Origin of the sequence: Zunongwangia atlantica 22II14-10F7 (assembly GCF_002094855.1) — a bacterium.
In the GTDB taxonomy this organism is placed as follows: Bacteria; Bacteroidota; Bacteroidia; order Flavobacteriales; family Flavobacteriaceae; genus Zunongwangia; species Zunongwangia atlantica.
Map to the genome: position 1 here is coordinate 1 of NZ_ARYN01000022.1, position 52,589 is coordinate 52,589.

Below are 52,589 nucleotides of genomic sequence, written 5' to 3' on the forward strand. Positions count from 1 at the left end.
TCGCAATATTAAAGTCCACATTCTAGACCAATACCGTCTTTTTTTAAAACCTGAACCTCTTAACTAATACCTATGAAAACATTAAATAACCTTCGACTTATACCTATAAATTTCATGTATAGCTGCTGCCTCATTTGTTTTGTAATTACTGGTGGATATAGTCAGCGAGTTAGCGAGGATGTTAAATTGGATACGCTTTTTGCTAATGAACAAATGCAGGTCGCGCTATTCTTTCCTTTTTCTATAAAACAGGGGGTGACAGGTACCCCCAGAATGAGCTTTACATATAATAAAGAATATCCGCAGAAATTGGGATTATTAAAAGCACAGCCAGGAGAACCCAGTAATCTATTGGTGATTGATCAGAAAGATAATGTGTATTCCTTTATTCTAAAGTATCGAAAGGAATTGCCGGAGCTTAATTATACATTTACCAGAGAGAATGCCATTATTAAACTCAGTGATGAATCAAAGTCAAAAACTGATTCCATTTCATTAAAAAAAAATTAATAAAGCTGAGGACTCTCCCTATTCGAAATCCTTTGCTCAATATCTATTGAAAAGAAGCTTACCTGTTTTTCGGAAAAAAGGGAAACAAAAAATGTGGATAATTTTACATGAGGTTCAAATCTATCAAGATAGAGCTTACCTCTCTCTGGAGCTTCTTAATAAGTCAGCCATAAGTTTTATACCAGGAAAAATTAGTGTCTTTCTTGAAAGTAGGGATCAGGGGAAAAGACATTCTGGTCAGCGGCAGAAATTGGATATTTTAGGAATTCAGAATTTCCCTGCTAAATTAGGAACAGGAGAAAAGAAAAAACTTGTGATTGTCCTTCCTAAGTTTAGTGTTCCTAAAAAATGGAAGCTAAAAATACTTATTCAGGAAGAAAATGGACGAAGGTATTGTAGTATCTGAGCAGTAAAGACCAATGATCAGGGGGATATGTCGCAAAACTTTAGTAGGTAAAAAGTTTATGGAAACACCCTTTTGATCTATGATATTAACATAATATAACGCTTCCAGACTAAATTTTTACGATTCATTATCACTTCAATCTCTTATTTGTAATTATTTTCGCTGTGAAAATTGCTATGAAAAGAACTCCGGTATCTCAGGATTTTAGAAATTATAAGAGTTGAAGATAAAAAGGCTGTTAGATGTAGTTTTTTGAAATTATCTGGGAAATGGTTAAAAAAGGGAATAATATCATTTATTCCCTTTTTTATTTTTAAATCCCTGCATCACTTCTTTAGGGGATATTCCATAGCGTTCTTTAAAAGATTTGGCAAGATAACTGCGACTCCTTAAGCCAACTTTTTCCGTAATCGATATAACGGTATCTTCTCCTTTTAATAAAAGTTGCATAGCTTTTTTCAAACGGAGATCATGAATGTAACTATTGATACTTTTACCTTTAAACTTTTTGAATCCCTCCTGTAATTTATTAGCATTAACTCCACTTTCTTCTGCAATCCCTTTAATGTTTTTAAGCTCTTGAAGATTATTATGGATGTAGGTTGTAGCCCTTTGTACAGCTAGATATTCATTTCTCCCATGACGAAAAATCTCCGGTTGCTCCTGCATTTGGAAATTTAGCATCATCTGAGATAGAGCAGTAAGTGATTTTCCTCCCAGATAATTAATTCTGGGAAATCCAATTAGAGGATTTTCTAGAATTTCTTCCAAAATATTGTACACATTCACCCCATAGGTTCCCGGGATAAAGACTTCTTGTGAGGCGGAAGTATCGCCAAACAACTTTTGAAGACGAGGTTCTATAAGCTTAAAATCAAAAGCGCAATAATCTTTGTATTTTACACGATCAACCTCTAAATAACAAAATATAGTTTCTTCGTTTTCATCAAATAATAATTCTTGAATTTGGCCAAGTTTTGGAGCAATGGTATAATGTTCTAATGGCTTAATCTGATATTTAATACCTGAATCGAGTCCCGAATTAACAGAGCCTTTAAGCATATATAAAAAGCGAACTAAGCTCTGGTTCTGATGTGCCAATTCAATATTGATACGCTCCTTAAACTTAAGACTATAAATATATAGTCCTATACCATTAGGGAAATTAATACAACTAATAAAGCCATTACCATAATCTTTGGGAATAAAAATTTTATACTCGCCCAATTCTTCTTTATAACCGATTTTCATCTGGTCGGCTAATTTCGGGACGTAATCATTTACATTTTTTAGGTCTAATCGAAAGCTATTCATCATGCATTTGTTAAAAGCGCAACGAACTTAACATATATTTTACCCTCCAATGAAGCCTTTAGGCTTGAAAAAGATGGTTTTTGGTTAATAATATACTAAATATTGTTATAAAGTGCAACCCTTGATGTTTTGAGCACATTAGGTCACTTATGAATACTCAACTTCGTAGAAATGACCAGTCAAAAATTATGAATACAAAAACTATCCAATTATCGCTGCTTCTTTGTGCCATTTTAGGAACTATATACCTAAGCTTTATTTTCCCCGGTTGGATATATTACTTGATCATCCCATCCGCTATTTTAGTAAGCATTCATGTAATATATCAGATATTCCTAAAGCTTAAAAAATTAAATCAGCCCGCTAAAATAGTTCATCACAAAATGGACGCTTGCGAGCAGCCCATGGTATCTATTCATATACCGATAAGTAATGAGCCTCCAGAATTGGTGATCCGTAGTCTAAAGGCCTGTCTTTCTCAAAACTATCATAATTTTGAGGTCATCATTTTGGATAACAATACTCAGGATATTAACCTATGGAAACCAGTAGAAGATTTTTGCAGAAATCATGAAATTCTAAAGTACCATAGATATCCTAAACTTGAAGGTTTTAAAGCTGGAGCCTTAGATAAATGTATACATTTATCCGCACGTTCTTCGAAATACATTATGGTAATTGATGCTGATTACTGTTTAAAAACTTACGCCTTAAAAGAGGCTGTAAAAGAGGCTGAAATAAATAAATTAGATCTCCTACAATTTCCGCAGGCATACAGAAACATTAATTTTAGAAATGAATCTCTTGCCATGGAATACCAGCATTATTTTGATATTTATGCTGCGGCGGCTAATACCGATAAAGCAATGCTATCCACCGGAACTTTATGCCTTTTTCGTTTTGATAGTCTAAAAGAATTACCTGGATGGAAGAACTGCCAAACAATAACAGAGGATGCCGAAATTGGTCTTCAATTTATAAAGGCTGGAAAATATACTGCTTTTAGTCCAAAAATTCTTGGATATGGTTTAATGCCTCAAAACGCTATTGATGTTGGCAAGCAGCGTGCTCGATGGATTTTCGGGAATATGCATACGCTATTAAATAATAAATGGAATTTAGGCTCCAAAAGAGACTTGAACATTATTATGCAACTAACAGCCTGGCTAAACTTTTTAGTGCCCGTTTACCTGGCTCTATTAACACTATTGCTAGTGGGGTCCCAAATATATGATAAGAACGAGTTGAATCTTATTCTAATACTGGGTACAATTCCGTTTCTTATCAATATACTAGGTAAATCTATATTGTATGATAAGCATTCATTAAGTAGGTTGCAAATTCTCCGAACTTTAGCAATTCATATACATTTTAATTTCCGTTCATCCATAGTGTGGTTACCTTGTTTACTAGGAGGACGTAAACCTTTTTATAAAACACCGAAAGATAATAAGCAAAGAAGGAATTTTCAATTCTCGGATCTGATTTGCCTGCTTTTTTTCGGTATCGGAATTATGGCTTTTATGAATGATTTAATGCTTCCCGCTGCTATATATACCTTGCTAGGTAATGTTTATTTATTTAGTACTCTTTATACTTTGACCGCATTAAAATATTCCGAAACCTCTTCTAGGATAAATTTGAAATTACAAACTAGTAGCTTATGAAAATTGCAATTATTGCTCACCATAAATTTCCACTAAAGGAGCCTTATCAGGGAGGATTGGAAATGATAACTCATGCTTTAATAAAAGAATTAGTTCAAAATGGACATGAGGTGGATGTGTACGCTAAAGAAAATTCAGAATGTGAAGGGCTTCATACCCCACAACTTAATTCTATAATCGCAAGAAAGTTTTTTTCTAAGTCAGGTACCGAAGAGATTATGGAATGTATTGCGTACTCGAAAATGTTCTTGAAATTGGACCAAATGCAATACGATATCATTCATAATCACTCCTTACATTATCTTCCCATTATTCTGGGAAACCAATTAAAAACTCCATTTATAACTTCTCTCCATACACCTGCTTTCCCCGAAATACAAATTGCACTGGATTGTATTAGCAAAGACCAGAAAACGTATTTTACAAGTGTAAGTTCTTCTTTAAAAAATACGTATTTACAAAAACTTGGAGTGAACTCCGAAGTGATTTATAATGGAATCGCCACTGATAAATGGTCTTATGATTTGGAAAACACAAAAGACTATTTCTTTTGGTATGGCAGGATGTGTAAAGAAAAAGCTCCCGATATGGCAATTCATGTCGCTAAAAAAGCGAAAATTAAACTTCTTCTTGCAGGTCCCGGAGAACATTCTGATTACTTTCAGGAAAACATAAAACCTTATCTGGATAATGATGATATAAAATTTTTAGGGCATTTATCCCAATTGGAAATTAACGAATATCTGAAATATGCTCAAGCATTGTTATTTACTAGCATCTGGGAGGAGCCCTATGGACTAACGATAGCTGAAAGTCTGGCATGTGGTACGCCAGTGGTAAGCTGGGCTTTAGGTGCCGCCCCGGAATTATTAACTGCACAAACTGGTTTGCTAATCGATGAAATTGATATTGAGGCAATGGCTTCCATACTTCACGAAATTCAAACCTTAGATCGATGGGCATGCAGAGAAAGGGCTGAGCAATTTTGTGAAATAAGGACAATGGTCGAAGCCTATGAAAATTATTATAACACTATTTTAGCTTAATAAATATGATCGCCTACTACGCACATTCAGAAGGTTCTGGCCACGCAAGATATGCAAGTATACTCTATAATTTATTAGCCGGGAAGCTCAAGATATTTTCAAGCACTCCCTCTAATTTTTCACCTGAAATACGAATAATGAAACTCGCTAAGGAAGATCCCGATGGTACTGAGCTACCTATAGATTCTGTGGGATTTCCGGATTATCTTCACTACTCCCCAGTGGGTCAACATTCTATTCAAAGGAGAAGTCTACAATTATTAACGGGACTCGTAAATGGGCGTTGCAACCTATTTTTTATAGATGTTAGTGTAGAAGTCGCTGCACTGGCTAGAGCTTCTTCAATTCCATATGCTTATATCAAATTACCTGGCTTGAGAAATGATAATCCACACCTACAGGCACTCAAAGGTTCGATCTTTAATCTGGCCTATTACCCGGAAGCCTTTGAACATCCTTCTACTCCAAAATGGATGAAAGATAAAACACTCTATTTAGATTATTTCAGCAGGTTTAGCTTAGATCAGAACAATACGGGAAATACTCCGACAACAATCAGGAAAATACTTGTAATCCGAGGAAAAGGTGAGGCTTCAAAACTACTTAAGTCTTTACCTGATATCGGAAAGAGATTTGAAGGCTTAGAAATAAAAGCCCTAGGTGACTTTTCAGAACTTGAAACTTCGATCTCTGGTATTCATTTTTTAGGCTATCAATCCAAAGTGTCAGCGTTTATTAATGAAGCTGATCTCGTTATTTCTTCCGCCGGTTTAAATCTTACCTCAGAGATCCTGTATTCAAAGAAAATATTTTGCTGTATACCTGAAAAACGTCCTTTCCATGAGCAGGAACATACAGCTAGTGTCTTATACAACCACCGATTGGCTTACAACATTACCGATATTCTTCTACTGTCCAATGAAGAATTAATCCAAGATAGAGAAACCTATGACCATACGACTTCACTGAAAAAAATGCAACTATTTTTATCTTGGCTCGAAACCTCTGGTTTTGACACTAAAAAATTGGTAACATCCTTTAAAGTAATTAAAGAAAAATTCATAAAAATAGATAAAAATTTTGCTACCTCAATATCCTAGGTTTTCAGTAATTATTATTTGTGCGGCTAGAAGAAAGCATCTTTTTTGGACGCTAAGGGCTTGTTTAAAAAATAATAAACTACCTACAGAAATTATTGTTATCCATATGGATGATATGTATGAGTTCTATAGTCCATTAGCTCTAATAAAACAATTTAGAATTCCAAAAAAAGATGGAGAATTAAATTTGGCAGGAGCTCGAAACTTGGGAGCTAACAAGGCCACGACAAATCAACTTATATTTCTTGATGTCGATTGCATTCCAAATACTTACTGTTTCGAACGTATTTTAAATTCACTTAGCAGTAAAAATGTGGTTCAAGGAACTCCAAAATATTTGACCAAATCTGTTACAAACTTAAAATGTCTAAATCTGAAGTCTATCTATCATCCTTTAAAGCCCCCGGTCAAAACATCAATTCGTGAAAAGGACTACAATCAATTTTGGTCATTGATTTTTGGAATCAAGAGAAGTACTTTTTTAAAGCTTGGAGGCTTTCATGAAAACTATCAGGGATATGGTGCAGAAGATACTGATCTTGGACAAAAGTTTGAGATGCATACACTGAATTTGTACCGAGCTAATGCTATTGTTTATCATCAATACCATCAGGTTTATCGCCCTCCATTGAATCATTTTTTAGGAATTGTTCGTAATGCTCAAGTTTTCTATGACCGCTGGGGTTTTATGCCAATGATGAACTGGATTGAAAAATTTAAAGAAACTAAGCTAGTTGAAATTAATAATGGACAATTAAAAGTTCTCCGACTTCCTACTTCGAATGAGATTGAAGAAGCAAAATCCTGTAATGCATTTTAATAGGATAATTTCAAATCTAAATCCATTATAGAAAGAAGTGAATTATAAACTACAAATCCAATAAGTAATATGAAAAAAAAGGTATTGATCTTAGGTGCCTCAGGAGCATTGGGGCTAGAAATTCTTAAAGAAGCAAATAAGAAAAATTTTTCGATAAGAGCCTTAACTCACTCGGAGGAAGGCTACAATACTATAAAAGCTTTTACAAAGGATATCTGGTTTGGAGATGCCAGTAATGCGCCTACTCAACTCAGGGGTATAACTAATGGAGTCGATTACGTTATTTCTGCTATGGGTAAATCTGTTAGCTTATTTAATCCAACACCTAATTCATTCTATCAAAATAATTATAAGGCAAATTATCATGTATTACAGGATGCTATCGTTAATCAGGTTGATCATTTTTTTTATGTATCAATGAAAGGCGCCGATAAAGCATCAAAGTTTACTATACCAGAAACTCATAGAATGATGGAGCAGGAAATTAGAAAATCAAATTTAAAGTATAGTATTATAAGGCCTGTTGGTTTTTTCTCTGGATTGAATGATTTAATTATTATGGCGAAAAGACAAATCATACCTTTGGTAGGCGATGCACAGGCGAAGACAAATAGTATTCACCAGGTCGATCTTGCTCAATTTATTTTCGATGCTTTTTTGAATCTCCCTGATTGTATTGAAGTTGGAGGCCCTAAAGTTCACACACGGGAAGATATGGCTAAGATGATTCAGAAAAAGATAGGCGGAAAAATAATTAAATTCCCTGAGTCCATGGCTCATTTTGGCAGTCAATTTTCTAAATTGATTAGTAAAAAACAATTGGGACACAAGTTGGAATATTTTAGCTATATCATGAGTCATGATATGATTGGCGAAAAACATGGAGAAATTAGTTTTGAAACCTATTTGAATCAAATAAATACTGAAGACATCAAATAAGTATACCTATGGGGAAAGATAAGATTAAAGAAAAGTATGATGCAGTAATTGTGGGTAGTGGTGCTAATGGAATTTCTGCAGCAATTTATTTACAACAGAAGGGTCTAAAAACACTTATTCTGGAGAAAAATTCTGAACCTGGAGGAGCAACCAGAAGCGGACAGCTAACGCTACCGGGTTTTGTTCATGATATTGGTTCTGCAGTCTTACCCATGTCCTATAGTTCGCCTTTTTTTAAAACACTTCCTCTTGAAAAATATGGCTTGGAATGGATATTTCCTGAAATTGCTTTTGCGCAAACTTTAGAAGATGCTGAAGCGGTAGGTTGTTATCAGGATATTTCCAAAACAGCGGCTACTTTGGGAAAGGATAAAGAAGCTTATGAAGATTTAATGAATCCTTTGGTGTCCAATTGGACAAAAATTGACGAAGATATTTTATCGCCTTTTGGCATACCTTCACAACCTCTTCAGTTTTTAAAATTTGGGATTAAGGCTATTCTTCCGGCAAAGACCTTAATAAATCACTATTTTAAGGAAGATAAAGCGAAATCTTTATTTTATGGTGCAGCAGCACATTCAACTTTACCACTTACAAATTTGGCGTCGTCCTCCTTTGGATTGGTACTAAGTATTATGGCACATATTAACGGCTGGCCATTTCCTAAGCATGGAGCTTCAGCAATAATTAAATCATTACTAGCTTATTATAAAGATCTTGGCGGAACACTTTACTGTAATTATACGGTAAAAGATGCAAAGGATATTCCCAACTCAAAGATTCAATTAATGGATTTAACCCCAAGACAATTATTGAAAATTGAAGGCTTAAACTTAAGTAATACCTATCGAAAAAGACTTTCTAAATTTACTTACGGATCTGGTGTTTTTAAAATTGACTGGGCCTTAAACGATCCTATACCTTTTAATAGCGATATATGCAGGCGAGCTGGAACAGTTCATATTGGTTATGGAAGTGAAGAAATAGAGCATTCTGAAGCCTTATCTGCTAAGGGCGAAATTGCTAAAAACCCCTATATTCTACTTGTTCAACCCAGTATTTTCGACAGTAGCCGAGCACCAGAGGGAAAGCATACCGCCTGGGCCTATTGTCATGTGCCTAACGGAAGTACATTTGATTGTACTGAAATAATTGAAGATCAAATTGAAAAAGCCGCTCCAGGTTTTAAAAAAAGTATTCTTAAAAGAGCTACTATGAATACAAGGGAATTAGAGATTTTTAATCCAAATTTGGTTGGGGGAGATATTAATGGCGGAAAACAGGACATCACTCAACTATTTACTAGACCTGTAGCCAAAATATCTCCATATAAAACCTCCATCGATAATATTTATTTATGCTCGTCTTCTACACCACCTGGAGGCGGAGTGCATGGTATGGCTGGATTTAATGCCGCCAAACAAGCCTTTCAAGATCACTTTTAAATTAATATAGATTATTATTTCACTTCCAATTTATTTTTTCTGTTACTCAGTGGTTTCTCTTAAATAATGTTAAGGAAATACGATTCTTTTGTTAAACGATTGATAACGATGCAACTGTGGCAATAAAGCACATTTGAACCTCTTAAATTTGGTACCTTTTCAAAACCTAATCTATAACCAAAATATGATGAACGACGAAAAAAAAGAAACAGGAAAAACAAAAGATCTTAAGGCCAACACTAAAGATGCATCGGGCAAAACGATGACCACCAACCAGGGAGTCAAGGTGAACGATACCAATAATTCTTTGAAAGCCGGGGAGCGTGGATCATCATTATTAGAAGATTTTATTTTAAGAGAAAAAATTACACATTTTGACCATGAGCGAATTCCAGAACGTATCGTTCATGCCAGAGGAAGTGGTGCGCATGGTGTGTTTGAATTATACGAAAGCCTTGAGGCCTATACCAAAGCGGGTATATTTACCGATACTAATCGAAAAACGCCGGTCTTTGTTCGATTTTCAACAGTAGCCGGGAATAAAGGATCTGCCGATCTGGCCAGGGATGTTCGTGGTTTTGCAACAAAATTTTATACCGAAGAAGGTATTTTCGATTTGGTTGGGAATAATATGCCTATCTTCTTTATTCAGGATGCCATGAAATTTCCGGATTTAATTCATGCAGTAAAACCAGAACCGGATCGTGATATTCCACAGGCCGCCTCAGCACACGATACCTTTTATGATTTTGTGTCTCATACTACTGAAACACTACACAATCATATATGGGTGATGAGTGATCGTGCTATTCCCAGAAGTTTTAGAATGATGGAAGGTTTTGGAATTCACACCTTTCGATTAGTAAATGCCGAAGGAAAGTCACATTTCGTAAAATTTCACTGGAAGCCTTTATTAGGAACGCACTCTATTACCTGGGATGAAGCGGTAAAAATTCACGGTGCAGATACCGATTTTCATCGTAGAGATTTATGGGAAGCTATCGATGCCGGTCAATTTCCTGAATGGGAGTTAGGGCTACAAATTATTCCTGAAGAGGATGAGCACAAATTCGATTTTGATATTTTAGATCCTACCAAGCTTATTCCTGAAGAAATGGTTCCGGTACAGCGTGTTGGAAAGATGACATTAAATCGAAATCCTGATAATTTCTTTGCAGAAACAGAACAGGTGGCCTTTCATCCGGGACATGTGGTTCCAGGGATTGATTTTACCAATGATCCACTATTACAAGGAAGATTGTTTAGCTACACCGATACGCAACTCTCACGCTTAGGAAGTCCTAATTTTCATGAAATCCCTATCAACCGTCCTATAAATGAAACGCATAATAATCAACGAGATGCCCATATGCGAATGACGGTAGACAAAGGTAAAACTGCCTATTTCCCAAATTCTATTGGCGGCGGATGCCCTCACCTGGCAAAAATGGCTCAGGGAGGATTCACTTCTTACGAAGAACGCATTGATGCCAAAAAGATTAGAGGTAGAAGTACCAGTTTTAGTGATCATTATTCGCAACCGGCATTGTTTTATCGTAGTCTTACCGATTGGGAACAGCAACATGTGGCTGATGCCTATACATTTGAACTGGGAAAATGTTCTTATGATCATATTAAAAAGCGTATGCTTTATGTAATCAACCAGATTGATAAAGATCTGGCAACCAAGGTTGCTAATGGTTTGGGGATGCAGGTTCCTAAAGATATTGATCAACCCGTGAATCAAGCTATTGGAGCAGATGCAAACGTAGAAGATCATCAGCCAGGACCTAAAAAAGAATATCTTGATCGATCAAATGCATTAAGTTTAACGCATTTAAAATCAGATAGTATCGCCACCAGAAAAATTGCTTTTCTAGTGGGAGATGGCTTTGATGGAGAACAGGTGATGAAAATGAAAAAAGCATTAACTGAAGAAAATGCGATGGTACATTTAGTGGCTACCCATGGCGGAACGGTTAAATGTGATCATGATAAAGACCACGAGGTTGACGCCGCACTACTTACTACTGAGAGTGTTCTCTATGATGCGGTATATGTACCTGGAGGGAGTAAAAGTATTGAAGCATTACTAAACGCTCCAAAATCAATTAAGTTTATCAATGAAACCTTGAAGCATTGTAAAGCAGTAGCTGCCGAGCAGGGAGCCGCCGATCTATTGGATAAAACAGCGATTTCTATGTTTAAAGGTGATAAAGCCATCTTAATAGGAAAAGATCCTGATGCTTTTATAGCACAAATTGCAGCACATCGTAACTGGGTACGTCAACCAGAGGCAATGAAGATTCCTGTATAAAGTTTAGTTTTTTAGTGCAATAGTGTTAGAAGAAAAGGCCGTATCATTGATACGGCCTTTGTTTTGTAATATTATGCTGGTAATTATTCTTCTTTCTGAATGTCTTCCCATCGCCATCCATCGTTTTCAACAAGTTTTTGAAAGATCTTTCTTCCACGGTTTTCGAATGAAACTTCTTTATTAGCGTCGATAAAATTATGCGATACTAAAAGATTCGTTTTAATAGAAGAAATTAGATCATCTTTCTGTTTATCCGTACCAGTAATCTGAGTGATTACCTTAAAATAATTATCGAAGGCAACTTTTAAAGATCTAAGTTCACTTTCTTTTGGTTGATGTTCTTCTTTTACTAAATGTTCTAATATTACTAAGCATTCGTGAATTTTAGAAAGTTCTAAAATAATATTGTATGATCGATCACTATTATGGAAATAGTGTATTACGGGATAAGCTTTATGATTTTGTGTATGTTTAATTAGCGCTAAACTTAATTCTGAAGCATTAGCGGTTAAACCTTGATAATGTCTACCATCGTAGGAGTTAATGATCATTTCCTGTGGATTACCACCATATCCGCTTATTTGGACCGCTAATTTCTGCTGTTCGATAACTGCTTGTAAAAGCGGAACAAAATAGGTGACAGACATTGTTAGAAGAACAAGACCAGTAAAAGAAAAAATATTAGTGATTATACGCCAAAAATCTGTGCCTGGAATATATTCTCCACTTCCCAAAGTAGAAAGTGTATAGCCTGCAAAATATAATTTTTCGATTCCCTGTATCGGAGTTTTATCAGAACTGCTTATTATACTTTCTGGATCTGCAATTAAAATTAGAGAAAGACTTGTCCATAATAATGCTACCCAAAAAATAATTATCCCTGTTAAGATTAGATATCCAGTTTTACCTAGTAGTTTTGAATTTCCGTTTTTACCAGAAATTAGAAAACTTATTTTCCATAGCAGTTTAGAGAAGTTGTTGGTCAAAAAACCACCGCCTTCCATGGATAAGGTGGTTTTTAAAATATCGTTAACCGTGAAAATATATAATATGGCACCCAGGGCAAAAAATAGCATTCGTTCAAGTTTATTTTAAAGATAAAAGATTTGATATCTAGTTGAAATTTATTCAGGCGAAAAGCCATTCTTTTAAGTCTTATTTAGCAAATAAAGTGCAATACCATTCATCTTCTTTTAATTGAAATAATTTCTCGTCTAAGTTTTCATTTAATTCGAACCTTATATATCTTGTGGAAAAGCTAAAATTCTCGTTAACTGCTGACTTAAAAAGAGTTAATACGTAACCTTCCGCAGATCTGTAAGCTTAATTTTGTAAAAAATAATCGAGAATGATAGAATTTTGGGACATACCTAAATTATTTGTAGCCTTTTTTATAATACTTCCTGTGGTTTCCTTAGTACACGAAATTGGCCATCTTTTGATAGCCAAGATTCTGGGCGCAAAACAGGTGAAAATAATTATAGGCTCTGGTAAAATAATTTTTAATGCGCGGTTTTTCGAAATAAGAAAATATTATTTCTACTATGGTTATTGTTACTTCGAAAATATCGAAGACAAAAGTAGATGGAGAAATTTGTTGATTTATTCTGGTGGGATTATCGCAAATATTCTTTCTAGTTTTGTGTTGATTTATTTAGTTTCAAACCAGATCATTGTAGAAACAATTTTCACCTATCAATTCCTATATTTCTCTTTGTATTATGTGTTTTTCGCTTTATTGCCTATGAGTTATCCCGACGGGAATTACAGCGACGGTAAAATAATATATTATTTATTGAAGAGAAATCATCAATTACTGCAACAAAAGCAGTTTCAACTTTATTATAATCAGGAAGAAAAAACCTGGGTGCTATCTTCTGAAAATAAAGATAAGGCTGAATTTAAACATATCGATGACTATGATGAGGCATATCAGAAAGCTGTGAACCACGCAAGAGCCTCTAGACCCAGCAAGTTAGAAGTGATAAAGGAAAATACAAGTCATTTTGAAATTTTTCCTCGTAACCCAATTTGATAGCTATAAAAAATCCCTGTTATTAACTAATTTCAATAACAGGGATTTATGATTATTTATATTTTTCAAGCCCATTAACGAAGCAAAACTGTATTTTGAAACTTTCTAAGTTCAGCTATATTTTGCTTCAATTCGATATTAATAGATTCTAATTTTTGCCTCTTACTTTTTATTGCGCACTGTACTAGTTTAGCGCTTATGGCCTCCGCCAATTTGTTCTCAAGGTACATCGCTTTGTTTAAAACATAGTTTCTGCCTTTTTTCTGCAGGAAGTGTAAGCGATCGGCAAGTGCTTTTTCATCGGTTTTTCGATGTAATATGGATCTATTGAAGGTTTTATTCAGATCTTCAATGGTATATAGCGCCAGAGTTTTATGATTTTCGAATAGTCTTTTAAAAATCATTCTCTTTGAGGCTTTTTTTGCTTCTTCAAAAAACAAAATGTTTTCTTCGAGCTGATTATAGATCGAGTTTAAACTATTTACTTTTTCTGACGGTTCAATTTTTTTCAGAATTAAAAACTCAGGGTAGGGGAGTTTATAAAAATATTTGATACAAACTTTTCCATTTCCCGGAATAATTTCGGAAACAAAATCACCATTTTCTGAATTAAAACTACCTTCCTCAGTTAAATAAACTCTAGAGATTATTGCTTTTTTAAGATCATATAATTTTTTTGTTTCTTGTTCATTCAATTCGAATTTAGAATTTATCTTATGTAAGCAATCAGATATACTTATTTCCTGAGTGTTGCTTACTTTTTTACCGTTCTCATTTCTTTCTTTCATCATCATTCTGGTCTTTAAGTTTTAATAATTTGATTTCTATTCGTTATCCCATAAAATTTATTGATTTTATCAAAATACGCAGCTTTATTAACGCAAAACAAGATAGTTATAACAATCTGTTGTTTAGTTGGTTAAAGTATTATAACTTGGTGAAACCAAATCTAACCTACCATGAAATTAATTAATAGCTCTAAACAGAAGCTCTTAATAGCTTTTCTTATTTTAAGTTATGCTATTGCTATGGCTTCTACGATTCAAATCTTGCCAGGGGTACTAACAATTCCGTTTTTCGCTATTGGTTCTTTTTTGATTTTAATCTTATTTTTTCGATTTTTAATACGCCTTAGGTAACATTCTTAATTACGGGAGTTCCTTAAAGATTTCATATTGAATTTCTTTAAAACTACCGCCGTTGCTATCCTCTGCAGAGCAAGCTGTCAGACCTACGATCAAATCCATTTTAGCTTCAAAAAGCACGTAGTCTTCAGGAGTATTAAAAGGTGGATCTACGATTATTTTACCATTTTTTTCAAATTGAACATTCATAAAAATATTGAAGGCTGTTGGAATTTCATCCGGCTCGATATCGAATTTTGCTAAATTAGTATATAAATTTTCGAAACAGCTGGGGTGATAATCTTCCTTATTATACATAATTTTAAAGGTCTCGGGACTACAAGGCGCCAGTAAAAAGTCGTTACGCCCATTAGTGTCTTCGATGATCTTCATCATTTTGTTACTACGATTGCTCCAAAGAAAGTTGTCCTTGCTAATTAGGATGGACTCTTCAAAATCTAAGGTTTTTCCGCTTGATATTTTTTCTCTTTTATCGTTTTTATTAAATAGTACCATATCACTTACTTGCTGTCCTTTAGGGCCGCTTACTTTTAGATATTCCCCTTGTTTTAGGATAAAACCTACTCCAGATTGTTTTGAAATCGTCTGCATAATTAAATTTTAGTGTTTAAAAGGACATTCCCATTTTTCAGAAACCTTACGACCACTGTATTGACGAGCTTCACTATGAGCTCCAAAATCTTCAAGCATAGGATTAATGCTTCCTGATTTTTTCTTATCCCGTTTACGAATAGTGTTTCGAACACGTTCGAAGGTTCCCATGGTACGTAATTTTTCAAATTGCCAATGTAAATTAAAGGCCAGTGCAACATATGGACTTTGTCTTGCCTTACGGGAGCTATTAGGATGTAATCCTACAATATAAAAAGCTTTACCAGCAATACTAAAACTAAAATTTTTATCAGTAGGATTACTGGTTACACTAGGGTTCCAGTCATATTCATCAATGGTATTTAATTGATTGAGTTGCACCCATAACTGCTCCTCAAATTGAAGTTCATTGTATTTTAGACTTGTTGGAAAAACAGCTATGAAAGTTTCGAATTGATTAGAATTAAAATCATAATTTTCAATATAGGTCTTCAGATCTTTATAGAGCTGTTTACTTTGTTCAAGGTTTCCAAGGTTTTTATACACCTTTAAGCGAATATTATCCATGCTGAAAACCGTCTTAGCCATTATGCAAGGATGATCTTTGCTTACTATAAATTCCTGAAATGATTGATAAATTTGATCAATGTTCAGTGGATTTTCAGTATCTGGATAAATGGGATCTTGCAGGTCGGATTTGTGGTTGGTTGTTATCATTTTTGATTTCTTTTTATTCTAAATTAGGGCGAAGAAGTGCCGCTAGAAAATGTATTAAGAACAGTTTAAATACTCTTTATATGCGGTTTAACACATATGTTGCATTATTATTCATAGTGATAGTAATAGCATTCATAAATGCTAATTTTACTTCATAATTATTCTAATTTAACAATTGACTTTAATGGAATCTTTAGAAATCAGCAATATTCTTTTAAATATATGTCAATTTTGAAGTTTTTAACCTTAGCCTGATTATTCCTGTTTTAACTTAGAGTAAAAATTTAATTATGAAAGATCCAAGAACAAAATATCCACAACCACCTTTCGAGACTCCTTTACAAAATGAGCCTGGTGATGAATATCAAATGAATCCACTTCCTGATTACGGCGAGGATACTTATAGAGCAAACAATAAACTAAAAGATAAAGTGGCTATCATCACAGGAGGAGATTCAGGTATTGGTCGAGCTGTTACCTACGCTTTTGCTCTCGAAGGAGCTAAGGTGGTTATTTCTTATTTAAATGAACATCAAGATGCCGAAGAAACTGCAAAAGTAATCAAAAGTAAAAATGGGGAAGTGCTTTTAATTGATGGCGATATTCAGGAAGAAAAACATTGTATTCATATTATAGAGAAAACTCTGGATACTTATGGCCAGATAGATGTAATCGTAAATAATGCAGCCTTTCAGATGTCAAGAACCAGCCTGCAGGAAATATCAGCAGAGGAATGGGATAAGACGTTTAGAACTAATATCCATGCTCCTTTTTACCTTTGTAAAGCAGCAGAACCACATTTAAAGCCAGGAAGTAATATTATCAATACAACTTCCGTAAATGCTTATAGCCCTAGTGATAATTTGGTTCCCTATGCAGCAACCAAAGGAGCCATTAAAAACTTTACCGCAAGTATGGCACAGCTATGGGCGGATAAGGGAATACGAGTGAATGCTGTAGCCCCTGGACCAATATGGACACCACTCATTCCGGCAACTATGCCTGAAGAAAAGGTTAAAAACTTTGGTAAGCAAACACCTCTGGAGCGCCCAGGACAACCTGCAGAGTTAGCTCCGGCATATGTTATGCTGGCTTCAGAAGATAGTAGCTACACTTCGGGAGCAACAATTGAGATTACCGGCGGTCGTTATACCCTATAAGATTTAAAAAGGGCTTTTATCAAGACATTCCTTAAAACATTGGAAGATATGTTGTAAAATGGACTGATCCTCTAACTCAAAAGGTGATTTTTTTAATGGCATACCGGGTTGATAATAGCACCAACCTACGACAGAATGTGATGATAATTTTTCTAGATCCATTTCATTGAAATTTAATTCGCATTGGTAATAACTAATATTGTATTTATCCTTTCTTTTTGGAGTATTCTCGATGAGAAAGGAAAGCCCGGTATTGTCTTTAAAGAACAACGAGAACATATCTCCATTCTTTATTTCTATATGATCGGTAAAAAAACGTAGTAATAATTGATTATGTCCTTGTCGCGATCGTATTCCTAACCCGAAATGCTTACCTGCAAGCTCATCATAAAACCAGTAGGTCTGATCCATATACCCCACTGTTTTTAGAAATTCAATTTGATCATATTCTTTCAGAGATTCAATATATATCTGAGTATCATTGTTAAAGTGATAGATTAGATCTGTATCTATGATTTCTTTACGCTCCAGTACCGGACTGTTTACTTTTGTAAATCTCCATAGGTTCTTTAAAAACGGAAAATTCATAAATAGTGGCTAGATTAGATAGATTAATTTTTATTTAACTATTAATTAATTTCACTTTCATAAACTAAAGTTAATCAAAAATATTTTTAGTTTTTATTTAATAAAAAATTATAAATTCATAGAAAAGTCGGCATAATACTTAGAAAAAAAATGAATAACTGTTTTAATAACAGTTAGCGTCTTACCTATGGGAGATATCGTCTTTTTCTTTATTTTACTAAATTTTACTAATGACTTTTAATGATATGTTTTTAGAACATTTTTCCCTTCTTAAATTTATTTCCAATTCCAACTCCAACTATGATTCTTTCTAATATTACACCTAATACTTCCGATATTAATTCCCAAACAATACAACTTATGCATGGCTACTGGCGCGCAGCTAATTATCTCTCAGTCGGACAGATTTATTTGCGAAATAACCCATTGCTTAAACGACCTTTAGCTAAAAAAGATATCAAACTTATGAGACTGGGACACTGGGGAACAACTCCTGGTCAGAATTTTATATATACCCATCTCAACCGAATCATTAAAAAATACGAATTAGATATGGTATACGTTTCCGGTCCAGGTCATGGCGGACCGGCTTTAGTTGGTAATACTTACTTAGAGGGCAGCTATTCCGAAATTTACCCAGAAATCACCCAGGATGAAAAGGGATTAAAGAAACTCTTTAAGCAATTTTCATTTCCTGGAGGTATTCCCAGCCATGTTTCTCCAGAATGCCCGGGATCCTTTCATGAAGGAGGTGAATTAGGCTATTCACTTGCGCATAGCTTTGGTGCAGTTTTAGACAACCCCAATTTGATTGCTACTTGTGTCGTTGGTGACGGTGAGGCGGAAACTGGTGCTTTGGCCACCTCTTGGCATTCCAATAAATTTATAAATCCGGAAACCGACGGAGTAGTTTTACCAATACTCCATCTAAATGGTTATAAAATAGCCAACCCAGCGCTTCTTGCAAGAATTCCCCAAGAAGAACTCATAAAACTTATGGAAGGTTACGGTTGGAAACCCTATATCGTCGCAGGTGATGAGCCCTTGAAAGTACATGAAGACATGGCATTTGCTTTGGAAAATGCGATCGTAGATATTCAAGAGATAAAAGCAAAAGCAACTCAAACTGATTCCAAACGTCCTGTCTGGCCCATGATAATTTTAAAAACACCAAAAGGTTGGACTGGTCCAAAATATATTGATGATAAGCCTGTAGAAAATCATTTTCGCTCCCACCAAGTACCAATATCTGATCCAATTAATAACGAAGACCATTTTCAACAGCTGGAGAAATGGTTGCGAAGTTATCAAGTAGATCAGCTCTTTGATGATGAAGGCACTCTTAAAAAAGAGTACCAGCAATTAGCACCAAAGGCATGCAACCGGATGGGAATGAATCCTCATACTAATGGGGGACTTTTATTAAAAGACCTAAAGCTCCCTAGTGTAAAGGATTTCGCTGTTAAAGTTAATTCTCATGGTGATATTGGTCCAGGAGATACTCGAAGTGCTGGTGCATTCCTAAAAGAAGTTATGAAAATCAATTCAGATGAGAAAAACTTTAGACTCTTTGGCCCAGATGAAATTTTATCTAATAGACTTAATGAGGTCTTCGAAACTACCAATCGGCAATGGAATGCACAAACCAAAAACACAGATGAATTTTTGGCCCCGGAAGGACGGGCCATGGAAATATTAAGCGAGCACCTATGTGAAGGCTGGCTTGAAGGCTATTTGCTTACCGGAAGACACGGACTTTTCACCTCATATGAAGCTTTTATACATATTATTGATTCCATGTTTAATCAACATGCAAAATGGTTGAAAGTAACAAAAGAATTACCATGGCGTCGTCGATTAGCATCATTGAATATATTGTTATCTTCACATGTCTGGAGACAGGATCACAATGGTTTTACGCATCAAGACCCTGGTTTTATAGACCACGTGATCAATAAAAAAGCTTCAATTATTCGTGTATATCTTCCGCCTGATGCTAATTGTCTTTTACTAATATTGAAACATTGTTTAGAAAGTAAACATTATGTCAATGTCATGGTTGCGGGAAAACACCCTTCACCACAATGGCTATCTATGGATCAAGCCGAATTACATTGCAAAAAAGGTATTGGTATTTGGGAATGGGCTAGTAATGATCAGCAAGATAGTACAGATCTGGTAATGGCTTGCGCCGGTGATATACCAACGCTAGAAACATTGGCCGCAGTATCTATTCTTCGCAAAGAAATTCAGGAAATTAAGATTCGTGTCATAAATGTAGTCGACCTTATGAAATTGCAATCGACCAATGAGCATCCACATGGTTTATCCGATTCCGATTTTGATGCACTATTTACCAAAGATAAACCGGTTATATTCGCTTTCCATGCTTATCCCTGGTTAATTCACAGACTTACTTATAAACGTAACAACCATTTGAACTTTCATGTACGAGGATATCAGGAAGAAGGAACTATTACTACTCCGTTTGATATGACAGTTCTTAATAAACTGGATCGATTTCATCTGGTTCAGGACGTCCTTAATTTTATTCCAAAATCGGGATCTCAATATGATTATCTTAAAGAAAAGATGAAGGATATGTTAATTAAGCATCGTAACTACATTGAGGAACATGGGATTGATCTTCCGGAAGTAAAAGAATGGAAATGGAATTTATAGCTTTAAAACATTAAAAAACCTTTACTTATTTAATTCTTTTTGATAAACGCTATTATGAAAACCCTAACTAAACGTCGAACTTAAAAATTTTTTGTATTTAACTTAACAAATGTTTACCTAATTATTTACAGAAATTTATAATTCATTGCTGTTTTTATTTTTTTGGATATAAGTAATTTTACAAAGACCAAAAAATGAAGATGACAATGAAGACCATATCAAAAACTCAAAAAAATTCCGGAAATTTTAGTATAACTTCTGTAATAGAAAGACTTGAAAAAAAATATCATCTTACTACTGATGAAAAGCAAAAAATTTTTAAACTTAAAGATTGTTTAATCTCCGGTATAGCTGAATGTTCAGAAGGAGGTTTTAACAAAGATGGAAAATTCATTTCTGAATCAAATTCTAACCTAGGTCAAATACGCATAAGTTATTTCTGTTTTGAAGATAGAAAACAAAAATTTTTAATTCTAGGAGGATATCATTCTTCAACTGAAATCGAATCTGATAAAGTATTACGTTGGAGGTCTAAAGAGATCTACAGAAGGCTTGTCCAAACCAGCTTCCTTTATGAAAAGATTGCTAATGAAAGTAAAAAGTTATTTTACCGTAATAGTTTTAGAACTTTTGCTAGCATACATCGCCAGACAAGTCGAACCCTGATAAATCTTTATCAAATTGAAAAACAATTCCCCTCATATGAACATTTAGTACTTCAATTTAGAAAATTTCAACTGTCAAACACATCAGCTTTTCTAGAGCATTGTCTTAGTCAGGAAAAAAAGTTTTCTGCTGATTTAGAAACTTTGGCAAGCTTAAGCGTTACCTCTGATAAGAGTGATTCTATAAATGAACAAATTCTCATAAGAAAAAAAGACATTTTAGATCCATTAGAAAATTTAGTAAATAATCCTCTTGTATGTTAATTGATGTAATCAGGTTCAACCGGTTTGAGTTACTGATTAAACCTGGTTACACTTTTTTCTAAGAACTCTTTATAGGAGAATTCACGCAGATAACAGATATAATAATACTAATTTTGTTTTTTTCAAGAGCTATCAATGTTCCGGAAAATTGATAACAGCATTTAGTTAAACAGAACACTTATCAACCTTTATTTAATATTACTATAAAATGGATTATAAGTCTATGATTCAAATTTAATCGAATTCCTCCTTTACCTCGGGATCAAAAAATGACAATCATAAAATCAATAATTTAAATAATTTAAATAAATCTAGTGAAAACATTGCTATGAAAAGAGACAAGAACAAAAAAATGGATGATGAACAGTATGTCATTCTACGTAAAAACGGATTCAATAACCAAAAAGCTAAGATAATATCACAAAATAAAGAATACTCCAAGGAATCTAATATTAAATCCTATTCTGACGAAGGGCTTAAGATTAATGCAAGAAACCTAGGAATCACTAATTATGATAAGTTGGATAGAGACAGTCTGATAAGCGCCATCTTGGAAAGAAGTAATATCAATTCTTGATGATTTATCAAGCATATGAATATTTATATCTCGATCACTGCCCGTACATTCCTCTTTTTATCAACTTAAGAATCAATTGCTGAAAAACGCAATTTAATTACGATTAATTTAATTTAAATTGCTTTAATTTACATTATATTAATATTTTAACATTATATTGGGGTTTAAACGCTTGTAATTAGATATCTTTAAAAGTGTATAGGTCCGCAAATTAGTAACCTATAAGTTAGTTTGGTCGACAGCCTCCATAGGTAGCTATCCTATGGATGCTTTTTCCTATTTTGTTCCACCAATGATTGGATGAATAGGTTTTATTTTCTGCATACAAGAATTAATACTAGATAGATTATTAACTCTATGACACAAGCTTCAAATTTATTCTAATACTCCAAAAATAACTCTTCTGTTTAATCACATCCATTATTGAATAAACATTCTAAAAAATCTTTCGATCGATTTAGTTTAAATTCAAAAATAATTTCACAAACCTCTGACATATAATCCCATAATCACTTTATACCTTTAAATGAACATTCAATAAAAATGAAGAAGACTTATGAGTGATCTCCAGAAACAAGAAGAAATAAAAGATATTAAACCTAATGAGTGTATCAGAAGAATTCAGTCAAAGTTCCTGTAAGCTTCCCCTAATTAGAACTGCCTGATTGTCTAAAATTACTGTTTTTCATAGTTCTGGCGGTACCGCCAGAACTAAGAAATTCTGCATAGGCTACAGGTGCCATTTTTCCTAAGGCATCATGTGGCCGGACGTTATTATAATCTTCCATCCAAGTTTGGGTTTGTTCCCTGACTTGGTTTAGATCTTCAAAGATATACTTATTGAGCACTCCTCTTCGGTAACTTCCATTAAAGCTTTCAATAAATGCATTTTGTGTCGGCTTTCCGGGTTGGATATACTGAAAAATGATGCCTTGCATCTGACTCCACTCCGAGGCGATCTTAGCTACAAATTCAGGACCATTATCCATCCTTATTTTTTGAGGTTTTCCCCTGCGATTAATTAAATGGTTTAATACCCAAATGACACGCTTGCTGGGCAATGAAAAATCAATTTCTATATGTAATGCTTCCCGGTTATAATCATCAATAACTGTTAGGCCGCGGAAGCGTCTTTTATTCTCTAAAACATCAGTAACAAAATCAATACTCCAACTACCATTGAGAGCCAATGGAACTTCCAAAGGTTCTTTGACTCTGGCCGGTAATCGCTTTTTTACCTTTCTTCTTAAACTTAAACCAAGTTTTTTATAGACCCGGTACACCCGTTTATGGTTCCAAGGCTTACCTTCATGGCGTAATCGTTCATAAGCCATCCAAAAGCCCTCTTCCGAGTGTTCTTCAGCCTTTTGTTGTAAAGCTGTTTCGATCGCAGTATCGTTCTTCGGCAAAGGACTGTAGCAATAAACACTCTTACTCATATTCAAAACACGGCATGCCCTACTAATACCGTAATGAATAAGTTCTTTTGTGATAGCTCGTTTACGGCAGGGCTTTAAAGCTTTCCTGCCTGCCGGCAGGCAGGTTTTCAATAATCTCTTTGGCCATCTGATGATCCAGCGATAAATTGGCATACATCTGCTTGAGCCTTCGATTTTCTTCCTCAAGGTCTTTTAAACGCTTGAGTTCTTTACCGTTCATACCGCCATAGCGTTCCCGCCACTTGTAAAAAGCAGCTGTGCTGATTTTGTACTCCCGGCTGATCTCAGCGGCCGTTTTGCCATTATCAAATTCCTTTAAAATCTTGGCGATTTGTTGTGGTGAATATTTACTCTTCTTCATAATTACTGTTTAAAATTAAGCAAAATATTATACTTTTAAACAGTTCGCTTTTAAGGGAAGCTTACAGCATTTCTTCTATACATCCTCGGCAAGATTTGAACCATAGATTTATAAATATTGGTTTTTCAGTTTTTCCTCCAATTGTTATAGAATTTCCATTCAGTAGGTTGAATTTATGCGGCTCTATTTGCATTCCAATTTTTTTAAAATCAGCTGATCGCTTTATATACTTTTTTCCTATCCTTAATATTTAAATGATTGAATTAAAGAATCACCTTTTTCGGTCATTTTTGTAAATCGAAATCTAAGTGACACTCTTTCTTTAGTTGTATCAGGAATTAATTTCATATTTAGTTCATCAAATTCTACTTTGCTTAGAATTTCACCTGTGAATTCATTTTGATAGTACTTTGACTCTGGTCTTTCCTTATTACAACCCTGTAGTATTAGGCAAAATATTATTATGCTAAAAATTTTTAATTTCATATATCTTGAATTATTGCAACCAACGGCAGTTTGTCTCAAAACTACCTGCTTTGGTTTTAAAAATAGTTGAAATTAGGATTGAAAACAAAATTTATACTATGATCAATATTTTTTGTAGTGCATTCGATAAAAGCTTTATTCATTCTTATAGAAGCTTTAATATACTTCTTGAAGGTTGGAATTACTATATTAGACTGGACATAGAGTTGAATGAATATTATTGTAAGTTGTTACTTAGAAATTATGAGACGTAAAGCCAAACACTACACTTTGTTAGTCATGCCTTCAGCCCAAACGAGGCTTTGATCGTAAAGATTAATAATAGCGTATATATTTCCTTTAGTACAGGCTTCAAAAAAATTATTAATACGAATCATCCATTTATTTTTCAATTTTATAATTGTAAAAGGTTTTAAGGACTAAGCTCAACATTTGGATTGGCCAGGCATGAGCATAATATCACCGGTATTAGCAACCATTTTAGTTTTTTCCCAAAGATTACTTTCTACTATTGAGGTATAGATAGAAAGAAGAATTTATGAAATCGATTGCATAAATTTTTAGAATTTTATTGCTATCTATATAGATGAACTCTTTTGATGATTTAATAATACATCATTTTTTATAGTTTAAAATTATTTTTTATCAGTAAAAGATGGTTTTATTTGATAATTAATTTTTAAATTATTAAACTTGTAGTCATTAAAACTATTAGTTGCGCTTGTAAATCTATTTTTTTTTAATTATTAAAGCAATCGATTTCGTGATTCTAACCATTTAAAATTTTTATTATGGGGAAATATTTATTAAAATTTAATTTTCTGATGTTTTTGTTTTTCTGTCAGTTAGGTCTTGCACAGGATGGCATTGTAACGGTATCCGGAATAGTTGAAGACAATGCTGGTCCGTTACCTGGTGTGAACGTTATTGTGAAAGGGACAACGCAGGGTGTTACCACAGATTTTGATGGTACATATGTGCTTGAAGATATACCTAAAGGATCTGTACTTGTATTTAGCTACTTAAGTTATAAAACACAGGAAATTCCGTTGAATTCCAAGACTGAAATTAATGTTACTTTAGAATCTGATACGCAATCGTTAGAGGACGTTGTTGTGGTTGGATATGGTACTCAAAATCGTTCGGAAGTGACAGGCGCCATTTCTTCTATTGATTCGGAGGAGATTGCCAGTGTTCCAGTAGCAACGGCAGATCAGGCACTACAGGGAAGAGCTCCCGGAGTAAACGTAGTAAATAGCGGTGCACCAGGAAATTCGCCTGTAGTGAGTATTAGAGGTTTGGGAACGCCTAATAACAATAGCCCTCTATATGTTATTGATGGTATTATTGCTTCTGGGATGGGAGATCTAAATCCGAATGATATAGAAAATATTCAGGTGTTAAAGGATGCTGCAACCACAGCGGTATATGGCTCTAAAGGTTCCAATGGTGTGGTTCTAATTACGACCAAAAAAGGTAAAGGCACTCAAAAAGCATCTCTGAACTTTGATGCTTACTCGGGGGTTAATTTTATAAGTTCTCGGTATAACGTATTAAATACTCAACAGTATATACAATATTTGGACGAATTAGATGCTACACCTCCAAGGGTTTCAGATTCTCAATATACAGATTTTATAAATAATGATACAGACTGGCAAGATGAAATTTTTAGAGCCGGTCTTATGCAGAGCTATAATTTAGCGCTTTCTGGAGGGAACGAAAATAGCAACTATCGGTTTTCCGGAGGTTATCTAGAGCAGGAAGGTGCTATGATTGAAACGGGATATGAAAGATTCAATTTTAGAGCCAACAGTAATTTCACTTTTGGCAATTTAACTATAGGAGAAACTTTAGGTGTTTCTTTTGATGAACAAAACCCTGAAAGAGATAGTGGAGGACGTTCGATTATAGAACATGCTATTAAAATTGCTCCTTATCTACCTGTTTATAATCCAGATAACTTAGGAGGTTTTCAGGGGCCCAGTAGTTCTATTGATGGTCAGGATGCAGAAAACCCGGTACGAGTTCAAAGCATAGGGAACGCAAGTAATAGCTCTGTTAATGTCATAGGAAGCCTTTTTGCAGAATATGAGTTTTTCGATAAAATAAAGTTTAAATCTCAGGTAGGTCTGGATTACAGTAACTTTAAAAATACCAACTTTATTCCTTCTTATAACGATGATGAAACATCTACAAATAGTACTCCTTATGCGCAGATAACCAAAAATACAGGAATATATCAATCCCTAACCTATACCAATAGCTTAACCTATAAAGATTCTTTTTTAGAAAACCACAATATTGAATTTCTATTACTGTCTGAGCAGCAAACGATTAAAAATGAGTCTATCAATGCCAGTAGTAGAAATGAAATTTCAGATGAAGTAGAACAATTGTCTTTAGAAGGAGCCAATCTCGGTTCAAGCTCTGCAGAGTATGTGCGTATCGGTTACTTGGGAAGGTTAAACTATAATTACGATAAGAAGTATCTCCTTGCATTCGCGCTTAGAAGAGATGCATCTTCAAGATTTGGTAAAAGTAACAGATGGGGATGGTTTACCTCTGTATCTGCTGGATGGAACTTGGGCAGAGAGCGTTTTATGGATGGTTCCATATTTAACAACTTAAAACTTCGTGGTAGTTGGGGAACTACCGGAAACGATAATATAGGAGATTATCGATATAGTTCAACCCTACTTACTAATTTTATCTATCCAATTGCCGGTAGTCCGGTTCAGGGAACTACAGCGAATGGTTTGGGAAATGCTGATTTAAAATGGGAAGAAACTGAGATGAGAAATGTAGGTTTAGATGTAGGAATTAATAACAATCAGTTTACACTTTCCTTCGAATATTATAATAACAAAAGTGATGATCTTTTAATTGATCGTCCATTAGCATACTCTTTAGGTTATAATGATCCGGTTATTACTGAAAATGTTGGCTCTGTTAAAACTCATGGTTTAGAAGCCAACTTAGGGTATAATGATTATGATGGTGATTTTACATGGTCTGCTAATCTTAATTTTGGAACTAGTAAAAATGAAGTGATATCGCTTGGTGGAGTTCCTGCAATACCGGGAGCCAATTTTGAAGGAGAATTTGTATCACGAATATCTGTAGGGGAGCCGCTATTTTATTTTTATGGATATAAAACTGACGGAATATACCAGACACAAGAGGAAATTGATGAAGTATTAACGGCTAATCCAAACCAAACCGCTGTTAAGCCTGGTGATGTTCGTTATGTCGATCTAAATAATGATGGCCAAATTAATTCCGACGATAAAATGAAAATAGGAAATCCATATCCTGATTTTACTTATGGATTTAATTTTAGTGCGAATTATAAAAACTTTGACTTGAATTTATTTGTAAATGGTTCGATAGGTAATGATGTATTTAACACCAATATTTACGATTTAGAAGGAATGACAAGAACATTTAATGCCGGCACCCAGGTATTAAATAGGTGGACTGGTCCGGGTACCTCCAATAGTATTCCCAGAGCACTAGGAGCCACTCAAAACACGAACGCTTCAGATCGATATGTTGAAGACGGTTCCTACTCCAGATTAAGAAACTTAGTAATAGGATATTCTTTTCCTTCAGAATTATTCAATGATACATTTTCAAAATTTAGAGTCTATTTAAGTGGGCAGAATTTATTGACCTTAACAGATTATTCTGGCCTTGATCCAGAAATTGGACGTATTTCACTTAATAATGGAGCAGCAAGAGACAATTTCGAGCTTGGTATAGACCGCGGTAATTACCCTCAACCAAAATCTGTTCAAATTGGTCTTCAAGTTGCATTTTAAAAATTAAAGTTATGATGAAAACATATAAAATTACAGTAATATTTATTTCTGTTTTATTTTGGATTTCTTGTGATACAGACCAATTAGAGCAGAACAATCCGACACAACTTTCTCCTGAAACATTTTTTAAGAATGAAGCGCAGGTAAGGGCCTCAGTAAATGCAGTATATGCCAGTCTGCAAACTATCGGTTCATATAGTAGAAATTATTACTATATGATGGATAATATGGCTCATGATAATGCAGCTAATATACAGCAGGAGGCCAATAAAATTATATTCTTGGATTTTTCTTTTGATGCGAGTTCAGAATTGGTGAGAGCGTTTTGGGATAGTGAATTTAGAGGAGTTAATAAAGCCAATTTTGTAATTGCCAACTCAGATAGAATTAATGAAATTCCAAATTCACTTTTAAGTCAGGAAGTGAAAGATAAATACATAGGCGAAGCCAAATTTCTTCGTGCGCTATATTATTTCAATTTAGTGACAAGATTTGGAGATGTACCGTTAATTACCACTATTCCAGAGGAAGGTAAGGGATTTCCAAGAACGGCTGCAGAAGAAGTCTATGCACAAATTATCACCGATTTAAAGGATGCTTCCCAGACCTTGTTGCCCAAAGCTGAAGAAGAAAACGGAAGAGCTACCCGCGGTGCAGCCTATGCATTACTTGGAAAGGTATATTTATATCGTGAAAATTATGCAGAGGCCATGCAGGCTTTTGAAAATGTATATGGGAATTATGCATTAGCCGATAATTATTATGACAATTTTAAAGCAGAAACAGAACATGGTCCCGAGGCGATTTTTGCGGTTGAGTATGATGAGTCTATGCCCAACGGTGCTTTTTGGAATTCTGATGTAAATGGTGAAGGAGGAAACGAATCAAGTTTGAGAGGTCAGTCTTATGGTTTGTTTGATTGGTTTAATGCATATCCATCGGATGAATTGAGGGCTGAATTTGAAGAAAACGATCCTCGTTTTGATGAAAGTTTTTATGTTGTGGGAGATACTTATGCCGGTGGTCTTATTGAGGAGATCCCACTAGATAGACCTGCAGGTTGGAGAAAATATCAAAATTATTATAAAAGAACCAATGAAAATCTACAATCTGGTATCAATATGAATGTAATTCGATATGCCGATGTATTATTGATGATGGCTGAAGCGAGTAACGAGCTGGGAAATCAGGATCAGGCAATAGATTATATTAATGAGGTAAGAGATCGTGTAGATATGCCATTGTTAGCAGATGGACTTAGTCAGGAAGAAGTTTTTGATGCTATAGTCCATGAAAGAAGAGTAGAATTGGCTGGAGAACAAGTACGTTTTCCGGATTTGGTAAGATGGGGTCTAGCAGAACAGGAATTAAGCCAATACGGCTATCAGGAAGGTATCCATAACCTTTTCCCTATCCCTGAAGTTGAATTAAATACGAACGATAATATTAACAGTGGAGACCAGAATAATGGTTACTAATAAATAAACAGGCAGGTTTTGAAGTCCTAAACTTCTAGAAGTAGCTATAGAATAAGTCGAGAATAATTTACTCTTTAAGGTGTCGTCGATCTAATATATTGATACTGGACTCTGGTGATTAATACTACTAAGACCTTTATAAATTTTATTCTTAAAATGTAACAGGCTTGAAAGTTATTGTTACATGAGGGCATTTATTTTTATACCTAATCCATTAATTTAGTTTTTATACTCAACATATATTTTTGAAAGAAGAAAGGATATCTAATATTTCTAGTACTAGCGATATTTGCTTTACTAAAAGTAATTAGTAGATATTCAAAATTTTTACAGCATTTAATCATAAGATGTCCCTTGTTCTTGGATGGATTTTAAAGTAAACAGTTGTTTCCTAATGGATGAATCATTAACCCTTACAAAGCTATCGGCGATTTTGAATCTGTCGAAAGGCACCATTTCTAAATCCCTCAATGATAGTGATGAAATAAGTGTTACCATAAAAGAAAGGGTAAGGAAAATGGCCGCAACTTATAATTATAGCCCAAACGAAAATGCATACGGTTTAAGCCCTCAGCGAAGTAGAACTATAGGTGTTATTCTCCCAAAAATAACAAGGACATTTTATGTAAAAGCCTTAGAAGCTATAACGGCTCAATCCAACAAGTTGAGTTATACTGTAATAGCTCTTTTCTCGGAAGAATCTCAAGAATTGGAAAAACAAAATGTGGAATACCTGATTCAGAAAAGAATAGATGGAATTATTATAGTTCCAACTATTGAGACGCAGATTTACAAAAAAACAGATCATCTAAAACAAATTTTAAATAAGAAAATACCTTTAATTATTTTCGACCGAATTATCCCAGAAATGGATTGTGACCAGTTAGATATAAATAATTCATTCTTAACAGAAAGGGCAACTTTAGATTTAATTAGGTCGGGAAAAACTAATACTTTGTTTATAACCAGAGGCCGGGGAACAGCTTTAGATGAGTTGAAAAAGCAAGGTTATCTAAAGGCTATAAAGCAGAACAGAGTCCAAAGTCATTTCTTAGAATTCCATAAGGAGGATGATCACAAGACGTTTAAGACTAAAATTGAGTCCTTAAATATTAACGGAATTATACTTTCTGATGAATCATTAACTCATCAAGTCTATCAAAGTGTTTTGAAGTGGGGCTATAGAATTCCGGAGGACATTACAATTATTGCATTTAGTAGTAGGATCCAGCAAGAATGTTCTCTGAACAGGGTACTCACAATCGATCAAGATACATCGGTGTATGGTAAAAAAGCAGTCAATTTATTGTTTCATCGGATGGAAAAAAGTTTTGTAAATCAAGATTTTCAGATTTATAAAATGTGATACTATTTAAGGGGACTATTTATGAAGACAGATATGAGGTATAAATACTGGATTTCTGCAATTATTATAATTTATGGGATATCAAAAACTTATTCTTATCAAAACTCTCTCATGACATTAAATTACGATGAGTCTGCTAAAGTTTGGGAGGAAGCGTTGCCGGTGGGGAATGGCCGTTTGGGAGCAATGATTTTTGGCAGAACATCTACCGAGACTATTCAATTAAATGAAGAAACTGTTTGGGCCGGGGAGCCCGGAAATAATGTGGTGACGCTAAGTAAGGAGCACCTGCAGGAAATCAGGCAGACCATTTTTAAAGAAGACTATCAGAAGGGGCAGCAGTTAGCAGATAAATACCTTTTTAAAAATGATAATAACAGTGGAATGAGCTACCAGACGGTAGGCAATCTAATTCTTAATTTCCCTAAGTCAGATGCTGTTCAGGACTATCATCGCGATTTAGATATCAGTAAAGCCCTTAGCGCGGTTACTTATAAAATTGGTGACGTTAAATATAAGCGCCGTATCATCTCCTCTTTTACAGACGACGTGATCATGCTAGAGCTCACAGCTAGCAAACCAGGCGCCATCTCTTTTGAAATGAGACTGGAAAGTCCGCAAAAAAAACACGCCGTTAGGATTAAAAATGATGCCGTGTGGCTTTCGGGTACTTCCTCAGATCAGGAAAATAAAAAGGGGAAAGTAAAATTTATTGCAATCGCAAAACCTAAAATCGAAGGGGGAAAAATTGTAGCCACAGATAATAGCTTAAAAATCACAGGAGCTAACCGTGCCACAATCTACATTTCTATCGCTACTAATTTTAAAAACTATAAAGATCTTTCGGAAGATGCAGAAAGCAAGGCCGTTAGATTATTAAACTCGGCGTATAAAAATGAATTTGATAAGTCTCTAAAGACCCACATTGCCAGGTATGAGGAATACTTTAACAGGGTACAACTCGATTTGGGAACTTCAGAAGCTATAAAGAAGCCAACGAACATTCGGCTTCGGGAATTTAATGAAAATCACGATCCGCAGCTTATCGCACTATATTTTCAGTTTGGGCGCTATCTTTTAATTTCTAGCTCGTTACCTGGGACACAACCTGCCACTCTTCAGGGGATCTGGAATAAAGAAATCAATGCCCCCTGGGACAGTAAATACACGGTAAATATCAATACCGAAATGAATTACTGGCCTGCAGAGGTGACTAACCTTTCAGAAATGCATAAACCCCTTTTTGGTTTAATTAAGGATATTTCTGAAACCGGGAACGAGTCGGCTGAAAAAATGTATCATGCCCGGGGATGGAACATGCACCACAATACTGATATCTGGAGAATTTCCGGAGTTGTAGATCCGCCTTTTTATGGGTTATGGCCACATGGTGGAGGTTGGCTGAGTCAGCACTTATGGCAACATTATTTGTTTACAGGTGATACCGAATTTTTAAAAGAAGTCTATCCTGTTTTAGAAGGCGCCGCATTATTTTACAAAGATATCCTACAACAAGAACCCATTAATAAATGGATGGTGGTCAATCCTTCTAATTCTCCCGAAAATGGACATCCTGAAGGTACAAGTCTGGCTGCAGGGACGACCATGGGAAACCAGATAGTGTATGATGTTTTTTCAAACATTCTGGAAGCTTCCCTAATTTTAAATAAGGATAAAAAATTTACCGACAGTATTAAAAATACGATTCCAAATCTTCCCCCTATGCACATTGGCAGGTGGGGACAATTACAGGAATGGATGAAAGACTGGGATCGGCAGGACGATAAACATCGTCATGTTTCGCATTTATACGGACTTTTTCCTTCTAATCTTATTTCTCCTTATCGTACTCCAAAATTATTTGTAGCCGCGAAAAATTCTTTACTGTCTCGAGGTGACGAATCTACCGGATGGTCTATGGGTTGGAAAGTGAATTTATGGGCGCGTCTTTTGGACGGTGACCATGCGCTGGCACTTATTCACGATCAGTTAACCCCAAGCAGGCAGGCAGACCATGGTGAGCATGGAGGAACGTATCCCAATCTTTTCGATGCGCATCCACCATTTCAGATCGATGGAAATTTTGGGTGCACTGCAGGAATTGCCGAAATGCTGTTACAAAGTCAGGATGGCGCGGTTCATATTTTACCGGCGCTTCCTTCTACATGGAATAAAGGAGAAGTAAAAGGATTAAAAGCCAGGGGTAATTTTGAAATCGATATCGCCTGGGAGGAAAACAAACCAGTTAAAGTGAAGATCATTTCAGCCATCGGTGGAAATTGTAGATTACGTTCCTATTATCCGCTTTCCGGTGATGGATTAAAAAAAGCTACCGGTATAAATCCTAATCCGCTTTTTAAACTTCCCCAGACTAAAGAGCCACTCATCTCTTCAGAAGCAACTATAAAAGCTCCTGAATTACAAGCGGTCTATGAGTATGATCTGGCGACTGAAGCAGGAAAAGAATATATCATAAAACTTGCGAACAATGAATAATATTAGACTAAAAACTAGTCTTGTTTTTGTAGCTTTTATGCTTATTGGGATGTTGGTTTCTGCCCAGCAAAAGCCTTATCAAAATCCTAATTTAAGTCCGGAAGAACGTGCCGAAGATTTAGTGAACCGATTAACATTAGAAGAGAAAGCCTCTTTGATGTTTGATGTTTCTGAAGCAATTCCCCGTTTAGGAATTAAAAAGTTTAACTGGTGGAGTGAAGCTTTACATGGTTTTGCCAATAACGATGATGTTACGGTTTTTCCCGAGCCGGTAGGGATGGCAGCATCTTTTGATGATAAACTGGTGTATCAGGTTTTTGATGCAACTTCAGATGAAGTCCGTGCTAAATACCACGAAGCACTGCGTAACGGAGAAGAGAATAAACGTTTCCTGAGCCTTTCGGTGTGGACACCCAATGTCAACATTTTTAGAGACCCGCGTTGGGGACGCGGGCAGGAAACTTATGGCGAAGATCCATACCTGACGTCAAGAATGGGAGTTCAGGTCGTGAAAGGATTACAGGGGCCAGAAGATAGGAAATACAAGAAATTACTGGCTTGTGCTAAACATTATGCGGTCCATTCGGGGCCAGAGTGGAGCCGTCATGAACTTAATCTAAATAACGTATCCCAACGAGATCTCTGGGAAACCTATCTACCGGCTTTTAAAGTGTTGGTAAAGGATGCCAATGTGCGCCAGGTAATGTGCGCTTACCAGCGTTTAGACGATGAGCCCTGTTGCGGCAATGATCAGCTACTTCAGCAAATATTACGGGAAAAATGGGGTTTTGAGCATCTTGTGGTTTCAGATTGTGGTGCCATACAGGATTTTTATACCTCACATAATGTATCATCAGATGCGGTGCACGCCGCAGCAAAAGCTGTTCTGGCCGGTACAGATGTAGAATGCCAGTGGGATAATCATAATTATAAATTATTACCAGAAGCTGTAGAAAAAGGTCTGGTAAAAGAAGAAGATATCAACAGGAGTGTAAAAAGAGTATTGATTGGCCGTTTTGAACTTGGTGAAATGGATCCCGATGAGATTGTTCCTTATGCCCAGATTCCTGCATCGATAATCAATAACGAAGAACACCGTCAGCTGGCTTTAAAAATGGCCAGGGAATCCATGACACTTCTTCAAAATAAAAATAGTATTCTTCCGCTTAGCAAAACTCAGGATAAAATCGCGGTGATAGGACCCAATGCCGATGATGCACCAATGCTTTGGGGAAATTATAACGGTACACCGGTGAGAACGATAACGATATTGGACGGAATTGCTTCAAAAGTTGAGGAAAATAACATTGTTTACAATAAAGCCTGCGACCTGGTAGAAGATAAGGTTACACAAAGTTATTTTTCTAAAATTTCTTATGAGGGAAAACCGGGTTTTAAAGCTACCTATTGGAATACTCCAGATTATAGCGGGGAAGTAGTGGCTACCCACCAAATTGTAAATCCCATAAAACTTACCACCGCGGGGCAACACGAATTTGCATCTGGTGTTAAACTTGAAGGTTTTTCCGGGAAGTTTGTGACAGAATACATTCCCGAAAAAGATCAGGAAATTATTTTCAATTTTGGCGCTACAGGTCATTTTGAACTTTTTGTAAACGGAGAATCCTTAAGTACCTACAATAACTGGCGCACATTGCCTTCTAAACTTCCGTATAAAGTTGAAAAAGGGAAAAAGTATACAATCGAAATTCATTATGCACAGCTAAATAACTGGCAGGCGAATTTAGAATTCAATTTTGGAAAAGAAATTCCCGTAAATTATAAGGATCTTCTTAATAAACTAGAGGGCATTGAAACCGTAATCTTTGTCGGCGGACTTTCAACCAAACTTGAAGGAGAAGAAATGCCCGTTTCCTATCCAGGATTTAGAGGTGGTGACCGTACAGACATAGCACTTCCTTCAGTACAACGAAACTGTTTAAAAGCGCTAAAGGAGGCAGGGAAAAAAGTGGTTTTTGTGAATAACTCCGGTTCAGCCATAGGTCTGGTGCCAGAAACCACCACTTGCGATGCTATTTTACAGTCATGGTACGGCGGGGAATCTGGTGGGCAGGCGGTAGCCGATGTGCTTTTTGGGGATTATAATCCTTCAGGAAAATTACCCGTAACTTTTTATAAAGATACCACTCAACTTCCAGATTTTGAAGATTATTCCATGAACGGGCGTACTTATAGGTTTATGAAAGAGGAACCACTTTTCCCCTTTGGACATGGTCTTAGTTATACCAGTTTCAAAATTGGTAACGGCCAGCTTGAGAAAACCGAAATAGATACTTCTTCATCGGTTAATATTACCATTCCGGTTAGTAATGAAGGGGAAACTGAAGGTGTAGAAATTGTACAGGTGTATATTCATAAACAAGGTCTTGAAGAAGGCCCTATTAAAACCTTAAAAGGATTTAATAGGGTAAATCTAAAGCCAAATGAAACAAAAAATGTAACGATCAACCTGCCATCAAATTCTTTTGAATTTTATGATAACAAAGCACAAACCATGAAAGTAATGCCGGGCGTTTATGATATTTTCTACGGAAATTCTTCAGATGACAAACAGCTTAAAAAAACAGAATTAAAAATTCACTAATATGAAAACCAGAAGATTTTTACTTTTTTCTCTGCTGATTCTGGCGTTTAGCGCCAGGGCACAGGATCCCAATTTTCATATTTATCTGGCTTTCGGTCAGTCTAATATGGAGGGGCACGCCAAAATTGAACCTCAGGATACCCTAGCTATTAGTGAGCGCTTTAAAGTTTTATCGGCAGTAGATTGCCCAGATCTGGATCGTAAAAAAGGAGAGTGGTATACGGCCAAACCGCCACTGTGTAGATGTAATACCGGGTTGACTCCCACAGATTATTTTGGTAGAGAGATGGTAGCAACCCTTCCAGATACTATTAAGGTGGGAATTATAAATGTTGCCGTTGGCGGTTGTAAAATCGAGCTTTTCGATAAAGAAAATTATAAGTCGTATGTAGATTCGGCACCGGGATGGCTTAAGAATATGGTTAAGGAATACGACGGTAACCCCTATAAAAGGCTTGTCGAAATGGCTAAAACTGGTAAAAAAAGAGGGGTGATTAAAGGAATCCTGTTGCATCAGGGCGAATCGAATACCGGTGATACTCTTTGGCCACAAAAAGTAAAAGGAGTTTATGATAACCTGATTAAAGATCTAAAACTAGATCCCAAAAAAACACCTTTACTCACTGGTGAAATGGTTAGCAAAGAAGAAGGAGGCTCATGCGCCAGCATGAATGATATTATTGCGAAGCTTCCTGAAGTTATTCCTAACGCTTATGTGGTTTCTTCTGAAGGGTGTACAGCCGTGAACGATCATCTGCATTTTACGGCTGAAGGTTATAGAAAGCTAGGAAGACGTTATGCCGAAAAAATGCTGGAGGCGAAAGGTTTTGAAGGACTGGAAAAAGAAGCGCCAAAAGGTTTTGACCAGAAAAGAGACAATATTGCCCACGGAAAGCTGGAAAGTATCAGTTATAAATCGAAAACCGTTGGAACTACACGAAAAGCACTAATTTATACTCCGCCTAACTATTCAGAAAATAAGAAGTATCCGGTGCTTTATTTATTGCACGGTATTGGTGGCGATGAAAAAGAATGGCTACGTGGTGGGAATCCGCAGGTGATTCTCGATAATTTGTATGCTGACGGAAAAGCTGAGCCTATGATCGTGGTGATGCCTAACGGAAGGGCAATGAAAGACGACCGCGCCCTTGGAAATATATTCGATAGTACCAAAGTTGCTGCTTTTGCCAATTTTGAAAAAGATTTGCTAAAAGATCTTATTCCTTATATAGAAAAAAAATTTCCTGTGAAGAAAGATCGGGAAAACCGGGCGATAGCTGGTCTTTCCATGGGTGGCGGACAAACTTTGAATTTTGGGCTTGGAAATCTCGATACTTTTTCCTGGGTAGGCGCTTTTTCTTCAGCGCCAAATACCAAAACGCCAAAAGAGCTGGTTCCCGATCCAGACAAAGCCCGCGAAAAATTAAATCTTTTATGGATTTCGTGTGGTAACAACGATAACTTATTGCGCTTTAGCGAGCGAACCCATGAATATCTGGTGAAAAATGACGTACCCCATATTTATTATATCGAACCCGGTGTACACGATTTTAAAGTATGGAAAAACGGACTCTACATGTTTGCCAAAATGATATTTAAACCGGTAGATCAATCGAAATTCAACGATTACAGTCTGTTAGGAAAACCCGCTTCCACCAATGTAGGCAACGCTCAATATCCGCAGATTTTACCTAATGGGCGTGCAGTTTTTCAGGTAAAAGCTCCAGAAGCCAGAGACGTGAAAGTAGATTTGGGGCGTAAATACGATATGGATAAAAATAAAGACGGGATCTGGAAAGTTACAACAGATTCACTAACTGAAGGCTTTCATTATTATTCTATTCTTATTGATGATGTTCCCGTGGCCGATCCTAATAGTGAAACTTTTTACGGAATGGGAAAAATGGCCAGCGGGATAGAAGTTCCGTTTGCCGGGGATGAGTATTATGCTTTAAAAAATGTTCCTCATGGTGATGTTAGAATGGAGCAGTATTTCTCACCGTTATTAAACAGCTGGAGAACTTTTTATGTTTACACCCCACCTGGTTATGATAACAATACCGATAAAGAATATCCTGCCCTTTATTTATATCATGGCGGTGGTGAAGACGAACGTGGCTGGGCACAGCAGGGAAAAACCAATCTGATTCTTGATAATCTTATAGCAGAAGGAAAAGCAAAACCTATGCTGGTAATTATGCCAGACGGGAATATGCCGGTTTCAGCCTTTGATGAAAACGGATTGAAAATGTTCGAAAATGAATTACTTAAGGGACTGATCCCTCATGTTCAGGAAGAATATCGCGTTATCGACGATGCAGACAGCAGAGCATTGGCCGGTTTATCGATGGGTGGTATCCAGACACTTTATGCAGGTATCCCAAACACCGATCATTTTTCATCGCTTGGTGTTTTCAGTTCAGGTTGGATTGGCAACAATAACGGGATTGCCGAGGCGCAGTATAGCTATATGAGTGAAAACGCAGATAAGATCAATAAAGATCTTGATCATTTTTATATTTCCGAAGGTGGAAAAGAGGATATCGCCTATAAAAATGGTAAAAAAATGATGTCAAAATTCGATAAAATGAATATCGATTATACTTACAATGAATATCCTGGCGGCCATGCCTGGCCGGTATGGAGACACGATTTATATATGTTTGCCCCTCTTTTATTTAAAAACCAATAAGCAAATTATGAAACATAAGATGTTAGTTTTTGTGGCTATCCTGCTTTGTTATTCCGGCTTCTCACAAAACCCGCAGCAGGAAATTAAAGAAGACTTTAAGCCTTCTTCTAAAAATCAGCCTGGTCAAGAATATCCCCAGGTGAACTCTCAGGGTTATGCCCGTTTCAGAATTGTAGCTCCCGCGGCCGACAGTGTTCGGGTGAGCTTGGGATTAGGCGGCCAGGGAGGTACCAAACTCGAAAAAAACAAAGAAGGAGTCTGGATGGGAACTACGGCAGGACCTATGGACGAAGGTTTCCATTATTATCACGTAAATGTAGACGGAGGTACCTTTAACGATCCGGGCGCAAAAAATTATTACGGCTCGGTTCGTTGGGAAAGCGGTATTGAAATTCCAGCGCAGGATAAGGAATTTTATGCTTTAAAAAATGTTCCTCACGGTCGTGTTCAGCAAATTCTTTTTCCATCACCAAGCACCAATACTTCACGTCGCGCTTTTGTGTATACTCCTCCCGGATATCTCGAACATACAGATAAAAAATATCCAGTTTTATACCTACAGCATGGCTGGGGTGAAGATGAGACCGCATGGAGCAACCAGGGACACGCCAATCTTATTATGGATAATCTTATTGCGGAAGGGAAAACAGCACCTTTCCTAATCGTAATGACATACGGAATGACCAATGAAATTAAATGGGGCGGATTAAAAGACTTCGATATTAAACATTTTCAAACCGTTTTGGTAGATGAACTTATTCCTTATGTAGATCAAAACTTCCGTACCATCGCCGATGAAGAACATCGCGCCATGGCCGGTCTTTCTATGGGCGGTATGGAAACCAAAATGATCACTTTGAACAAACCAGAAGTATTTTCTCATTATGCCCTTTTAAGTGGCGGTACCTATTCACCTAAAGATTTACAAAATCATAAAGATCTGAAACTTGTTTTTATTAGCTGCGGAAGTAAAGAACGTCCCGAAGCAGTTAAAAATTCAGTAGAAGAACTTAAGGCTGCCGGATTTAATGCGATTAGCTATATTTCTGAAGGTACAGCCCACGAATTCCAAACCTGGCGACGCAGTTTGCATAAACTGGCACCTTTATTATTCAACTAGAAGATATGAATCCAATGCAACTCATAATAGTCATTTTGCTTGGCATTTTTTCTTTATCGGTTTCAGCACAAACTAATGATAAGGTAAAAGAAGATTTTCAAGCATCCTCGGTAAATCAGCCGGGAAGAGAATTTCCGAAAGTAAACGCTGAAGGTCGCGTAAGAGTCTGCATTGAAGCTCCGCAGGCCCATAAAGTGCAACTTGATATTGGCGGGGTAAAATATGACCTCGAAAAGAACGAAGAAGGAGTTTGGACGGGAGAATCTGCTCCGCAAGACGAAGGGTTTCATTATTATCAGCTGAATATCGATGGTGCGTCTGTTCCAGATCCCGGTTCAAAATATTATTACGGGGCGGGCCGATGGGGCAGTGGTATTGAAATTCCCGCTCACGATATGGGGTTTTATGCGATGAAAGATGTAGCACATTGCAGTATTACTGAAAATATTTATTTTTCTGAAATCACTAAGGACTGGCGCCGCAATTTTGTGTACCTGCCACCCAGATATTTTGAAAATTCAGAAAAGCGTTACCCGGTACTTTATCTTCAGCATGGCAGCTATGAAGATGAAACCGGATGGGCTTCTCAGGGACATACCAATCTAATTCTGGACAATCTTATCGCTTCTGGTAAAGCTAAAAAGATGATTGTGGTTATGGATAATGGCTATGCCTACAAACCGGAAGCAATGCAAATTGCTAAGAATGGCTATCCAAAATCTTCTTTTGAAGAAGTCCTTATCGAAGAGGTTATCCCTAATATCGATAAAAAATTCAGAACAAAATCCAGCAGGGAAGATCGTGCCATTGCCGGACTTTCCATGGGTGCCAATCAGACGATGAGAATCATAATGAATAATTTGGATCTGTTTGCCTACTACGGTGGTTTCAGTGGAACATCAAATTATCCCGGGAATGAAAAAATTGATCCTGAAACATTTCTGAACGGTGCTTTTAACGATGCCGATAAGGTCAATGAAAAGCTCAAAGTACTTTGGCTTGGGCTTGGTACCAGGGAGCCCGAAGTGTTTTTTAAAACTGTAGGCGATTTTAGGGAAATGGCAGAAAAGAAAGGGATCAACTATACGTTTTATGAGTCACCAGAAACGGCACACGAATGGCTTACCTGGCGCAGATGTTTACATCAGTACGCCCAATTATTATTTAAATAAAAGAAATACAAGTACAAAAGTTTATAATTAAATTAATACAAGAACTCGAGAGCATGAAAAAACCATTTAAATCACCATTTTACAAGTACAGCCCCGCACTTATTTTAATGACCTTACTGCTGTTCTCATTTTCAGGAAATAAAAATGATAATGAACCAAAACCCAAAAGAGCAACTAACGAACCGGTTTTTTTAAGTGCTACTTACAAAGGTGAGGATGAGGTTTATAAGAAATATCCACTAAAAGAAGGAGAATTCTATAATCCGATACTTCAGGGAACCTATCCAGATCCTGCCATTTCCCGCAAAGGAGATGATTATTATATGGTTTGTTCCTCTTTTGCCATGTTCCCGGGGGTACCTATTTTCCATTCTAATGATCTGGTAAACTGGACACAGATTGGGCACGTATTAGACCGAACTTCCCAGCTGGACGTTCATGATACCGGAATAAGTCAGGGAGTTTATGCACCGGGAATCACTTACAATGAAAATAACGATACTTTTTATATGATCACGACAGCCTTTGCCGGTGGAGCAGGAAATATCGTGGTAAAAACCAAAGACCCTATGAAGGGCTGGAGCGAACCTTACAAACTAAATTTTGCCGGGATCGATCCATCTATTTTCTTTGATGATGATGGTAAAGCTTATGTGGTACACAACGATGCGCCAGAAAAAGCACTTTATCAGGGACACCGAGTGATTAAAATCTGGGAATACGATGTAGAAAAAGATCAGATTGTTGAAGGAACCGATAAGGTTATCGTAAACGGCGGGGTAGATCTTGAAGATAAACCCATCTGGATAGAAGCACCGCATGTCTATAAAAAAGACGGACTTTACTATTTAATGTGTGCTGAAGGTGGTACCGGTGACTGGCATAGCGAAGTTATTTTTGTAAGTGACAACCCAAAAGGGCCTTATGAGCCTGCACCAAGTAATCCTATTTTAACCCAGCGTTATTTTCCCAAAGACCGTGAGAATATGGTAGACTGGGCTGGGCATGCCGATATTGTTAAAGGACCAAATGATAAATATTACGGTGTTTTCCTTGCCATTCGACCAAATGAAGCAGGGCAGGTAACTACCGGAAGAGAAACTTTTATTTTACCTGTGGACTGGTCAGGAAAATTTCCGGTTTTTGAAAAAGGACTGGTACCTATGGAACCAAAACTTGAAATGCCAGCAGGTGTAGAGAACCACACCGGGAAAGATGGATTTTTCCCTAATGGGAACTTCACTTTTACAGACGATTTCCAGGCAGATACCCTGGATTATCGATGGATAGGCCTACGAGGTCCAAGAGAAGCTTTTATGAAAAAAACTAAAGACGGACTTCAGCTTGAACCTTTCGCGACAAATATTAATGAACTGGCTCCAACGTCTACCTTGTTCCATCGCCAGATGCATAAAAACTTTAGCTTTATGACTAAGATGAAGTACAAACCTAAGTCTGCTGAAGATATGGCCGGAATAACCTGTTACCAGAATGAGCGTTTTAATTATGCCTTCGGGATTACCCGAAAAGACAAGGATTATTACCTGCTTTTGGAAAGAACCGAAAACGGTGAATCTAAAATTATAGCAAGCAAGAAAATTGATCTGGATAATCCTTTTTCTCTAAAAGTACAGGCTAACGGAGATGAGTACGAATTTAGCTATGCGCTTGATGGAGAGCAGTATCAAAACCTGGGTGGGAAAGTATCCGGGGATATTCTTTCTACAGATGTGGCTGGAGGTTTTACAGGTGCGATGGTTGGGCTTTATGCCACTTCTGCCAATGATGCTACACCAAATTAATCTTATATTAAATTGAAAATTTTGAGCATATTGAATAATGCTGTGACTGTATTTGCTATCATTTTGGTTACTACAGCCACAGCTCAAAAACCAATCGTTCAAACCAAATACACCGCAGATCCTGCACCAATGGTGTATAACGATACTATTTTTCTCTATACTTCGCATGACGAAGATGATGCAGAAGGCTTTAAAATGTTGGATTGGCTGTTGTACACCTCTACAGATATGGTAAATTGGACAGAACATGGAGCGGTAGCTTCCCTAAAAGATTTTAGTTGGGCGCCGCAGGATAATGGCGCATGGGCTGTACAGAGCATAGAAAGAGACGGTAAATTCTATCTTTATTGCCCTATGCACGGCAGCGGTATTGGAGTTTTAGTTTCCGATAGTCCTTATGGTCCATTTAAGGACCCCCTGGGAAAACGACTAATTGATACCGATCATATCTGGAATGATATAGATCCTTCTCCGTTTATCGATGACGACGGGCAGGCCTACCTTTACTGGGGAAATCCTGATGTTTATTATGTGAAGTTAAATAAAGATATGATCTCTATTGAAGGAGATGTTATAAAAATCAATTCAAAACCAGATAATTACCAGGAAGGCCCATGGGTTTGGAAACATGATGACCATTATTATATGGCTTATGCTTCTACCTGTTGCCCAGAAGGTTTAGGTTACGCCATGAGTGACTCGCCCCAAGGTCCCTGGGAATACAAAGGGATGATTATGGATGCAACCGAGAAAACAAGGGGAAATCATCCCGGGATTATCGAATATAAAGGGAAATCGTATGCATTTGGTCACAGTTATGATATTCTTAAAAGCAAGACTTCAACCTTTTATGAAAGACGTTCTGTAGATGCTGCTGAAATGAAATATAATGAAGATGGAACCATTCAGAAAATTCCTTACTGGAATGATAAAGGTCCTGATCAAATAGAAAACCTGAATCCTTTCCGAAGAACAGAAGCAGAAACTATGGCGTGGAGCGAAGGCGTTAAAACTAAAAAAGAACAGGATATGATTTATGTCACCTCGATTAACGATGGTGATTATATTATGGTGACGGGAGCAGATTTTAAAGATGGAGCCTCAAAATTCAATGTTTCAGCACAGTCTTTTTCAGGAGGAAGCATAGAAATACGTCTTGATTCTAAAGAAGGAAGATTGATAGGAACCAGCAAAATCGATAAAGCATATGATAGTTGCAAAATATATAATTCAGATATAGAAAAAGTAAGAGGAATTCACGATATTTTCTTCGTTTTTAAAGGAAAAAGCGGTGAATTATTTCATCTGGATTACTGGGAATTTCAAAAATAAATAAAGAATACTATGAAAATATTTAGCCTGATTTGGTGTATGTTTTTAACTACTTTGATGGTTGCTCAGGAAAAAGCATCAATCAACAGTCCAGACGGTAAACTGGAAGTTACGGTAGAGGTTGAAAACGGAAAACCATTTTACAGCGTGATTTACAATAAAAAGGCCATATTGGGAAAATCTCCACTTGGATTGGTGACTAACGAGGGCGATTTTACTTCAGAAATGAAATTGCTAAAGTCTTCTAACGGCACAACCAGTTCAGAATACAGCATGGAAAAAATAAAGCAATCTCAGGTTTCCTATAAGGCGAATACGCTTACAGTTTTTTTTGCAAATGCTAAAGAGCAGGAAATTGCTATATATTTTCAGGTAAGCAATAATGATATCGCCTTTAGGTATCAATTACCTAAATGGGGCGATACCCGGGCCTGTGTGGTGGAAAAAGAGTTAACAGGATATAATTTTCCGGCAGAGAGTACTTCGTTTTTGTCGCCAATGATGCAATCTATGGGAGGCTTTGCCAGAACGGCGCCTAGCTACGAAAGTGGCTATTCAGCCGATGCCCAGCTTGAAAGCAATACATCTGAAACTGGTTATGTTTTTCCAAGCCTTTTTAAGATTGGGGAAAATGGATGGGTTTTACTTTCAGAAACCGGTGTTAGCAGTCTTTATACGGCCTCGCATTTAAGCAGTTTTAAAGATGGAATTTACAGCGTAGCATATCCAGATCCTGCCCAAAATAACGGTTTTGGTAGTACGGGCGCTCAGATAGGCTTGCCGGGACATACACCCTGGAGAACCATTACGGTTGGGGAAACATTAAAACCTATTGTGGAGACGACCATTCCTTACGATGTGGTAGATCAGCTTTACGAACCTTCCCAGGATTATAAATATGGTAAGGGAAGCTGGAGCTGGATTGTTTGGCAGGATAACAGCATGAATTATGAGGATCAGATAAAATATATCGATCTGGCAGGGGCAATGGATTTTGAATATATTCTTATAGATGCCTGGTGGGACGAACGAATAGGTTACGAAAAAATGGAAGAACTTATTGATTATGCCGAATCTAAAGGTGTAGATGTTTTTCTGTGGTATAATTCTAACGGAGTTGCTAATGACGCTTTTATGACTCCACTAAACAAGATGAATACTTCCATAGCCCGAAAAAAGGAAATGAAATGGCTGAAGAAAGCGGGAGTTAAAGGACTAAAAGTCGACTTTTTTGGAGGGGACAAACAGGAAACCATGAAGCTTTATGAAAATATACTTTCAGATGCTAATGATTACGGATTAATGGTCATTTTTCATGGAGCGACCCTTCCCAGAGGATGGGAGAAAATGTATCCTAATTTTGTAGGAAGTGAGGCTGTTCTTGCTTCAGAAATGCTTATCTTTTCTCAGGATGTGAGAAACAAAGAGGCGTTCTATGCTTCTATGCATCCGTTTAGCAGAAATGCTGTTGCCAGTATGGAATTTGGCGGAATATTACTGAATAAATATCTTAATAAAGGAAATAAAGAAGGCCAGGAGCGATTAACTACCGATGCTTTTCAATTGGCGACGGGAGTTTTGTTTCAGAATCCTGTACAAATGTTTGCCTTAACTCCAAATAACCTGGAAGATGTTCCTGAATTCGAACTGGATTTTTTAAAAGAATTACCAACTACCTGGGATGAAACCGTTTTTATTGACGGCTACCCTGGAAAATTTGCAGTTTTGGCAAGACGGCACGACGAAACCTGGTATGTGGCTGGAGTGAATGCTGAAAAAAGCGTAAAAAAAATAAAACTGCAACTTCCTATGCTTGCAGGAAAAACCGTAAACTTATTTTCTGATGATAAGAAAAAAGAAAGTTTTTCTAAAGAAATAAAGATTCCTTCTAGCGGAAAGATTTCCGTAGAGATTCAGCCTAAAGGCGGATTCGTAATTAAAAATTAAGCAATTTATGAGACGTTCATTTAATGTATTGTTTCTGTTTAGCGTTTTTGGGATTTCATTTCTGGAAGCACAAAACCCTATTATACAAACTGCTTATACGGCCGATCCTGCCCCTATGGTTCACGATGGTAAAGTGTACCTCTATACCAGTCATGACGAGGATAATTCAACCTGGTTTACGATGGATGACTGGCGGCTGTATACCACAGAAGATATGGTAAACTGGACCGATCATGGTGCAGTTTTGGAATATAAAGATTTTGATTGGGCATTAAAAAATGCCTGGGCACCTGCTGCAATTGAGCGCCATGGTAAATTTTACCTGTACGTTCCCATCACCGATCGTAACAATCAAAATGGTATTGGAGTTGCTGTGGCCAACAGTCCGTATGGACCGTTTATCGATCCTCTTGGCAAGCCGCTGGTTTCTGAGAGTAATGCCGATATAGACCCTGCCGTTTTTATTGATGATGATGGGCAGGCTTATATGTTTTGGGGAAATCCTGTATGTTATTTTGTGAAGCTCAATGAAGATATGATCTCTACGGAAGGGGAAATCAAACAAATCCCACACAGCATTGAAGCTTTTGGAAAAAGGGAAGGCGAAAATGACGAGAGACGACCCACTACTTATGAAGAAGGTCCCTGGGTTTATAAAAACAATGATAGATATTATCTGTTTTTTGCGGCCGGACCAATCCCTGAACATATTGGATATTCTACCAGTAAAAGTATTAACGGCCCCTGGACATATCAGGGTAAATTAATGCCAACCGAAGGGGGGAGTTTTACCAATCATCCAGGAATTATAGATTATAAAGATAAAACTTATTTCTTTTATCACGACGCTGGTTTGCCCGGCGGAAGCGGATTTAACCGTTCGGTTTGTGTACAGGAATTAAAATTTAACGACGACGGGACCATTGAGCAGATGAATATGACCAGCGGAATTAAAGACGCTTTAAAAGAGATGAGTCCGTATCGCAAAACCGAAGCAGAAACCATTGCTTGGTCTGAAGGTTTTAAAGCGAAATCGAATGAAGTGGTCGGTAACTTTGTAACGGCAATGAAGGATGGGGCCTATATTCAGGTTAAAGCGGTTGATTTTGGGGACATTTCTCCGAGTTCCATTACCGCCCGTATTGGAAGTGTGCATAATAACAATGTTTCTATGGAGGTTCGGGCAGATGCTAAAGATGGCAAACTACTGGCGACCTTAAACGTTCCTATAACCGGTGGGGATGATCGTTGGAAACTGGTTAAAGCTGAAGTAGAAGAAATTACCGGTGTACATGATCTTTATTTTATAGTTAAAGGTAAAGCGACCACGCAGCTTATGTATTTTGATTACTGGATGTTTAAAAGGTGAAAAATACAGATATAGAAATTTTTATTTTAAATTAATAAGGGAAATCGAATTTAGGGGTTAACACCATAATATTTAGAATAGTACTACTAAAATTGATCGAAAAAATATAGGGAAATACTAAAAATATTCTTTCGATTGTGGAATAAAATTAGCAATTTGGGCTTCTAATTGGAGGTATTTCAGGTATTTATTTTTTAAAAGACTTTTCTTATTAACCTGAGATCCCTATACGAGGTAATATCTTTTTTCAAGATATACCTCCACTCGAGATAATTGGTCTTGAAAGTATAGGGTAAAGCCTACTAGATCGGTTTATGATAAAAAATAGGGGTTTTCGCGTGGTAGATATTTTTTATAATTAGATGAGTTTTTCACCTGATCTATATGAGAACTATGGAAAACAAAATTTTAGACAATCAGGCAGTTCTAATTTGGGGAAACTTACACAAGACCATGGCTATGGGATCATTCTTTTGAATTCCATGACCAATGAAATTTGGGCCAATGCCAGACTTGCTGATGTACTTGACTATAAAGAGGATATTCCTCCTGCTATCCTCAATAGGATCAATAAAACTCATCTGGAGAAAAAACATCAGGAGATTGAGATTTTATCAAAATCAGGAAGGTCCATTGCTTTTAAGGGATCCACTTTTCAGCAGGATACATTTCAAATCCTTGGATTACGGCAGAAAACAAAAAATACGGATCAAATTGATCAGAGAATACTTGCCATCCGAAGTCTCCTAACCAGGGCTAAACTTGCATTTTGGGAATGGAATATTCAAACCGGGGAGGTATACTTAAGTCCGTTTTGGGCTCAGGAGTTAGGATACCGCATGGAAGAATTGCAACCTTTTTCGGTATCAACCTGGAGTGAATTAGCACATCCTGATGATGCAAAAAAATGTGAACGTCTATTACAGGAACATTTTGATGGCCACAGCCTGATTTATGAAAGCGAAGCTCGAATGCGACACCGGAATGGAAAGTTAATCTGGGTATATGATCAGGGGAAAGTGGTTAGCTGGAAGGATGATCAACCAGAATGGATGAATGCATATCAAAGAAACAAAGATAAAAATTGAAAATAAAGTTGCTTCCGATGTTAAGGTCCTTGTAATTTCCGCATATTTAGAAAGTATTATATTTAACTTTGTAATTAATGCGATTAAATATCGCTCCCTAGATAGGGCACCAAAATTAAGCTTTCGATCGAAGTATATTGATAGTTTCGTGATGTTGGAAATCCAAGATAATGGTCTGGGAATAGATTTAGAAAAGTATGGTCACAAACTCTTTGGTATGTATAAAACCTTCTATAGGCATAAAGAAGCAAGAGGAATTGGATTATTTATCACCAAAAATCAAATTGAAGCCATGGGTGGAAAAATCGAAGTCGAGAGCACGCCAAACATAGGGACCACTTTTAAAATATTTTTGAAACATGCCTAAAACATTTCATACGTATATCATTGACGATGATCCCGTCTTTATTTTTGGGTTGAAGTTTCTTCTGAATATGGAAAATTTTGCGCAGCAAATCAAAACTTTCGCAAATGGAGAAGAAGCCATCGCAGAACTACAAAAAAATAAAAAATTGCCGGAAATTATTTTCTTAGATCTTAATATGCCGGTAATGGATGGTTGGGAGTTTCTTGATTGGTTTGTTCTTCAGGAAAAGCTGGCTCCAATCGCCATCTACGTGACCTCCTCCTCTATTGATCCCCGGGATTTAGATAGGGTCAAAAAATATGGGGCTAAAATTAGGGGATATCTTTATAAACCCTTACATAAGGAACAAATCGATAATATAAGAAAGGATGTAGAAGAATAACGTAAATTTTTAGATAATGTTTGCTGTATAGTGCTAGATCTTATGATCATCCAGTTGTAATTTGACCCAATCAATATTGCATTGGCTTTTAAAGTCAAACCATGACTCACGATAAGCTGATTGCTCCACTTGATGTTTAAAGTGTCGAAATGGTCCGGGTCTTCTCAAAGTTTCCTCTAAGGAAGATCTAAAATTCAAAGAATCTACTTTATTTGCTACAAAATCTTCCATTGCCTTAAAAGATTGGAAGGAACTCATTTGTTCTATATGAATATAATGCTCCTGATCCCCTGCGACCTTATCAATGATATCTTGCCAGGGGTTGGACTTACCATAAAATAAATCAATGTCTATTGGGTAATATTCTACTAAAGCTTGCTGAGTATGTAAAAAGCATATATGCCCGCAATCAATTAATTCCGCTATCTCTTTAATAATATTATCATTGTAGTTCATGCCAAAAAACTAAAATATTTTTTTCTATATCATAACAGGTTCTAACACTAAAATAAGTAAAATATAAATCGGATTAGCTACGACTTCAAGTTTGTTGGTCTTCTTAATCTTAAATTTCAATCTCCATGGATAGATAGTCTGAAAATCTTATACAGCCTTTACAGACTTATAGCTTTACTGTCGTAAGATGCATTAATATCAGTCTCAATAGTAAAATGGGTCATGTTCAATCAATTCTTGGATTGCCTATCCTTTTAATCGAAATCAAAGATACGATACAGCTGAATGGAAGGTGTTTGCCAAACGACATAACCAGCTAATGATCTAAAAAGCCATTTGATTTTTGTTTTAAAATATGAAGCCTTAGATCTATATCCTGAAGAAATTTTTTGAAACTCTAGGGAAAGAAATCCTACTTAGTATGTTGAAAGATGAACCTACAGAGCAATACACCAGAAGGTCATGGTTTCTAAATGAATGATTACTAGGCGATAAATTGAACGTCCCCGATCTTAAAAGAGGTACCGATGTCCCAATGGTAGATGAATCTTTGCAGTTCACCGTAAGAGCCACTAACTCTATACGACACCGGATCAAAAATAATTTGCCAGGAACACCTGACTATTGCCCGATGATTCGAAAAACGAAACTCGTTGTACAGTATATCAATAAGAACTTATCTGAAGCTATTGAAACGGGATTAGGGAAAAGAAATAAAGATTTAGTACGCAGAACTGCTGCATTCTTATTATTGAAAGATTCCAAAGCTTCTTTTGCCATTGAAGGCAAAACCCTCCGAATATGCGAGCTCGCAATTGGGATAGAGCTATAGGCTTATGTGGTAAAATACCTCTTAGTCTTGACGAACTTGAACGCTTGCAAGATATTGTGATAGGAAGCAAGAAGCTCCGTAATATGGCGATTCGAAAATGGGGAGCATGATAGAGAAACCTTTACGCCAATACCTGATCATATATCTGCCAGAGCAAATGACTTGCCTATCTTGATTAATGGCTTACTTCAAACGAATACAGTGTTACAGGATTCTTACTATGATCCTGTATTAGCAGCAGCATCTATAGCATTTGGTTTTGTTTTTATACATCCATTGGCTGATGGTAATGGTAGAATTCATCGTTATCTTATTCATCACATTCTGACCAGAATGGGATATACAAGAAGAGGTATAATTTTTCCAGTCTCATCTGCAATTTTAGAGCGTATCGATGAATATCAGGATGTTCTGGAAGATTTCTCTCTATCCAGAATAGGTTTGATTGAATGGAAAGAAACAACGGATCATAATTTAGAAATACTAAATGAAACAAGGGATCTATACCGGTATTTCGATCTTACCAAACAGGCTGAGTTTCTCTATAGCTTTGTTGGTGATACTATTGAAAAAATTATTCCTGAAGAACTGGATTACCTGGAAAAAATATGATCGCATGACACAGGCGATTAATGATCATATTAGCTTACCTAATCATGAAGTAGATTTACTTATTAAGTTATTGAATCAAAATCAGGGAAAGCTTTCAAAAAATAAACGAGAAAAGCATTTTAAAGGATTAAAAATAACTGAAATATAATGGATTGTGAGTGCATGTCAAGAAATCTTTATGGATAGTTAACGATTCGATATAGTATTTTAGTAATCTCTTTTTGTTTAACGGTATGAATTATTATTAATCTTAAATCCTACCCAGTAATTTCTATAGAAATGCGAAAATAGATTAAGCGTTTAATGCAATTTTGATGACTATAATAGCTCAACTCGATTTATATTAAACGTTTTTTTTGCTACATTTTACAATTACTAAAATTTTAATATCCAGTCATTTATTTTTGAAATTACAATAGAGCCCAGCTTATTTGAGGTGCCCACAGCAGCATGTTCTGTAAGATTGACTGAGCGATCACCTTTGCCTGACTCCTAATAGGAAAGGCCGATAAAACTGCAAAGGATTCATTCTCCATTTTATTCTTATAAAAGATCTTCGCTTTTAGAGTAAATCTCTTCCCTTGATATTCCTCAACTTTTAGGATCTGGTATACTTCAGAAATTTGTGCATAAGCATTAATGCAGCCATAAAGTAGGTGATAGGTTTCTTTAAAAATGAGTCTATAATTTAAATTTTTCGATGAATGATTTTGCTTTGAACTTTTAATGACATAGTTAGCACATAGTTCATAGTGGGATAAGAAAGCCTACAAGTCGCTTCTTAAGTATATAACTGACTATAATATAACAAGAGTCGGGTAAATTCGGAAGAACGCTATTAGCTATAATTATGCAAAATGCAATACAAATTTGATGCCCAATAAGCCTTATTCCTGAAAGATTTTATCTTAAAATGCATTCCTAAATTTTAAAGTATTGGTTTATAGGTAATAGGATACTCATCTTTTCATTTAGTTTCCCTTCCGGCTATTGTGCTGTTTCTTCCTAATCGGTTTTTAATTCACTTCAATTGCACCTTAGCCTTCTTTTTTTGGATTGCAAAACACCAATATTTTGGAGTTGAACCGGACTGCATAAGCCGCTCCCTGCGCTCGCTTTTATAAGTCCTAATCAATCCAAAATATTGAATCGTGTAAGCATCAAAAAAGATAACAGCTATACGGCACTATGGGAAGTAAATCAAAACAGTTCAATATGAAATCAACAGCGACATATCTATTCGGAAGGAAAACTAAAAAATCAAAAAAAGGCTTGCCTGCCGCGGCAGGAAAAACGCTTCCGGATATAATAAGTAAATCATTTTTTCAAACTAGTTCAATGTATGTGTAACTGTCTGCCTCCGGGTAGACCTCTA

The 52,589-nt window shown here is 36.3% G+C and carries 39 protein-coding genes and 1 pseudogene; 32 read left to right on the top strand and 8 right to left on the bottom strand.

Annotated elements, in window-relative coordinates; translation table 11 throughout:
- The first annotated feature begins 72 nt into the window (after positions 1–72).
- Positions 73–510, top strand: coding sequence for a hypothetical protein (locus IIF7_RS18415; protein WP_139801363.1), 438 nt, complete (start codon positions 73–75; stop codon positions 508–510).
- 91 nt (positions 511–601) lie between these two features.
- Complete coding sequence (locus IIF7_RS18420) at positions 602–916, top strand: DUF4138 domain-containing protein (protein ID WP_176219000.1); 315 nt, start codon at positions 602–604, stop codon at positions 914–916.
- 291 nt (positions 917–1,207) lie between these two features.
- On the opposite strand, the gene IIF7_RS18425 is transcribed toward IIF7_RS18420, so the two are convergent.
- Positions 1,208–2,233 (bottom strand): helix-turn-helix transcriptional regulator, encoded by a 1,026-nt coding sequence (locus IIF7_RS18425; RefSeq protein WP_084843156.1) that lies wholly within the window; start codon positions 2,231–2,233, stop codon positions 1,208–1,210.
- A gap of 185 nt (positions 2,234–2,418) precedes the next feature.
- Between IIF7_RS18425 and IIF7_RS18430 the strand changes: the two genes are divergently transcribed.
- The 7 genes from IIF7_RS18430 (at position 2,419) to IIF7_RS18460 (ending at position 11,564) form a co-directional block, all read left to right on the top strand.
- Entirely contained in the window at positions 2,419–3,897 is a 1,479-nt protein-coding gene (locus tag IIF7_RS18430; RefSeq protein WP_176219001.1) for a glycosyltransferase family 2 protein, read from the top strand.
- A complete protein-coding gene (locus IIF7_RS18435; RefSeq protein WP_084843158.1) occupies positions 3,894–4,943 on the top strand; it encodes a glycosyltransferase in 1,050 nt (349 codons plus the stop codon). The genes IIF7_RS18430 and IIF7_RS18435 overlap by 4 nt, the downstream gene beginning before the upstream one ends.
- 137 nt (positions 4,944–5,080) lie before the next feature.
- Entirely contained in the window at positions 5,081–6,043 is a 963-nt protein-coding gene (locus tag IIF7_RS18440) for a glycosyltransferase (RefSeq protein WP_084843159.1), read from the top strand.
- On the top strand, positions 6,024–6,863 hold the full coding sequence (locus IIF7_RS18445) for a glycosyltransferase family 2 protein (protein WP_176219002.1): 840 nt from the start codon (positions 6,024–6,026) through the stop codon (positions 6,861–6,863). Before IIF7_RS18440 ends, IIF7_RS18445 begins: the two co-directional genes overlap by 20 nt.
- 69 nt (positions 6,864–6,932) lie before the next feature.
- The gene (locus IIF7_RS18450) at positions 6,933–7,802 is read left to right on the top strand and encodes an SDR family oxidoreductase (protein WP_084843161.1); all 870 of its coding nucleotides are present in this window, start codon (positions 6,933–6,935) and stop codon (positions 7,800–7,802) included.
- Positions 7,803–7,810: 8 nt separating this feature from the next.
- A complete protein-coding gene (locus IIF7_RS18455) occupies positions 7,811–9,247 on the top strand; it encodes a phytoene desaturase family protein (protein WP_084843162.1) in 1,437 nt (478 codons plus the stop codon).
- A gap of 184 nt (positions 9,248–9,431) precedes the next feature.
- Positions 9,432–11,564: a catalase gene (locus IIF7_RS18460; RefSeq protein ID WP_386275338.1), complete on the top strand. Its 2,133-nt coding sequence runs from the start codon at positions 9,432–9,434 to the stop codon at positions 11,562–11,564.
- 83 nt (positions 11,565–11,647) lie between these two features.
- Here IIF7_RS18460 and IIF7_RS18465 read toward each other — a convergent pair whose 3' ends face one another.
- On the bottom strand, positions 11,648–12,640 hold the full coding sequence (locus IIF7_RS18465) for a potassium channel family protein (protein ID WP_084843163.1): 993 nt from the start codon (positions 12,638–12,640) through the stop codon (positions 11,648–11,650).
- 272 nt (positions 12,641–12,912) lie between these two features.
- Here IIF7_RS18465 and IIF7_RS18470 point away from each other — a divergent pair, with 272 nt between their 5' ends.
- Complete coding sequence (locus tag IIF7_RS18470) at positions 12,913–13,599, top strand: site-2 protease family protein (RefSeq protein ID WP_084843164.1); 687 nt, start codon at positions 12,913–12,915, stop codon at positions 13,597–13,599.
- Positions 13,600–13,673: 74 nt separating this feature from the next.
- Here IIF7_RS18470 and IIF7_RS18475 read toward each other — a convergent pair whose 3' ends face one another.
- From IIF7_RS18475 to gntA, 3 genes are all read right to left on the bottom strand, one after another.
- Positions 13,674–14,393, bottom strand: a complete 720-nt coding sequence (locus tag IIF7_RS18475; RefSeq protein WP_139801366.1) for a hypothetical protein — start codon at positions 14,391–14,393, stop codon at positions 13,674–13,676.
- 354 nt (positions 14,394–14,747) lie between these two features.
- Positions 14,748–15,335 carry a DUF1989 domain-containing protein gene (locus IIF7_RS18485; protein ID WP_084843167.1) on the bottom strand — a complete coding sequence of 196 codons (588 nt, stop codon included), beginning with the start codon at positions 15,333–15,335 and terminating at the stop codon, positions 14,748–14,750.
- Between the two features lie 9 nt (positions 15,336–15,344).
- The gene (gene gntA / locus IIF7_RS18490) at positions 15,345–16,052 is read right to left on the bottom strand and encodes a guanitoxin biosynthesis heme-dependent pre-guanitoxin N-hydroxylase GntA (protein ID WP_084843168.1); all 708 of its coding nucleotides are present in this window, start codon (positions 16,050–16,052) and stop codon (positions 15,345–15,347) included.
- A gap of 290 nt (positions 16,053–16,342) precedes the next feature.
- Here gntA and IIF7_RS18495 point away from each other — a divergent pair, with 290 nt between their 5' ends.
- A complete protein-coding gene (locus IIF7_RS18495) occupies positions 16,343–17,212 on the top strand; it encodes an SDR family oxidoreductase (protein ID WP_084843169.1) in 870 nt (289 codons plus the stop codon).
- 3 nt (positions 17,213–17,215) lie between these two features.
- Here the strand turns inward: IIF7_RS18495 and IIF7_RS18500 are convergent, their stop codons facing one another.
- The gene (locus tag IIF7_RS18500; protein ID WP_084843170.1) at positions 17,216–17,800 is read right to left on the bottom strand and encodes a hypothetical protein; all 585 of its coding nucleotides are present in this window, start codon (positions 17,798–17,800) and stop codon (positions 17,216–17,218) included.
- 300 nt (positions 17,801–18,100) lie between these two features.
- Between IIF7_RS18500 and IIF7_RS18505 the strand changes: the two genes are divergently transcribed.
- The 3 genes from IIF7_RS18505 to IIF7_RS18515 all read left to right on the top strand — a co-directional run bounded on the left by IIF7_RS18505 (position 18,101) and on the right by IIF7_RS18515 (position 21,988).
- Complete coding sequence (locus IIF7_RS18505) at positions 18,101–20,482, top strand: phosphoketolase family protein (protein WP_084843171.1); 2,382 nt, start codon at positions 18,101–18,103, stop codon at positions 20,480–20,482.
- Positions 20,483–20,688: 206 nt separating this feature from the next.
- Complete coding sequence (locus tag IIF7_RS18510) at positions 20,689–21,411, top strand: hypothetical protein (RefSeq protein ID WP_084843172.1); 723 nt, start codon at positions 20,689–20,691, stop codon at positions 21,409–21,411.
- A 328-nt stretch (positions 21,412–21,739) separates the two neighbouring features.
- Positions 21,740–21,988: a hypothetical protein gene (locus tag IIF7_RS18515; RefSeq protein WP_084843173.1), complete on the top strand. Its 249-nt coding sequence runs from the start codon at positions 21,740–21,742 to the stop codon at positions 21,986–21,988.
- A 647-nt stretch (positions 21,989–22,635) separates the two neighbouring features.
- Here the strand turns inward: IIF7_RS18515 and IIF7_RS18520 are convergent.
- Positions 22,636–23,788 (bottom strand): annotated as a pseudogene (locus IIF7_RS18520) (IS3 family transposase).
- A 1,277-nt stretch (positions 23,789–25,065) separates the two neighbouring features.
- Here IIF7_RS18520 and IIF7_RS18530 point away from each other — a divergent pair.
- From IIF7_RS18530 to IIF7_RS18600, 15 genes are all read left to right on the top strand, one after another.
- A complete protein-coding gene (locus tag IIF7_RS18530; RefSeq protein ID WP_084843175.1) occupies positions 25,066–28,098 on the top strand; it encodes a SusC/RagA family TonB-linked outer membrane protein in 3,033 nt (1,010 codons plus the stop codon).
- Positions 28,099–28,109: 11 nt separating this feature from the next.
- Positions 28,110–29,576 carry a RagB/SusD family nutrient uptake outer membrane protein gene (locus tag IIF7_RS18535; protein WP_084843176.1) on the top strand — a complete coding sequence of 489 codons (1,467 nt, stop codon included), beginning with the start codon at positions 28,110–28,112 and terminating at the stop codon, positions 29,574–29,576.
- A gap of 394 nt (positions 29,577–29,970) precedes the next feature.
- A complete protein-coding gene (locus IIF7_RS18540) occupies positions 29,971–30,942 on the top strand; it encodes a LacI family DNA-binding transcriptional regulator (RefSeq protein ID WP_176219003.1) in 972 nt (323 codons plus the stop codon).
- Between the two features lie 111 nt (positions 30,943–31,053).
- On the top strand, positions 31,054–33,438 hold the full coding sequence (locus IIF7_RS18545; RefSeq protein ID WP_245801675.1) for a glycoside hydrolase family 95 protein: 2,385 nt from the start codon (positions 31,054–31,056) through the stop codon (positions 33,436–33,438).
- On the top strand, positions 33,431–36,043 hold the full coding sequence (gene xyl3A, locus IIF7_RS18550; protein ID WP_084843178.1) for a xylan 1,4-beta-xylosidase: 2,613 nt from the start codon (positions 33,431–33,433) through the stop codon (positions 36,041–36,043). Before IIF7_RS18545 ends, xyl3A begins: the two co-directional genes overlap by 8 nt.
- Before the next feature lies 1 nt (position 36,044).
- Positions 36,045–38,735 carry an alpha/beta hydrolase-fold protein gene (locus IIF7_RS18555; protein WP_084843179.1) on the top strand — a complete coding sequence of 897 codons (2,691 nt, stop codon included), beginning with the start codon at positions 36,045–36,047 and terminating at the stop codon, positions 38,733–38,735.
- Between the two features lie 7 nt (positions 38,736–38,742).
- On the top strand, positions 38,743–39,855 hold the full coding sequence (locus IIF7_RS18560) for an alpha/beta hydrolase-fold protein (RefSeq protein WP_084843180.1): 1,113 nt from the start codon (positions 38,743–38,745) through the stop codon (positions 39,853–39,855).
- Positions 39,856–39,869: 14 nt separating this feature from the next.
- Positions 39,870–41,027, top strand: coding sequence for an alpha/beta hydrolase-fold protein (locus IIF7_RS18565; RefSeq protein WP_245801676.1), 1,158 nt, complete (start codon positions 39,870–39,872; stop codon positions 41,025–41,027).
- Between the two features lie 53 nt (positions 41,028–41,080).
- Positions 41,081–42,829, top strand: a complete 1,749-nt coding sequence (locus IIF7_RS18570) for a glycoside hydrolase family 43 protein (protein ID WP_139801367.1) — start codon at positions 41,081–41,083, stop codon at positions 42,827–42,829.
- Positions 42,830–42,850: 21 nt separating this feature from the next.
- A complete protein-coding gene (locus IIF7_RS18575; protein ID WP_084843183.1) occupies positions 42,851–44,161 on the top strand; it encodes a glycoside hydrolase family 43 protein in 1,311 nt (436 codons plus the stop codon).
- A gap of 12 nt (positions 44,162–44,173) precedes the next feature.
- A complete protein-coding gene (locus tag IIF7_RS18580; RefSeq protein WP_245801677.1) occupies positions 44,174–46,108 on the top strand; it encodes a glycoside hydrolase family 97 protein in 1,935 nt (644 codons plus the stop codon).
- Between the two features lie 7 nt (positions 46,109–46,115).
- Positions 46,116–47,477 carry a glycoside hydrolase family 43 protein gene (locus IIF7_RS18585; RefSeq protein ID WP_084843185.1) on the top strand — a complete coding sequence of 454 codons (1,362 nt, stop codon included), beginning with the start codon at positions 46,116–46,118 and terminating at the stop codon, positions 47,475–47,477.
- A gap of 362 nt (positions 47,478–47,839) precedes the next feature.
- Complete coding sequence (locus IIF7_RS18590) at positions 47,840–48,565, top strand: PAS domain-containing protein (protein ID WP_084843186.1); 726 nt, start codon at positions 47,840–47,842, stop codon at positions 48,563–48,565.
- Positions 48,534–48,932 (top strand): ATP-binding protein, encoded by a 399-nt coding sequence (locus tag IIF7_RS18595; RefSeq protein ID WP_084843187.1) that lies wholly within the window; start codon positions 48,534–48,536, stop codon positions 48,930–48,932. Before IIF7_RS18590 ends, IIF7_RS18595 begins: the two co-directional genes overlap by 32 nt.
- Positions 48,925–49,314 (top strand): response regulator, encoded by a 390-nt coding sequence (locus IIF7_RS18600; RefSeq protein ID WP_084843188.1) that lies wholly within the window; start codon positions 48,925–48,927, stop codon positions 49,312–49,314. Before IIF7_RS18595 ends, IIF7_RS18600 begins: the two co-directional genes overlap by 8 nt.
- Positions 49,315–49,347: 33 nt before the next feature.
- Here the strand turns inward: IIF7_RS18600 and IIF7_RS18605 are convergent, their stop codons facing one another.
- Entirely contained in the window at positions 49,348–49,770 is a 423-nt protein-coding gene (locus IIF7_RS18605; protein WP_084843189.1) for a UPF0158 family protein, read from the bottom strand.
- A gap of 496 nt (positions 49,771–50,266) precedes the next feature.
- On the opposite strand from IIF7_RS18605, the gene IIF7_RS18610 reads away from it, so the two are divergent.
- The 3 genes from IIF7_RS18610 to IIF7_RS20910 all read left to right on the top strand — a co-directional run bounded on the left by IIF7_RS18610 (position 50,267) and on the right by IIF7_RS20910 (position 51,362).
- Positions 50,267–50,602: a hypothetical protein gene (locus IIF7_RS18610; RefSeq protein WP_084843190.1), complete on the top strand. Its 336-nt coding sequence runs from the start codon at positions 50,267–50,269 to the stop codon at positions 50,600–50,602.
- A gap of 141 nt (positions 50,603–50,743) precedes the next feature.
- Positions 50,744–51,214: a Fic family protein gene (locus tag IIF7_RS18615; protein ID WP_262508201.1), complete on the top strand. Its 471-nt coding sequence runs from the start codon at positions 50,744–50,746 to the stop codon at positions 51,212–51,214.
- Positions 51,215–51,218: 4 nt separating this feature from the next.
- A complete protein-coding gene (locus tag IIF7_RS20910; protein ID WP_176219006.1) occupies positions 51,219–51,362 on the top strand; it encodes a hypothetical protein in 144 nt (47 codons plus the stop codon).
- Positions 51,363–52,589: the final 1,227 nt, after the last annotated feature.

What these genes read in the sequence shown, in the direction of transcription:
- IIF7_RS18420 (WP_176219000.1), top strand. Translation starts at nt 602, where the DNA reads ATGTGGATAATTTTACATGAGGTTCAAATCTATCAAGATAGAGCTTAC.
- IIF7_RS18580 (WP_245801677.1), top strand. Translation starts at nt 44,174, where the DNA reads ATGAAAATATTTAGCCTGATTTGGTGTATGTTTTTAACTACTTTGATG.
- IIF7_RS18585 (WP_084843185.1), top strand. Translation starts at nt 46,116, where the DNA reads ATGAGACGTTCATTTAATGTATTGTTTCTGTTTAGCGTTTTTGGGATT.
- IIF7_RS18595 (WP_084843187.1), top strand. Translation starts at nt 48,534, where the DNA reads ATGCATATCAAAGAAACAAAGATAAAAATTGAAAATAAAGTTGCTTCC.
- IIF7_RS18570 (WP_139801367.1), top strand. Translation starts at nt 41,081, where the DNA reads ATGAAAAAACCATTTAAATCACCATTTTACAAGTACAGCCCCGCACTT.
- IIF7_RS18555 (WP_084843179.1), top strand. Translation starts at nt 36,045, where the DNA reads ATGAAAACCAGAAGATTTTTACTTTTTTCTCTGCTGATTCTGGCGTTT.
- IIF7_RS18430 (WP_176219001.1), top strand. Translation starts at nt 2,419, where the DNA reads ATGAATACAAAAACTATCCAATTATCGCTGCTTCTTTGTGCCATTTTA.
- IIF7_RS18450 (WP_084843161.1), top strand. Translation starts at nt 6,933, where the DNA reads ATGAAAAAAAAGGTATTGATCTTAGGTGCCTCAGGAGCATTGGGGCTA.
- IIF7_RS18415 (WP_139801363.1), top strand. Translation starts at nt 73, where the DNA reads ATGAAAACATTAAATAACCTTCGACTTATACCTATAAATTTCATGTAT.
- IIF7_RS18470 (WP_084843164.1), top strand. Translation starts at nt 12,913, where the DNA reads ATGATAGAATTTTGGGACATACCTAAATTATTTGTAGCCTTTTTTATA.
- IIF7_RS18505 (WP_084843171.1), top strand. Translation starts at nt 18,101, where the DNA reads ATGATTCTTTCTAATATTACACCTAATACTTCCGATATTAATTCCCAA.
- IIF7_RS18510 (WP_084843172.1), top strand. Translation starts at nt 20,689, where the DNA reads ATGAAGACCATATCAAAAACTCAAAAAAATTCCGGAAATTTTAGTATA.
- IIF7_RS18425 (WP_084843156.1), bottom strand. Translation starts at nt 2,233, where the DNA reads ATGATGAATAGCTTTCGATTAGACCTAAAAAATGTAAATGATTACGTC.
- IIF7_RS18565 (WP_245801676.1), top strand. Translation starts at nt 39,870, where the DNA reads ATGCAACTCATAATAGTCATTTTGCTTGGCATTTTTTCTTTATCGGTT.
- IIF7_RS18475 (WP_139801366.1), bottom strand. Translation starts at nt 14,393, where the DNA reads ATGATGATGAAAGAAAGAAATGAGAACGGTAAAAAAGTAAGCAACACT.
- IIF7_RS18605 (WP_084843189.1), bottom strand. Translation starts at nt 49,770, where the DNA reads ATGAACTACAATGATAATATTATTAAAGAGATAGCGGAATTAATTGAT.
- IIF7_RS18530 (WP_084843175.1), top strand. Translation starts at nt 25,066, where the DNA reads ATGGGGAAATATTTATTAAAATTTAATTTTCTGATGTTTTTGTTTTTC.
- IIF7_RS18460 (WP_386275338.1), top strand. Translation starts at nt 9,432, where the DNA reads ATGATGAACGACGAAAAAAAAGAAACAGGAAAAACAAAAGATCTTAAG.
- IIF7_RS18535 (WP_084843176.1), top strand. Translation starts at nt 28,110, where the DNA reads ATGATGAAAACATATAAAATTACAGTAATATTTATTTCTGTTTTATTT.
- IIF7_RS18495 (WP_084843169.1), top strand. Translation starts at nt 16,343, where the DNA reads ATGAAAGATCCAAGAACAAAATATCCACAACCACCTTTCGAGACTCCT.
- IIF7_RS18540 (WP_176219003.1), top strand. Translation starts at nt 29,971, where the DNA reads ATGGATGAATCATTAACCCTTACAAAGCTATCGGCGATTTTGAATCTG.
- IIF7_RS18560 (WP_084843180.1), top strand. Translation starts at nt 38,743, where the DNA reads ATGAAACATAAGATGTTAGTTTTTGTGGCTATCCTGCTTTGTTATTCC.
- IIF7_RS20910 (WP_176219006.1), top strand. Translation starts at nt 51,219, where the DNA reads ATGACACAGGCGATTAATGATCATATTAGCTTACCTAATCATGAAGTA.
- IIF7_RS18465 (WP_084843163.1), bottom strand. Translation starts at nt 12,640, where the DNA reads ATGCTATTTTTTGCCCTGGGTGCCATATTATATATTTTCACGGTTAAC.
- IIF7_RS18485 (WP_084843167.1), bottom strand. Translation starts at nt 15,335, where the DNA reads ATGCAGACGATTTCAAAACAATCTGGAGTAGGTTTTATCCTAAAACAA.
- IIF7_RS18600 (WP_084843188.1), top strand. Translation starts at nt 48,925, where the DNA reads ATGCCTAAAACATTTCATACGTATATCATTGACGATGATCCCGTCTTT.
- IIF7_RS18590 (WP_084843186.1), top strand. Translation starts at nt 47,840, where the DNA reads ATGAGTTTTTCACCTGATCTATATGAGAACTATGGAAAACAAAATTTT.
- IIF7_RS18515 (WP_084843173.1), top strand. Translation starts at nt 21,740, where the DNA reads ATGAAAAGAGACAAGAACAAAAAAATGGATGATGAACAGTATGTCATT.
- IIF7_RS18545 (WP_245801675.1), top strand. Translation starts at nt 31,054, where the DNA reads ATGACATTAAATTACGATGAGTCTGCTAAAGTTTGGGAGGAAGCGTTG.
- IIF7_RS18440 (WP_084843159.1), top strand. Translation starts at nt 5,081, where the DNA reads ATGAAACTCGCTAAGGAAGATCCCGATGGTACTGAGCTACCTATAGAT.
- IIF7_RS18455 (WP_084843162.1), top strand. Translation starts at nt 7,811, where the DNA reads ATGGGGAAAGATAAGATTAAAGAAAAGTATGATGCAGTAATTGTGGGT.
- IIF7_RS18435 (WP_084843158.1), top strand. Translation starts at nt 3,894, where the DNA reads ATGAAAATTGCAATTATTGCTCACCATAAATTTCCACTAAAGGAGCCT.
- gntA (WP_084843168.1), bottom strand. Translation starts at nt 16,052, where the DNA reads ATGATAACAACCAACCACAAATCCGACCTGCAAGATCCCATTTATCCA.
- xyl3A (WP_084843178.1), top strand. Translation starts at nt 33,431, where the DNA reads ATGAATAATATTAGACTAAAAACTAGTCTTGTTTTTGTAGCTTTTATG.
- IIF7_RS18500 (WP_084843170.1), bottom strand. Translation starts at nt 17,800, where the DNA reads ATGAATTTTCCGTTTTTAAAGAACCTATGGAGATTTACAAAAGTAAAC.